The organism is Sphingomonas faeni (assembly GCF_030817315.1).
Classification (GTDB): Bacteria; Pseudomonadota; Alphaproteobacteria; order Sphingomonadales; family Sphingomonadaceae; genus Sphingomonas; species Sphingomonas faeni_C.
This window is the reverse complement of the sequence record NZ_JAUSZF010000001.1, coordinates 775,643-831,985: the sequence shown is the minus strand read 5'-3', so window position 1 is coordinate 831,985 and position 56,343 is coordinate 775,643. Positions and strand designations below refer to the sequence as shown.

Genomic DNA, 56,343 nt, shown 5'->3' with positions numbered 1-56,343 from the left:
CGGTTCGGCACCGGCGGGATCGTGGAGCAACGCCGTGACCTGTTCCATGAAGTCATAACCGCTGGTGCCGTCGACGCCCCAGTCGGTCGCGAGCGGTTCGCCGCCCGCAAGGATCTTCTCGATGACGATATACGCTGGCCCCGCGGGGACATCGGCGGGGCGTTCGATCGCGTCGAACCGTTCGCGGAGTTGCCGGCAATAGCCCGCGGGATCGGTCAGGCCGTCGACGTGATCCACGCGGACGCCGTCGATCAAGCCCTCCGCATAGAGCCGGAAATAGAGTGCGTGCGTGGCCTCGAACACCACCGGGTCTTCGGCGCGCAGGCCGGCGAGGTCGTTGATCGTGAAGAAGCGCCGCCAGTTGAGTTCGTCGTTGGCGACGCGCCATGATGCGAGACGGTAATGCTGGCGGTCGATCAGCGCGGCGATGTCGTCCGTTGCTGCTATGGCCTGATCTTCGTCGCGGATCGGTAGGCGGTGCTCGCCATACGCTTCGAGGACATAGCGGCCGTCGACCTGCTCGACCTTGAGCGCGCCGCTTGCGAGCGTCTCGGCGAGCGGATCGCCGAGAATCGGAAGCACGAGCTTCTCGCGCCAGTCGATGTCGAAGTAACGCGAGAATTTGCTGGTTTCACCGTGCGCTAGGACATCATTCCACCATGCGTTCTCACCGCCCGCGACGCCCATGTGGTTGGGGACGATGTCGATGATGACGCCCATGTCGCGTGCGCGTAGAGCCGCGACGAGGCTGCGGAACCCGGCTTCCCCGCCGAGTTCGGGATTGATCCGGGTGGGATCGACGACGTCGTAGCCGTGGGTGGACCCGCTGCGCGCGGTCGTGATCGGCGAAGCGTATAGGTGGCTGATCCCGAGGTCGTCGAGATACGGCACCAGTGCCTCCGCATCGGCAAAGATGAAGTCCTTGTGGAACTGGAAGCGGTAGGTCGCGCGGGGCGTGGTGGAGAGTGTCATGCAGGTCTCGTGGCGTTGAGCGCGTCGATGCGGGCGGCGACGTCGGGGCGGGCGAGCAGCACTTCGGTCGTGTCGGGCATGCGGCGGCGCCAATTGGGGTGTTCGTCGATCGTGCCCGGCAGATTGGGTTGCTCGATCAATCCGGCGAGATCCTCGATCGGGATGATGGCAAGCGCGCAGGGAGCGCTGGCGACGTGTGCGATTGCCGCATCGACGACCGGGGCGGTGTCTTCGGGATCGGGTTGCTTGGTATCGATGTCGAACGCGGACCACAGCGCGGTACGATCTTCCGCGCGGGCGGCGCAATCGGCGGGTTCGTCGGGCGCGTCCGACTTACGGCCTAAGTCCCAGGTCCAGTCGATGTCGCGGCCGCTCCACCAGCCGGCGATCGTCGCAAGATCGTGCGTGCCGGTCATCGCCACCGCATCGCGCGACCATTTCGAGGGAGGCACGAAGCCCTCCGCGTCGCGCTCGAACCATAGCACGCGCATGCCGAGCATCGCGCGCGCGTCCATCGCCTCGCGGAAGCCGTCGGGTACGGTGCCGAGGTCTTCGCCGATGACGATCGCCTTCGCGCGTTGGGATTCCATGGCGACGATCCGCATCATGTCGTCGAACGGCATGTCGAGATACGCGCCTTCCGCGGCCGACGCGCCCTCGGGCACGACCCAGAGGCGACGGAGGCCGAATGCGTGGTCGATACGGATGCCGCCGGCATGCGCGAGCGCGGCGCGGATCGTCGCGATGAAAGGGGCGAACGCGGTGTCGCGAAGGGCTTGCGGGTCGAAGCCGGTGATGCCCCAGCTCTGCCCGTCCGGGCCCAACGGATCGGGGGGTGCGCCGATCGAAAGGCCGGTGAGCAGGTCGCTGCGTCGGCTCCAGCCATGGCTGCCACCGGGGTCCATGCCGACGGCAAGATCGGCGATAAGACCGATCGCCATGCCCGCATCCTTGGCCGCTTTTTGCGCGGCGTCGAGGTCGCGGCGCGCAAGCCACTGGAGGAAAACGTAGAACGTGACGTCCTCGGCGTGCTCGGCGACGAAACGACGTACGGCCGGGCTGGCGGCATCGTGATACTCAGCCGGCCATTGCTGCCAGCCTCGTGCACCGATGGTGGCGAAGAAGTGCGCGTGCAGAGCGTCGAACTCGGCGTGGGATTCGAGGTCCCGACCGCCTTCATATCTGAATGCTGTTAGGGTTTCTTTAGTCTTCGGAGTAACTTGATCAAATGTCTTGCGAAGTTGCACGAGCTTCGCGGGGATGGCGTCGTGCCAGTCGATCAGGTCGTGGAAACTGTCCGCCTCCGAGGCTAACCCGGATGGGTTGCCGTAAAGACCGTTGAGGAATTGACGGCTAGAGGGTGCGTAAGGGCTGTATCGGGTGGCATCAGCGGGGAACAGCGCGTGAGTCGGGCTGATCGCAAGCGCGTCGGCGCCGCGTCGGCCAAAGGCTTTGGCGGCGTCTGCGAGTGAGGCGAAGTCGCCGAACGGATTTCGCGCGTCCGTGCGGAGGCTTGGGATCTGGACGGCAGGCGCCCAAAGCTTGCGGCCGGGTGGTGCGTCGGCGATCGTATAGCAGCGGCGCGGTGCGACCAGGAGATCGATGACTTCGGCATTGATCTCAAGGCGATGATAGCCACTCTTGCTGATCGGCTGCAAAGCGCCGCGATCAACCTTGACGGACTGAATCGTGCCGTCTTCCAGCGTGAGTTCGGCGTTGCCCGATACAGTCGTGGCGAGTTGGATCGCTTCCCCTGTATCGACGGACAGGAACCGACTGCCCTGCGCCTTGCGAGCAGCGATTGCGGCAAAGCTGTCGGCGATCTGCTTTTCACTCTCGGACGCGTGGCCGAGCCAATCGAGGATCGTCCGTAACGCGTCTTCTGCGACGATCTGGCGGCGGCCCGCTGCGTCCTGCCATTCGGGTTGTAGACCGGCGGCGATGGCGAGTTGTCGAAGGTTGCTCATCGGACCAACCATACTGCCACGCTGGCAGCTTGGCCGGGCTCGCCATCGATGTAGATTGGCGAGGCATCAATGTAAGGAAAATCAACGGCATCGTCGCCAAGGTTCAGCGCGAGTGCTAGGACTGTTCCGTCGCCGAGTTTCCAGCGCGCGACGACTGCCCCCTCCCCGATCGCTTCCGCACCGATCGACTTGGTGCCTCGCAGGCGGGGGACGATCTCGTCGTGACGGATCTTCAGCAGGTCGCGGTACAGGTCCTGCCACTCGGCTGCATCAGGGCCGCCGCGTGCGCGGGATCGCTCGAAGGTTTCGAGTGCGTTGGGATCGGGGATCGCCTTGCGCGCTTCCGGATCGGCAAAGGCGGCGAACTTGGCGAACTCTTTCCGCCGACCTTCACGAACCGCATCGGCAAGTTCGTCGTGGAAGTCGGTGAAGAACAGGAACGGGCTTTCGCTGCCGCGCTCGTCGCCCATGAACAGCAGCGGGATTTGCGGGCTCAGCAGCAGCAATGCGGTCGCCGCGCGGAGCTTTCGACGGTCGGCCAGCAGCGTCAGGCGCTCGCCCATCGCACGATTGCCGATCTGGTCGTGGTTCTGGAGGAAGGCCACGAACGCGGTCGGCGACAGGTGCGCGCTGGGCTTGCCGCGCGGCTTGCTATCGTGGTTGGGTGAGCCCTCCCCCTGGTAGATGAAGCCTTCGCTGAGGCAGCGTGCGAGGCGTTCGACCGGACGGTCTGAAAAATCAGCATAATAGGCGCTGGTCTCGCCAGTGAGCAGAACGTGGAGGACGTTGTGGAAGTCGTCGTTCCACTGCGCGTCGAACGCGGCCGAGTGAAGACGCTCGGCGTCGTTCCCCTCATTCTCCAGGACGAGATGGACGTGCCGGCCCACCGTCTTCTTGCGGAGTTCGGCGGCCATCGCGTCAAGAAAATCGTCGTTCGCGATCGCGTGGACAGCGTCGAAGCGGAGGCCGTCGAATCTGTATTCGTTCAACCACATCAGCGCGTTGTCCACGAAGAACCGGTGGACCGGCGCCTGATCGACCGCGACCGCGCCGCCCCAGGGAGTATCAACGTCGGCGTTGAAGAAGCCCGGCGCATAGGCGCCGAGGTAGTTCCCGTCGGGCCCGAAGTGATTGTAGACGACATCGAGGAACACGGCGAGGCCGAGTTCGTGGGCGCGGTCGACGAGGGCTTTCAGGTCGTCGGGGGTGCCGTAGCTCTCGGCCGGTGCATAGGGCAGCACCCCGTCATAACCCCAGTTTCGAGTCCCGCCGAACGCGTTGACGGGCATGAGTTCGATCGCGGTGATGCCGAGTTCGGCGATCGCCGGGAGGTACTCCGCGACGCCTGCGAAACCGCCAAGCGTCCCGACATGGACCTCCTGAATCACCATCTCTTCCCACGGACGGCCGCGCCAGTCCGGGGTCCGCCACGTATAGGCTTCGGGATCGACAACGACGCTCCAGCCGTGGACACCGCCGGACTGCGTGCGAGAGGCGGGATCGGGGACCGCGAGGTCGTCGGTCAGGCGGAACCGGTATCGCGCCCCTGCCCCCACCGACGCCTTGGCGTTGAACCAGCCGTCCGGTTGGCGCGTCATGGGGACCGGCTGGCCGTCGGCGATTTCCAGCGTCACCGTGTCGCGGTCGGGTGCCCAGAGGCGGAAAATGATCCCATCCTCGGCGATCGTCGGTCCCCAGGTCATGCCGCTGCGATCGTCCAGGAGAGCAACGCCGCGCCCTGCGGAGGAAGCTCGTAGCTGTTCTCGATCGGCGCGGCGGCCTGGTCGGGCTTGCTGCTGTCGATCAGCACGGTGCGCTCGACATCTTCGGGCGGCGGCATGTGGAAGGTCAGCGGCCCCTCCGACGCGTTGAGCAACAGCGAGATGACCTGGATCTCACCCGACTCCATCTCACACGCGCGACGCATTACCAGCGCGCGGCCGTTGGTGTTTTCCCAGTCTTCGGACGTGAGTTGCTGGCCGCGCTCATCCCACCATTCGATGTCCTTCAGACCCTCGGCCGGCGTATCCTCGCCGTACAGGAAGTTGCCGGCGCGCAGCATGCCGTATTCGCGGCGCAGGGCAATCAGCCGCGCGGTGAAGTCGATCAGCGCGTTGCCCTCGGGGGACTTCGCCTTCTCCCAGTCGAGCCAGCTGATCTCGTTGTCCTGGCAATAGGCGTTGTTGTTGCCGTTCTGCGTGCGGCCGAACTCGTCGCCCGCGACCAGCATCGGCGTGCCGAGCGACGCAAACAAGGTGGTCAGCATCGAGCGCATCACACGCTGGCGGGTTTCGAGGATCGCGGGGTCGTCCGTCGGGCCTTCGACACCCCAATTGCGCGAGCAGTTGTTCGAATGACCGTCGTTATTGTCCTCGCCGTTCGCTTCGTTGTGACGTTCCTCATAGGCGACCGTGTCGGCGAGCGTGTAGCCGTCGTGCGCACCCAGCAGGTTGACGCTCGCCCAGGGGCGGCGGGCGCGACGGTCGAACAGGTCGGCCGAGCCGGTCAGGCGCGCGGCGAGATCGGCGCGCTGCGCGTGGTCGCCGCGCCAGAATTTGCGCACCGTGTCGCGGTACTTGTCGTTCCATTCGGCGAACCCGGGGGGGAAGTTGCCGAGCTGGTAGCCGCCGGGGCCGATGTCCCATGGTTCGGTGATGAGCTTCAGCTTGCCAAGCACCGGGTCCTGCCGGAGCACATCGAAAAAGCCGGCACCAGGATCGAAGCCGGTGTCCGTCCGGCCCAGCGTCAGGCCGAGATCGAAGCGGAAGCCGTCTATGCCGAAGCTGGTCGCCCAATAGCGGAGCGAATCCGCAACCATCTGAATGACGCGTGCCTTGGTGAGGTTCAGCGTGTTGCCGGTACCGGTGTCGTTGATCGCATAGCGGGGATCGTCCTTGACGAGCCGGTAGTAGCTGGCGTTGTCCAGCCCACGCCATGACAGCGTCGGCCCCTGTTCCGAGCCTTCGCAGGTGTGGTTGTAGACGACGTCGAGGATGACCTCGATCCCGGCCGCATGAAGCCGGCGGATCGAGCGGCGGAGTTCGTTGTGGCTGTCGGTTGCGAAGAACGAGCGTTCGGGCGTGAAGAAGTTGAGGGTGTTGTAGCCCCAGTAATTGCGCAGGCCCTTTTCCTGCAGGAAGCGATCCTGGATATAGGTGTGGATCGGCAGCAGCTCGAGCGCGGTGACGCCGAGGCGCTTGAGGTGATCGATGACCTTGGGATTGCCAAGCGCCGCGAAGGTGCCGCGTTCGGACGGCTGGACCTCCTCGAACAGCTTGGTGAGGCCCTTGACGTGCGCCTCGTAAATCACCGTCTCGGACCACGGCGTGTTGGGCCGCACGTCGCGCGACCAGTCGAAATGGCTGTCGGTCACGACACCCTTGGGCATCGTCAGCGCACTGTCGCGCTTGTCGAAGCTCAGGTCGGCACGGGGCGACTTCACCTGATAGCCGTACATAGCGTCGGTCCAGCGGAGTTCGCCGATCATCTGCTTGGCGTACGGATCGAGCAGCAGCTTGTTCGGATTGAACCGGTGGCCCTCCTCGGGGGCGTAGCGGCCATGCGCGCGGTAGCCGTAGACGAGGCCCGGCTGCGCATCGGGGAGGTAACCATGCCAGACCTCGTCGGTCCACTCGGGGAGCGCGTACCGCTTCAGTTCGCGACGGCCAGTCTCGTCATAGACACAAAGCTCGATCTTCTCGGCGTTGGCGGAATACACCGCGAAGTTGACGCCGAGGCCGTCGAAGGTCGCGCCGAGGGGATAGGCCGAGCCGGCGTCGAGCGTGTCGGGCAGTAGATGCAATGCGAAGACCCTTTTCGTGTCGTAATCATCTCGCTGCGGACGCGGCTTTATCGCGGTGCAGCATTCCTTGGCGTGAAACCCGTCCGTCGCTTCCTATGTTCCGCACCCAGCAGCGAGTTTCGCCGCACCTTCTCACAGATCAAGGGACATGCGCATGCCTTCCTCCTCCCGATCGATCGCCGCATGAGCGGACCGAAACTGTTCGAGCCGCTCAAGGTCGGCAACCTTACGCTCGCCAACCGGATCGTGATCGCGCCGATGTGCCAGTATTCGGCCGTCGATGGTTGCATGAACGACTGGCACCAGATTCATCTCGGCCAGCTCGCACTGTCCGGCGCGGCGCTGCTGACGATCGAGGCGAGCGCGGTGCTGCCGGAAGGGCGGATCACCTATGGCGACGTCGGGCTGTACGATGATGCGACCGAGGCGGCGATGGCGGGCGTGATCGAGAGCGTGCGGCGCTGGTCCGACATGCCGATCGCGATCCAGTTGTCGCATGCCGGGCGCAAGGCCTCGTGCGAGGTGCCGTGGAAGGGCGGTTTGCAGATTGCGCCGGGCGAACTCAATGGTTGGCAGACCGAGGGGCCGTCGACGGTGCCGTTCCTGCCCGAGGAGAACGCACCGGTCGCGCTAGACCGCGAGGGGCTGGCACGGGTGCGCGATGCGTTCGTGGCGTCGGCGATGCGGGCTGCGCGGTTGGGGATCGATGCGATCCAGTTGCACGCCGCGCATGGCTATCTGCTCCATGAGTTCCTGTCGCCGCTGTCGAACCGGCGTGAGGACGAATATGGCGGCAGCCCTGAAAACCGGATGCGCTTCCCGCTCGAAGTGTTCGACGCGGTTCGGGCTGCGTTCCCGGCCGAGCGCGCGGTGACGATGCGCGTGTCGGGGACGGACTGGGCCGAGGGCGGCTGGGATTCCGAGCAGACCGTGGCGTTCGCGAAGGCTCTGGAGGCGCGTGGGTGCAGCGCGATCCACGTGTCGAGCGGCGGGACGACGCCGGCGCAGCAGATCCCGGTCGGGCCGAGCTACCAGGTGCCGCTCGCGCGGGCGGTGAAGCAGGCGGTGTCGATCCCGGTCGTCGCGGTCGGGCTGATCACCGATTTCGAGCAGGCGGAGGCGATTGTGGGCACGGGCGATGCGGACATGATCGCGCTGGCGCGGACGATCTTGTATGACCCGCGTTGGCCTTGGCATGCGGCGGCGCACCTTGGCGGAAAGGTGAAGGCGCCGAACCAGTATCTTCGGTCGCAGCCTCGTCAGTTCAAGGATTTGTTCGAGGGGTAACGCAGCCCCCACGCCGCCACTTTCCTGTTCCCCCGATTCCGCGGGGGAACACCTGAAGGTCAACCCGCTGTCATCGGCTTCGGGACGAACGCGATTTTGCCTACGATGCCGGGGGTCATGATCGCCACCTCATTGCATCGGCGGTCACGCCCAGGCCTTGGGCCCGCCATCGTCGAGCGCGCGGTCGAGGTAAAACGCCGCGCTGATCAGTGCGAGGTGGCTGAAACCTTGAGGAAAATTGCCGAGGAAGCTGCCGTCCTGCGCGATCTCTTCGGCGAACAGGCCAAGATGGTTACCGTGCGCGAGCAGCTTCTCGAAGTTCCAGCGCGCTTCGTTCAGCCGCCCTGCCCGCGCCAGGCATTCGACATACCAGAACGAGCAGGCGACGAACGTCCCCTCCCGCCCGGGCAAGCCGTCATCGATCTTGTAACGATAGACCTGCCCGTCATCGGACAGGTCTTTACCGATCGCCTCCAAGGTCGCGAGCCATTTGGGATCGGTCGGGCCGATGAAGCGCACCAGCGGCATCATCAATAGCGCGCCGTCGACTGCCTTGTCCTCGGGTGCATCGCCGATGGCGCGAACGAAGTGACCAAGGTCATCGTCCCAGAAATTCGCCCAGATATCCTCGTTGATCGCGGTCCGAACCTCCGACCAGCGCACGAGCGGCGCAGGAAGCGAGCGCTTCTGCGCCAACCGCACCGCACGATCGACCGCGACCCAGCTCATCAGCCGGGAGTGGAGATAATGCTTCTTCGGCCCGCGGACTTCCCAGATCCCGGAGTCCGGCGTCGCCCACGTCTCGCAGACCTGATCGACGATCCGGCAGATCGCCATCCAGGAATCATGCGCGATCGGCTCGCCATATTTGGTGCCGAGATAGGTCGCGTCGAGCAGCGCGCCGTAGATGTCGTGCTGGGTCTGGTCCTTGGCCTCGTTGCCGACGACGACCGGCGACGCCCCTTCGAATCCGGCAAGATCGAGCGCGCGTTCGTCGGCGATCGGGCCGCCGTCGAGCGCGTACATGACGCCGAGATGGCCCTTCGAACACGCCTGCGCGCGGTCCATCGTCCAGTGAAGGAAGTCGACCGCCTCGCTCTGGAAGCCGAGCCGGAGAAGCGCGTAGACGGTGAACGAGGAATCGCGGATCCACGTCGCGCGGTAATCCCAGTTGCGGACGCCGCCGGGCGCTTCGGGTAGGCCGAAGGTGGCCGCCGCCGCGATCGAGCCATGCCGGCGCGACGTCAGCAGTTTCAGCACCATCGCCGAGCGCTCGACGGTCTCGCGCCAGCGACCGCGATAGCGCGACTGGCGGCTCCAGGTTCGCCAATAGGCAATGTCCTTCTCGACGATCGCGTCGAGTGCATCGGTGTCGAGCGAGACGTCGTCGGGGTTGCTGAGGATCAGCGAGACGGTGTCGCCTTCGCGCAACGCGATCTCGGCCGTGAGGTCGCAACCGTCCGCGACCAGCGACGCCGCCCCGTGCAAGGCGAGTGCAAGGCCGCACTCGTGATCGAACCGCCCGCGTGAGACGTCCGCGCCGTTGGTGGTCACCGTCGCGTTGCGCCCTGCCGCGGCGTAATCGAACCGCGGCGCGCACCGCACGCGGATCGTCGCCGCCCCGCGCGTGCAGGTCAGCCGCCGCACCAACCGCGGCGGCGCGTTCTCGACATCGTTGCCGACCGGCATCAGGTCGACGAGATCGATGCTCGCGGAATTCGCCATCCAGCGGGTGAGCAGGATGTTGGTCTCGGGCAGGTACATCTGAACCAGGTTCGCGCCTGGGAGATCGGGCTCGACCGAGAAATGCCCGCCCTTGTCGCTGTCGAGCAGCCGCGCGAACACCGAGGCACTGTCGAGGCACGGCCAGCAGAGATAGTCGATCGTCCCCGCCTTATCGACGAGCGCGATCGTCTCCAGGTTACCGATCGCGCCGTGATCCGCGATCGATATGGCATGCTTGTCCCCGGGTTCACCCATTATCGCGGAAGCCGGGATACAGGCTCATGCCGCCGTCGATGGTGAGCGTCGATCCGACGATATAGTCCGCCGCATCCGACACCAGGAACAACGCGGCGCGGGCGACGTCCTCCGGGTCGCCGATGCGACCGTAGGGGATCAGTTCGAGCAACTTGTCCTGGTCGGCGGTCGCATCCTCATTGATCTCGGTTGCGATCGCGCCGGGGGCGATGCCGTTCACGCGGATGCGGTCGCCGGCGATCTCCTGCGCGAGCGTCCGCATCAACATCCCGCTTCCACCCTTCGACGCGGCATAGTTGGCATGGCCCGCCCAGGGGATGACCTCGTGCACCGAACTCATGAACAGGATTTTCCCGATCGCGCGGCTGAAACCGCGGTCGCCCTGTTTGCGGAAGCGGCGTACGGCCTCGCGCGAGACGAGGAATTGGCCGGTGAGGTTGACGTCGATGACGCGCTTCCAGTCTTCGAGCGTTAGGTCGGCATAGGCCGCATCCTTCTGCATGCCCGCGTTGGCGAAGACGATGTCGACGCCACCGAACCGCTCGACCGTCTCGTCGAACAGATTGAGGACCGCCGCCTCGTCCGACGTGTCGGCTTCGCAGGCGAACGCCTCGCCGCCTGCTTGCTCGATCTCGGCGACCACCTCGTGCGCCTTGTCCGCGCTGCTGTTGTAGTTGATGGCGACCTTCGCACCGGCCTTAGCGAAGGCGATGGCGGAGGCGCGGCCGAGGCCCGAACTCGCGCCGGTGACGATCGCGGCCTGGCCCGTCAGGTCGATGTGCATGGCTGATCCTTCGTTGGGAGTATCGCCCGCTCAACGCGCCCCGGAACAAGTTTCTCCCCACGGCGACCAACCGCATCCCAATCGCGCTGATTTGCATCAAGCCACCGATTTCGTTGCAACTCTTACCCCCCGCCACGCGCTGTGGGTCCTGAGACGCTACGAGGATCGTACATGACGAAGACCATCGCCAAGGATACCGGCACGCCCCCGCAGGGCGCGACGTTCGAGACGCAGGTTGGCCAGGGCGGCGAACTCCATCAGATCGCCAGCGGCAACGGCGACGTGCTCACCACGCAGCAGGGCATCCCGGTTTCCGACGACCAGAACTCGCTGAAAGTCGGTGATCGTGGACCGACGTTGCTTGAGGATTTCCATTTCCGCGAGAAGATCTTCCACTTCGATCACGAGCGTATCCCCGAGCGTGTCGTCCATGCACGCGGCTATGGCGCACACGGCACGTTCACGCTGAACGAGAGCCTCGAAGAATTCACCAGCGCAGGTGTGCTGACCGAAGTTGGCGAGCAGACGCCGATGTTCGTCCGCTTCTCGACGGTAGCGGGCAACAAGGGCTCGGCCGATCTGGCTCGCGACGTGCGAGGCTTCTCAGCCAAGTTCTACACCAAGGAAGGTAACTGGGACATCGTCGGGAACAATATCCCGGTGTTCTTCATCCAGGATGCGATCAAGTTCCCCGACCTGATCCATGCCGCCAAGCAGGAGCCCGATCGCGGCTTCCCGCAGGCACAGACCGCGCATGACAATTTCTGGGACTTCATCAGCCTTACCCCTGAGTCGATGCACATGGTCATGTGGATCATGTCCGACCGCACCATCCCGCGCGGCTTCCGCTTCGTCGAAGGCTTCGGCGTGCACACGTTCCGGCTGATCAACGCCGAGGGCAAGGGCACGTACGTCAAGTTCCACTTCAAGCCGAAGTTGGGCCTCCAGTCGGTCGCCTGGAACGAGGCGGTCAAGATTAACGGTGCCGATCCCGACTTTCATCGTCGCGATCTGTGGGACTCGATCAGCCAGGGCAACTTCCCCGAATGGGATCTGGGCGTGCAGTTGTTCGACGACGAATTCGCCGACAATTTCGAATTCGACGTGCTCGACTCGACCAAGATCATTCCCGAGGAGCAGATCCCGGTCCGCATCATCGGCAGCTTCAAGCTCGATCGCCTCGTCGACAATTTCTTCGCCGAGACCGAGCAGGTCGCGTTCTGCACGCAGAACATCGTCCCGGGGATCGGCTTCACCAACGATCCGCTGCTGCAGGGGCGTAACTTCTCGTACCTCGATACGCAGCTGAAGCGCCTCGGCAGCACCAACTTCACGCATATACCGATCAATGCGCCGAAGATCCCGGTGAACAATTACCAGCAGGATGGCCACATGGCGATGCATGCCCGCAAGGGCCGTGCGAACTATGAGCCGAACAGCTGGGAAGGCACGCCACGCGAGAGCCCGACCAAGGGTTACAAGCACTTCCCGTCGCAGGAGACGGGGCGCAAGGCTCAGGTGCGCTCGGCAACGTTCGCCGATCACTATAGCCAGGCACGCCAGTTTTTCATCAGCCAGACCGAGATCGAGAAGAAGCACATCGGCGATGCGCTAACGTTCGAGCTGTCGAAGGTCGAGCGGGTCGACATCCGCGAACTGATGGTCGGGCATCTGCTCAACATCGACGAGAAGCTGGCAAAGACGGTCGCGACCGGTCTCGGCCTCAAGGCGATGCCGCCCAAGGCGAAGGCTGCGGTCGAACCCCGCACCGATCTGCCTGCTTCGGATGCGCTAAGCATCGTGAAGAACACCACCGGCACCTTCGAGGGGCGCAAGCTCGGTATCCTCGTCACTGACGGGGCACCGGCTGCGATCGTGCAGGCACTGGTCGATGGTATCGTCGCGGCGAAGGCCACGTACGAGATCATAGCTCCGAAGGTTGCCGGTGCGACGCTCGACGACGGAACGCTCGCCGAAGGCAAGCAGAAGATCGATGGTGCGCCGTCGGTGCTCTACGATGCCGTCGCGATCGTCGTGTCGGCGGACGGTGCCAAGAAGCTCGGCAAGGACAAGCCGGCGAAGGACTTCGTCAGCGATGCGTTCGGGCATGCCAAGTTCATCGGCTTCAACGCCGAAGCGAAGCCGTTCCTGGAAAAGGCCGGCATCGAGGACGAGGATATGGACGACGGCGTGATCGCGCTCGGCGGCAAGGGCGATGTCGATGCGTTCCTCAAGACGCTTGGCAAGCTGCGCATCTGGGATCGCGAACTGAACGTCGATCTCGATGCTGCTGCGTTCGAAAACCCCGAGGCGGCTTGATCGCTTCGATACAGCCTAAATCGTCGCCACCGTACGCTCAGCGTGCGGTGGCGGTGGCCATTCCCGTCAAGAACGAAGACCAGTATCTTGGCCAATGTCTGGACGCACTGGATCGTGCGGCGGGGCGCTTTGGTGGCAAGGTCGTCATCGTCGCGATGGCGAACGATTGTACCGATCGGACGATCGAGATTTTGAAGACCTGGCGGCCGAGCCATGCAACGCTTGCATGGTCGGCCGTTTCGCTTTTACCGGGCGCTCGGCACGCCGGTTGGGCGCGACGCCTTGCCCTAGATGCAGGTGCGGACCTGCTGACCCATCATACGGACTTGCTGCTGTCGACCGACGCGGACACGAACGTTGCCACCGACTGGATCGTACGGATTGTCGCGCATATCGATGCTGGCAACGATGCCGTGGCCGGACGCGCGCTGACGCTAAAGGCTGATCGAGCATCGCTGGGTGCCACGGCACGGCGCCGGCTGGACCAGCTAGGACGCTATTACACCGCGCTCGATTATCTTCGCGCTCGCGCTGCGACGGAGGCGCACGATCCATGGCCTCGCCATTTCTACGAAGGCGGCGCGAGCATCGCGGTCACGCACGCGATGTACCGTCAAATCGGCGGAGCGCCTACGCCGTCCGTGGCCGAGGACCGTGCGCTGTTCGACCGCATCCGCGCGCATGGCGGCCAAGTGCGTCACCCGCTGAACGTTCGGGTGTTCACGTCATGCCGTATCGCCGGTCGCGCACCGGGCGGCATGGCGGACGCGGTCGCACGGTGGATCGATCAACCGATCGACGCGCCGTTGCATGAAACCTATGCCGTGGCGGCGGCGCTCGACCCCGTCGTCGCGAGCCCCGAAGACCAGTTGACCTTCGCGACCCTACCCCTCGCAATCCGGGAAGCGCAGTCACTGATCCGCCTAACCCGCACCTTCCAGCCGCCAGAGATCGAGCCGGTACGCCTCGTGCCGATCGCTGCGAACGACCGTGACGCGATCATCGAGCGCAGCGTGCAGTTCGGCAACGGCCTCGTCCCCGCTTTTGGGATAATCGGTCTCGCCGATCCAGTGGACCAGCATCACATACCCGCCTGACGTTACCGCACCGCGCAGATAGCCTGCGAGCCGGATGATGTCGGCGCTATCCCAGTAATAGACGACCTCCGACAGCAGCACGAGATCGAAGCAGCCTTCGGGTGCTTCGTCGGGCAGGCGGCGCTGTTCGATCGTGACGTTCGGCTGGTCCGCACACCGTGCCCGCGCAGAAGCCAGCGCGGTTTCGGATACGTCGACCGCCAGCAGGGTCTCGCAGCGTGGCCCGAGTTGCGCGGTCAGTACGCCGTTCGCGCACCCGACTTCCAGCACGCGATCGAAGCGAGTAGCCGGCATTGCAGCAAGCGTCTCGGCATATTTCTCGGCTTCGTATTCGCTGGTTTCGAAGTCCCAGGGATCACCCTTGTCCTTGTAGAGCGCTTCGAAATACGCAGGCTCGATCGAGTGTTCACGTCGCACGGGGTATCTCCAGCAAAAGGGTAGCCGGTCGATCGAGCAACCGGAGCATAAAGTCGGGAAGACGGAAGTTCTCAGCGGCGCCGACGATGCGACCGCCGCGCTGGCTCCGGTGGCACGCCATTGCGCGGCGTTGCTGCGGTCGCCTCGCGCTGGTGTCGATCGACACAGCGCGACGATTGCGGATACGTCGGGCGACATCCGCGACGGTCCAGCCCCAGACGAGATACTGGTAGAGTCGAACGGTAGTTCGGTCCGCGACGGCGCCCGCCAAGGCAGCGGCGGCTTCATGATCGCAATGCGGTTCGCCGTCCCAGGTGACCGCGATCCGGCGGATATTTCGTGCACGGCACCACGCCGCCAACCGATCCGCCGTCCGTTCGAACATTGGATCGCCCGGTTTGGGGGGCTTCGCATCGGGCCAGTCGAGATGGAGGGGAACTCCACCGCCCAAAATGTGCAACGCTCCCGCGGCTTCGGTCCGACGCAGGGCAGCGATCCGCTTGCGGCTCCAGCCGGCGGCGTCGGGATGCGACCCCGCGCCATCGGTGACGAACGCGGTATAAGCTTTCCCACCCTCTGCCGAAATCGCCGCGATCAGCGCGCCGCAGCCGAGCGTCTCGTCATCGGGATGCGGCGCCAAGATCAACCAGGGGCCCTCCCTCGCCGCGGTCCTTGCCGATATCGGTCGAGCTCGACGGAAGAGAGTGCTCCAGGCGCGATGGCCTGGCGCTACCACCACCGATCGTCGCCCCAGCAGTCATCCTCGAGCCACGCCGCCGCCGCCCGGTCGCGCGCCTGGTCGGGCACCGGCTGACGGAGATACAGGCCGAGATCGCGCGTGATCCGGTCGATCCTGCTGGCGGCAAAGAACGACGCGGTGCCGACCGACCGCGCGGCTGCCTCCATGGTCTTCAACCCCGCCTCCTCGACGATACCGCGGGTCATCAGCACGAACGGGATCGCCTCTGCTGCCTGCGTTTCCGCAAGATGCGCAGCGCGGCGGACCCATAGCCCAGCGCTGCGCGTCTCGGTCAGGCAGGTCGCGAACCGGGCGCGCTGGATGGGATCGTCGCCCTTGCCGGTTGCGACCAGATGATCGCGCAGATGCCGCACCAGCGCCTCTACCGCGCCGAGCTGAACCGCCGTGAACCGCCACGCGCCCGCGCTGAATCGCGGCTCGGTCTCGTACACGTCGGGCGCGCCGATGATCCCCTCGGGACCGATCGGCATGTCGGAGAAGTCGAACAGCCCGCTGCACGTGCCCCGCATGCCCCGGACCTGCCAGCCGCTATTGTCGGCGCGTGCTGTTTCGCCCGCGATCGGGACCAGCACGAGTTGCTTGCCACCGGTCGCATCGCGCGCGGTGACCAGAATCCGATCGAGATGCCCTGCCCCGGTCGCGAAGCTCTTGCGCCCTTCGAGCGTCCACCGATCGGGTCCCTTCTGTCGGATCGACAGGCCCGGCGTAGGCTCCGTGTTCCAGACGCCGAATACGCGACCGGCGTCGAGGTCATCCGCCAACGCCCGCCGCTGCGCGTCGTCACCGTACGCCGAGACAAGCTGTGCTGCGTTCACATGGCCCTCGAACACACGACCGAGACTGAGGTCGGCACCACCGATCGCACGCAACACGTCGACCAGTCCGTCGATGCGCTCAGGTGTCGACACGTCGACAAAGACCGAGAGCGCGCCCGCGGCGTGCAAGGCAGCGACGCGATCGGCAGGAAACGCCTCTTCCCCGTTGCTGCGATCCCAGTCCGCCGCCAGCGCGCGAACGGATTCCAGGGTCGTCCAGCCTTTTGGAGGAACGAGCGATTGTACCGGCGATAGTCTGGTCAGTGGATCAATCCCCGCTCGCGGCGAACCGTGCGCTACGGCCGCTCTGCGACTAGAACGCCGGACCGCCTCGTGCGTTGCGTGTTTTACCGGTGCGAACGGTCAACCGTATCCGAATCCGTCCCGAACCTTTGGTTAACGCTTGGCTGGCATAGTTGCGTGATCGGAAGGGAGGCGGATCGTTGGCGCATAAGCAGGATATCTTCGCACTGATCGGCAAGCGGATGTGCGCCTCGCCGCGGCACGGCAATCTGACGCCAGACTATGACCGACCGCAGATCGCAGACCTGATCCGCCGGATCGACCACGCGCTGCTGGAACGTCGCGCAGCCTAATCGCCCCCCCCTAATCGTCAGCTCGTTCGGCATATCCAATCGCAGCAGCATAGGCTTCGGCGGCGCGGATCTCACGCGAGTCCTTGAACGCCACGTGCGGCGCAGGCGCATGCCCGGTCGCACGAAGAACGGCCCATAACGCGAACCTCCGTCCCGGCTCCCGCTCAGTCCCAAACGCGATCGACACCCGCTCGCGTCCCGCCTCCAGCGCATCAGGATCGAGCGTGTCGATGTCGGTCGTGCCGAAGAAATGCTGCGAGATCGCGTCGAGGTCCATGCCCGCGACCTAGCCGATGGCCGACCATCGGCGCAATCGGTTGCGCCCATGCCGCACGCGTATCGCAACGGTTGCGATCGCGACGCTCTCCGCTTAGAGGCGGCCGTCCGGCGCGAGAGCGCGGCGATGCGGAAGAGTGTCCGAGTGGTTTAAGGAACTGGTCTTGAAAACCAGCGATGGGGTAACTCATCCGTGGGTTCGAATCCCACCTCTTCCGCCAGAACTTATTGAAATATCACAATATTTAGATGATTTTCGAGTTCTGCCCTACTTTCTGCCCTGCCATGCGCAAGTAGCTAGGGCCAGGATACGGCAACAGCGAGACTATAGGTGCTGCATCCGTTTTCTAAGGTGCTTCTAGACATTCTCGCACGACAGCGGACATGCGAATCAGCCGATCGCCTGCTTCACGGCGCCCGAGTTCGCGCGGATGTAGTTCAGCAGGGCCTTGCCGCCCACGCCGGTATCGAGACCCTTCGACACGAAATCGCCTGCGTCAATCGCGTTGACGACCTTCAGGTTTACCGGGACACCGCCGTCGCCCAGCCCACCATTCGCACGGTGACGCGGATCACCGCGGGTCAAGATCTCCTCACCCTTCTGCGCAATGATGGGCACCTCGTCCGGGCGCAGTCCCGCAATGCCGCCGGTGTGGAACCGAGCAGCCGCCGCGAATACGTCCGGGCTCATCAGACGGGTTCCCGAGGTGTTCTGCCCTGCGATGCCACCGGTGTGATTTGCGGGGACAGGCGTAGGAACAGCGACGCCCACCGCACTCAGGATGCCCTTAGCAATATTCAGGGCGATCTGCTGTAGGATCATCTGGTAAATTAAACGGAGGAAGTTCGCCGCGAAGTCCAGGAACGCATCCTTCAGCGCCCCGAATGCATTCTCCCCGTCGACCAGCGCTTGCACGAACCCGTCGATGGAAGATGTGAGGGCGTTCGCAAACGCGTTGGCGATCTGCTCCGCCGATATGTTTAGGACGTTCCCCCATTCCTGAGCAGTCTGTTTCGCCATGTCGAGCTTCAGCACGATCGCATCCAACTGTGCGGCCGTGAGCCCCAGCGGGTTCGCATCCGGCGACAGCGCCTTGTAGAACGCGACCGCCTTATCGACCGCACCCTGCAACTGGCCATTGACCTGCCCCAGCAGCGGCAGCAACTGGTTGGCTTCCGCGTCCAGTCCGTTGTCGCGCAGGAACGTGATCTGGTCACGCATGGCATCACGCTGCGCCGTCAGGTCGGCTACCGGCTTGTCGACGTCATTCCGCTGGGCGTCGAAGCTGTCCTTCGCATGCGCCGCGTCAAAATATGCACCGGTGACACCCTTCAGCGCCTCGATCCGCAGCGCGAGTCCGGCGTCAGCAGGATCTACACCGGCTTGGGTGGCGTCAGTCTTCGCCTTCCGAACGGCGTCCTCAATCGCTGCCTCGCGCTGCGCCGCCAACAGCAGTTGGCCCGACAGGTTCACCTGCTCCCGAAGCTGCTCGGTATCTTCCGTGGTCGCGGCATTCGACTGGTCCAGCTTCGCCAGATACGCGTCGCGCTTGTCGGCCAGTTTCTCCTGCGCGTCGTCGTAGTTACCTATCGCGTCAGCCTGGTCGACCTGGAACCGCGACTTGCCGTCGGCGGGGAACAGCCCCTTGGTCGGATCAACAGGCTTGCCGTTGACCGTCACCGTGTAGTGCAGATGCGCGCCGGTGCTGTTGCCGGTATTGCCCGACTTCGCGATCGCCTGACCGGCCGTGACGACCTGCCCCTTCTCGACCACGCTGTTGTCCGACAGGTGGCCGAACTTCGAAATCGTCCCCTTGCCGTGGTCGATGTAGACGAACTTGCCCAGCTTCGCGTCGGTGCCGGTTTCGATGACAACGCCATTCGCGGGCGCCCGCACTGTGGTGCCGGTGGGCACGGCGTAATCGACGCCCTTGTGAAACGTCGATGCACCTGCTTTGGGCGCTGCACGCGCACCGAAGCCGGACGAAATGCGACCGTCCACCGGCGCCTGGAACACCGTCTGCTTGGCGAGCCGTTCACGCTCACGCTTGGCCTCATCAGCCACGCGTTTCGCCTGGTCGGCCTCCCGCTTCCGTTCGTCGGCAGCCTTCTTCAGCGCAGCCGTTCGCGCCTCTTCCGCCTTCTGGCCGATATACGCCTGTTTCGCGGCCTCGCTGGCGAACTTGAAGTTCTTCTCGACATACTCGGTTGCCGAACGTCGGGCTTCGTTCGTCGCCTCGAGCACGGTCTTCTCGGACTTGGCGGCATCGGTCGCCGTAACGAGGTCGACCGTCTGTTTCTTCTGCAGTTCGCTGCGCACGGCGACCGTGTCGTTGACCTGCTTCTGGGTGCCGTTCAGCTTGTCGAGTTCAGCCTGCCACCCGGCGACCTGCTTCCGGATCTTGACGATATCCGCTTCATACGCAGCCGCCAGGTTCGGCTGGGCCGCCTTCGCGCCTTCCAGGTTGCCGATGACCGTGTTCGCGCGTGCGATCTGCGCGCTGATGTCGCCCGCGGACTTCGCACCGGCGATCGCACGGATGGCCTGCGACGCGATGCGACCGAGACCTTCCAGTTCCTTCGCGATTTCCTTGATCGGCGCGGTGTCCGACAGCACGTTGAGGAAGTCCTGCCACGCGCCGCCCAGCGACCGTGCGGCCTCCGACCAGCTGCCGCGCATCTTGTTGGCAGCGTCTTCTTGCTGCTCGCTGAAGATACGCAGGGCCTCATTCCGCGCGTCGGCAGCCTTGCCCTGGTCGAACAAGGATTTGATGTTGTCACGCTGGGCGGACGTGAGGAAGTTCGTCGCGTCATCCAGCTTCTTGACGCTGTCATACCCGCCGGTGAACGCCTCGCCGACCTGCTGCGAGGCGTCGACCACCTTGATGCCGAGCACGTCGGCGAGATCCTGCGCGGCCTTGCCGAACTCCACGATGCGGGTCGGATCGACGCCGTCCTTCACGAATCCGCGCACCACGGTAACGGCGTCGGCAGCCGACAGGCCGTAGTGGTCGAGTGCTTCGGATGCCTTGCTCAACTGGGCAGCGCCGTACGTGCCGCCGTCAGCCGATGCAGCCAGCAGCCCCATGAATTTCCGCGTGCGCTCGGCTTCGTCGCCGGCGTTCTTCAGGGCGAGAACGACAACGCCCAGTGTCGCCACGAATCCGATCAGCGCCGGATTTGTGAACGCCGCGACGATCGACGACCCGACGCGCGGGAACAACTGCAGGATCTGGCCGCCCTGCTGCGCCAGCGTCTGCGTCAGCGAGGTGCCGGACGCCAGCTGCGTGACGACGTCATTCACCTGGTAGCCGAGGTTCTGTAGTTCGTACGGCTTCAGGCCGAACAGCGACGGCTTGCCACCCGCGCCGATGCCGTTCCGCCCGTTCAGCGCTGCCGCTGCGTTGGCGGCATTGCCCTTCAGCAGCGCGGTTGCGCCGGCGAGCTCCGTCGCGCTGATCTTCCCAGCAGCGTACAGCCGGTTCGCTTCGGCCAGTTCGGTGTTCAGCTTCTCCTGAATCGCGCCCATGGGATTTAGTTCGGCGCGCAACCGGGCGGTCGCTGCCGTCAGTTCCTTCTCCGCGCGTGCGGCTTCCGTCGCGGCGGTTTCCTCGTCGCGCAACTGCTGGGCGAACGCGGTGTCGGCAGCCTTCGGCGCGCTGCCACCATTGCCTTCAATCCGGCCACGGGCACGCAGGGCATTGTTCGTCAGTTCGGCCGCCTGCGCGCGGTCGCGTTCTGCGTTCGCCGCTGCTTCGGTTGCCGCTGCCTGCTTCTCCAGCGCGGCGAACGTGGCACCGTTGTCGGTTGCCGGGCCGCGGTCGGTGCCGGTGACACGGCTGATCGACTTCAGGACGCTGGCATTACGCAGCGCGGCTGCAGTCTGGTTGTCGAGCGACCGCGCGTAATCGTTGGCCTCGCCGCTTGCGAACGTGCTGACAGCACCGGCCAGGCGGGTCTGCCGTTCCAGTTCGGCCATGCCAGACGCAGCGCGGGTGTAGCCGACTTCCTGCTGCGCGATGGTCCGCTGCAGCTTACCGGCTTCCGACTCCAGCCGCTTCATTTCGCCGGTGACTTCGGCGATCTGCACGCGGAGGACGTCGGCGTTACCGTTCGTCAGCAGCGCATCGACCAGTGCCACACGCAACTGGTCGGCCGCACGCGCGGCGCCGCGCTGCTGGGCTTCCAGTGATGCGTACTGCTGCTTGCTGGCAGCGATGGCACGGTTCTGCCGTTCGAGGGCTTCCGCACCCGCGTCGCCTGCCTGCGCGGTCTTCGAATAGGCCTTGTCCAGCGACGCCAGCACGCCGAGGATCTGCTGCATCCCGGTCGCGGCGGTCTCGCTGCCGGATGCGACACGCTTCTGGGTGCCGATCAACTGCTCGAGCGCGCTGCCGATCGCGGTGACAGCCTTCGTCGCTTCGTCGCGAGCTCGGATTACGAGGACCGTGTCGACTTTGGGGCGGGCGCTCACTGGATGCTGCCCACTTCGTTACCGAAGCCTGGGGCGACCGCGGCGATTAAGACACCCGCGATACTCTGTGGGCCATGCGCTTCGATGGCCCGCGCAGCGATTATCGCGGCCTGCACAGACGTCAACCAACCACCCTGAACACCGGCTATTGGGCGGCCGCTACTGGTTGCAACGAGGTCGCGCGCGACAGCCATATCGATTGCCATCAGCGAGATCGCATACGCCACATCGTCGATCGTAATGCGCGGCATGTTCGCCACAACTGCTAGTGCTGTTGGATTGCGATTGATGACTTCGGAAAGCTGTTTGAGAGATAAGGCGGTATCCATGTTGCTGGTTCACTCCGAAAGGAGTCTACAAATTAACATGATTCTGCCGAGTTGAAGAATTTCGGAGGGCCGTTGCACTTTCAACTTACAGTTGAGTTTCAACTTTACTGGTTGTAAGTGTGCCAGTAATGAAGATTTAACTTTACGTACACTAATGAAGCCGAGTAATTGTTTGCGGTCGGCTCGAAAACGGAGTCGATACGGACGGTAATCCGTAGCTGCAGACACCGCCTTTCCAGTATCCGCTTTGAGCGGTGCACTACGGTCGGGCGACGATGGGGAGTCTCTGACTCGTCGTGTCTGCTGCACGATATTGCCGCCCGTCGTTGTCCGGCCACCAATCGGCAGTTTGGCCCGGGCGAACCTCAGCAGGAGCCAAGTCCATGACCAACGAAGTCGCCAGCAATGCTATTTTTCGCGACGAAATCGTCGGCTACGCACAGATGCCCGTAACTGGCGACTATGCTGCCGACTGCGCGACGGGCCGTCTAATGGCTGACGCACTCATCCGAAGAATGTCAGATACGGAAGACGGTACTCCGGTACTCGGCGCAGTCGTCCGGGAGATGATCAAAGGCGGCAGGTGGGAAGGCGTCCACGCCGGTTTTTTTCAGCGCTTGGCCGAGCGGTCAGTTCAAGTGGTAGCATGATAGTCGAAGCGGGAACCGTCGCGCACACCGAGTTCTGGCCGTTAACACGGGTCCAGGAAGTTACGGGTCTGTCCAAGACGACTCTGTATGAGTTGATGAAAACCGGCAAGTTCCCGCGGTCGTACAGCTACCAGTTTACCGATAAAAGGCGGTTTTGGTTGTCGAACGACGTCAAGCGTTGGCAGCAAGATCAAGTGCCTGATCGACGTGCTGAACTCAAAGTTGAAATTGACAATGACTTTGACGCACTTCTAAAATGAGAAGTTGGGTCTAGCTCACGGAAATTTCAGCATCTAGCGATCCTAAGGTATTACGAGTCGTCCCGCGAACGTGTGGATCGGTGCCTCCACACTGGTCCGCACATTCGCGGGATGCGGTACAAACCTTGGAGATACATATCATGGCCAACGCCAAATCACGCCCCACCGGAAATGACACCCTCGACGTCGATCGCAAGCGGCTTCCCGATGGCAAGCCCAACCTGTCGCCCAGCGGCGCGCTGCCGGACCCCGTGATTCAGGAAGCCGGCATCGTTCCGCTGAAGGCGATAAATTCGATCACATTCGGCGCCCAGAAGACCGCAGTGCCTGGATCGATGTTCGTCCCGCCGAACGCGGCGGCACGCCTGGAGCTTCTGCAGGGTCAGTATCCACCTGCCGAAGAGCCTTCGACGGCTGAACTCTCGCTGTTCCGTGAACAGCAGACCGAGTTCGCCTGAACCAGTTGGTCGTCTGTGGCGTCACTCCACCGCAGGCGGCCTTCGACGTTACGGATGTGTCGGAGATAGCCTAGATGTCCGAGTATCAGCAGTTCTTTCGCCAAGGTCCCGCATTCACCGCAGCGGCGCGGACGCAGGAAGCAGGCCTCAAGCCGCTAAAGGCAACCGGGCAGATCTTGTACAATGCTAAAGAAGCCGTTCGCGGCAGCGTTCTGAAGAACGATGTCCGCTCGGTCGAACCGAAATCCCTGTTCATGCCGGTAAACGCTGCAGAACGGCGTGAAATGCTCTTGGGTGAATACCCCATTGCAGTAGAGCCCACGGCCGCTGAAATCTCTGCATTTGGCTAACATACGAAAAGGGCGCCCGAGTTTCCTCAGGCGCCCTTCCAGTTCGAGCTGTGCTTGGGAGCGGCTCGTTCTGTCTCGTGAAATCAAATACCGTTCGACAGGTTAGTGTCGGGATCGTTCGTCCGCATATCTTCGGCCTGGTTCTGACCGGTCGCACGGACGGCATCCGCCTTGTTTTCAAGGCTCGCCTCGGATGCGTCGTTGCTCACGTTGTCCGCAGCGTCTTCCAGGTTATCTGCGACTGCCTCGGTATTGGACTCGATGTTATCGGCCGTCTGCTCGCGTGGGCTAGAGTTGCACGCCGACAGCGAGGCAAGCCCAGCTGCCATTGCGATAACGAATGCCTTCTTCATATTCGATTCCCTGTCGTTCGTTCTGGCAGACTAAAGTTCTGCGCAGGTTGATTGGTTCCGTCACATTTAGCGGTGCAAGAACGCGATCGTCGGGACAGTCACGCCTGGCTTCATCGAAGCGGTGATGGCGGCGCACCGTCGATGAGCAAGGCGATCCGTTCGGCGGTGATCACGCCGCCCATCAAATGTAGTCAGTTGAGTAGGTCGCGTACGGTGATAGGCCGCGGCGTGCGAACTCTGCCTCGATCGGCGCCAACAGAGATTGCGGACCATCCTCAATCGCTTGGAAATAGATGGTCTGCATCTCGCATGGGCGGATGTCAGGCAGGATTTCAGCAATCAGATGATGTGTCTGGCTGAAGGGCTGTGCGCCGCTGCGCATCGACTCGGGTGCGTGTTCCATCCGCTGAGCATAGCGGAACAGATAGGGAACGCAATCAGGCTTGCAGGCGTTCGTCCGCGTCAGACTTCGTGTTGTCTGGTCCCTAAGAATTCACGTGTCGACCTGAACGTATTTGATCGACGTCCAAGGGACGAAGGTTACGGCGTTGTTGAAGGTCGTCAGAACACCGAGTTCGTCTGCCGTGTGCAGCGTCATTTTCACTCCACCGCCGATGTTGAGCGAGAGCGTCACCGGCAAATTACCCGCTGCGGCCATCGCTGCCTGTTGAAGTCGCTCGAGCATTACTTCCCCCTGGTTGATCTTCTTGGTTGAGATCTAGACATCGTCTGGTGCCAGAGGACGTCGGTGTATGCGCAGAATTTATACAGGGCGGCCCGGCGGGCCGGTGCCGGCGTAATCATACGAGAGGAGCAGGTCTGCACCCTTCAGTAGCTGCGCTGCCGTGTCGTCAGCAGGCAGCGCCGCTACTGAACCTCGCTTACGCGGCCAAAGTCGTCTGCCGTCGCTGGTGCCTTTCGATCGCCACCAACAGGAAGAAGAACATTAGGGTGAGAAACCCACCTACGAGCAGGACCGACTGCGAAAGCCCGTGCCAACCAGCTACCTGGCCTTCGACAATCGCTTCCCGCTTCGACGAGGCTTCACTTTCGTTACGCGTACGTCGCTCGCTCAGCAGTTGGAAGTAGCGATCCTGGTAGCCCTTCATCACCTCACCCGGCGACGAGATGCCATCCGGGTACCGCATCACAGTAACGGTTTCATTGTAGGGCACATCGACGCTCCGTGTGACGGCGCAACCGATCGGCGATTCATACCAGTCTTCGCAACTCTGGCTCATCGTGTCCCAACCGCGGCGCGTTTCGCTTCGGGTGCGCTGCACTTGAGTAGTCACCGCACGCTTTGTAGCTGTTCGATATCGACCGAGTTGATCGGTACTCTGCTTCGAGGAAGACGCTTCGGTTATCACCGGCAGGAACGCGTCGAGATCGCGCTTATCTTGCGTATAATTAAGGCTGCCATCGCGTATCGCGTTCAGCCGGCCTGCCGAGTTGATCGTCAAATCGTCAAACTCGCCTATCGTTAAGCGCTTGTCGTCGGCGCGCAGGCTCGGCTGGTACTTCGTCCGGAACAGCGCGTAATATCGTTTCACAAAGCCGTCATAGTACGCACGCTCAGCGCGCAGCTCGTTCTGCCCTGCGACGCCAGCGCCCGTCTCTGACTTCGACGGAGAGCCTTGCTCAACTAATTCCGACGGCGAAACTACGCTCGGTTGCTCCACCACCGAAGCAGGCGACCTCACAACGCGGCTTAGGCTGTAAGCAGCCCAGGCCAGTGCACAAACGAGTAGCACCGTGGCCACGATGAGCAGTGCGGCCCGAAGAACCTTCAGGTATAGATTTTCAATACGATCCAGCGCTGAACTCGAACGAACAGCCAGTCCGGATCGCTCGGTAAGAACGTCCATCATTATCCCCCCTATTTGCGCCTTGCCCCAAGCGCGTACTCGTCTTGCCGGGCCACCCCCTGATAAGCAACCGGCGTACTCGGTAGCGTAATTCGCCATGACAGAGCCGGACAGCACCGAAAGCGAGATGTTTACAATTTGTTTACCACGAACGGACATTCTGACTGTGATGTCTGTTTAAGCTCGTGGTCAGAGCCGACTCCATGACATGCGTACGTCCAGCGTTGTCAGAAATGACTGCCTTGCGCATTACTGCGTGAACCGCATTGGCTCTGTTCCGCATCATTAACGTGCGGAAAGGCAGTAACGGGCCGGGGAGGTTTTCGGGCCTCCCCAATACCCCACGGGCTGCCGTGTGAGGCGTATTAATTGGAATAAATCGACGCAAAGAACGCGGCATCGCCCTGCTGCTGGCCGGTCACCCGTTCATTTGAACCGCGGCCCTTGCCGTGCGCTGCTGCCTGCGGGAGACTGGTGAACCTTGACTTGTCTTGGGTGGCTGACAAGGGGGCGCAAACACGGAAGAGGCGGCGGCTTGATGGTTAGCGAAGACGGCGTTTTTGAGCTGAATATTGAGCATGCCGGCGTGCCAGGAGTGGTGGAACCTTCAGCGTCAATCGTTCGAGGAACGCTCTCGCCAGGGGCGTTAAATCGATTCCGCTGGATCGAAGCAAATAGAACGCCGGCTTCCGCGACGTCGGCCCTCAGAGCGGCAGTAGAGCGACGCATGGGGAAGCGAAACCGCACCCCCGGAGTATTCCAAGTGTCGCTCACTGATTTCAGTAAATAGCCACGAGATTGCACCGCGACGTGTACGCAATGGGCGTCCGTTTCTAATTTAACGATCAATAGCATGGCGTCGGTGCTCGCTGCCGTCATGCTATTTCGCGGCGAAGTGCAGCGCCTCCGATATGACGTAGCGCGCTCCATCATCAAACTGCCGTGCATGTCGCGACCGGCTCCCACCCATGCGATACTTTAGACGGTATCGATCCCACCAGACGGTCGGTTGCCTCACATCGCAACGTCTGGCGCAGCACAAGCCGCTCAACGATCTTCTGGCTCTGCTCCGCAGCGGCATCATCGCAGTGATACCGGGAAGCGCTTATTGATCTATCTGCCCGTGAAGGGGCAGTCGAAACCGTCCAGTTCACCTCTGTGCGTCACATCATCAACGGGTTCGGTCGCGCGGAGAAGGTCGCCGGGTACGCTATGTCGTTCTACGCTGCGCTGGTCGCTGGAGGGTGGAATTAATTCCCCTGCGCAACGGGCTGGCGGACATAATCCAATTGATTTGTCTTATTAATCGGGTCAATAAGAACTCGCCGTTAGGCATCTCCTATTCAACTTCGGCCGGGTAACCCCGGCCATTTTTTTACCTGCCGCTCGGGCAGCATCATGCGAACAGGTGTGACGCCACCCGCCTGCATTAACCAGATATATCAGTAAACTCAGAGGCTTGCATCCGCCCGCCCTCCCCGCACGTAGCTGCGTTCGACCTATGCCAAAGACAAGGTTAATGGGCAGGAGAAGGACCGTTCTGATTGTTCTCGCGGGATGGTTCGGACTGTCCGTCGTCTTATGTTTGACGCTCGCAACGACAGCGCGACGGTTAAAACGCCTGCACAAGGCGGAAGACGATCGCCTGCTACAGAAGCGGCGTGTGGCAGCCGCGCAGATGGCTGCGTCGGAGCAGTCCGAAGACGCGACCCCGGCGAATGACGAAACTGTCGGAAGCTAGCCCACATCAACCTTCCCTGCACGCACTCGCGCGATCGCCGCGCTGAGATCTATGTCCTGCGTCACCCCGAGGTCTTGGCATATTCGAGCGAACTGAGTGCCCGCCCAAGTCACCCGGAAGTCGGGTGGTTGGCGATCGCGTCCGACAAGGGTTAGCCACAGCATATCGAACGGTTCGCGGTTCTTCGACAGGCAGGCCGAGTATAGATATGCCAGCGCCAGGCGGACGCCGTGCTCGGGCGGTTTCAGCGGTCCACCGGACTGCAGCTTCCTGATCGCATCATCAAGGACGACTAAGGCGATGAACGTCGTTCGGTTACGCTTGGACACGGTATCAGAACTCCGACTCGTCAACCGTGTCGGTTTAGAATGTTCCCGCTACGTTCTCAATGTAAGGTCGTGTCCGGATCACCAGTGATCGCGTCCACGGCAGCGGCGTCCCGGCGCCAATCTTGAATGCCAGCGTCGTCATCAAGAAGGTAACCCAAGTGCGCGATGGTGTATTCGACCGTCGGATCTCCGTGCTCAGCAAGGATCTCGCCGGCCTTCAACCATGCCTCACGCTCGGTCATTATATCTTGAGGTTACGCCGCTCAATCTCGGCAAGCACCGCTTCAGCATCCAGGCTGCCGGGTTCCTCATCGGTTTCGTGGTAAGCCTTGATGAGGTCCTGATCCGTCGCCTTGGCGACCAGCGCGCCAATTTGATTCTGCATTTCGACGATTGCGGAAGCAGACATTGGGTCCACACCCATAGATCCAACCGACATGTCCAGCATCGGGGTCGGCATGAGCGCTATCGAGTCCTGCGCACTGAAGAGGCGCCGCAACTCGGCCAAGAGGGGTGAAGCGCTGAGGGGCTCGGACATATTGGGAGCCTATGCGCGGTCGACCGATTCGGGCAAACTATCTGCTACCCCCGATCGCCATCTGCTCAACCCGTCGCACCATACAGCGCCAACAGGTCTCGCATGGCGCGCGCGGCTTGACAGTCGCCGTGCCGAATGTTCGGAATATGTTCCCCGCTACGTTGAAGGGTCGGGGTGCTTGCTCCGAACCTTTGTTATTCGGTACATCATGTTTGGTAACGGCTTTCGGCCGAAAGTGCCGACGGCTTTATCAGTTTACGCCACGCGGTTTCCGCGATGGTAATCGGTGCAGGGTTCTCCAGCGCCGTGGACGACCGGAAGGGCACAGGCCCTAGGAAGCATAACCCTTCCGGTCGCTCTCCCCCGGCGAAGGGCGGAGGCCGAAACAGCCGCTCGCTACACCAGAGAAAGGCATATTCAACATGCCCGAATCAACCGATACACCGAACGACATCTTCCTGAAACCCGAAGATATGGCCGACCTCGACAAGCAGATGCTCGTCAAGGCGCACCTTGAACCTGATGGGCGGCAGCCCACCATGTCGAGCCGCGAGATTGCCGAGCTTTGCGACAAGCGGCACGACCACGTTATGCGGGACATTCGCACAATGCTGCTTGAGCTTCACGGCGAGCCGAACCTCCCCAAATTTGGCGGCATCTATCAAGCCGCCAATGGCGGAAGCCGGCCATGCTTCACGCTGCCAAAGCGTGAAAGTCTGATCCTCGTTAGCGATTACAACCTGGCGATGCGCGCGGCGATCATCGATCGGTGGCAGGAGCTTGAAGCCCAGCAACAGGCTTCCGCTCCGATTCTTGCCCTGAACGACCCCAGCACGTTGCGAGCGCTGCTGCTGGATAACGTCGAGGAGCGCATGAAGCTAGCGCAGGAGTTGGCCGCTGCGGCGCCGAAGCTCGAGGCGTTCGACCGGATCGCTAGTGCCGAGGGCAGTCTCTGCATCACGGATGCCGCGAAGAGCTTACAGGTCCGGCCGAAGTCCCTGTTCGATTTCCTTCGTGCGCATGGCTGGATCTATCAGCCGCACGGCGGACGCGGCGACATTGCATATGCGCCGAAGCTTCAGCAGGGGTTGATGGAGCACAAGACGACCACAGTGCATCGCTCCGACGGCTCAGAGAAGATCATCACCCAGGCACGCATAACGCCGAAAGGGCTAACGCGGCTGGCTCAAGAGTTCACGCCACCCGTCAAACTCGCAGCCTAACACGTCAGGGCGGTCCCTAACCGGGCCGCCCTTTCGCTATCTGACGCCTTCGAAACGGTTTCGTCATCGTTTCTCGCTCCTGAGGTTGGGATTGAGGGTACCGATGATAATACGGACGCCGAAGGATTCGCGGCATCATCTCAGACCGCCCCACGTGGCTAGGCGCGGCGGCGCGACGCCTCCCGTTCCTTCACGATTTCGTAAATAGTCGCTCGTAATCGAGCCATGACGAATTGCATCGCAACCATCGGAGACGAAAATGTTCAACAAAACTCTCGCAGTGTCCTCGGCTGTCCTTGCCCTGATCGCCGCACCTGTCGCCGCCAACGCTGCGCCGGTCGCCCCTGCAACCACTCTGTCGGTTTCGAAGGCCGCCCGTGCCAGCACACCGACCGCAAAGAAGAGCGAGCTCGCGGGCGGCGGCCTTATCGTTATCGCCCTTGCGGCCGTAGCGGTCGGCGGCGGTTTGTACCTTGCTATCGACGACGATGACAATTCGGATAGCAACTAAGCTTCTATGCGGGCGCTGTCACACCGGCCCTCGGCCAAATTCGCAGCGCGGAGCCGGTTGCAATAATAGGACAGCTAACGTAACCTAGTTCTTGCATGTCGTTAGCCCCCTTTCGGCAGCAAACCCTCGGGCGGCTTCGGTCGCCCTTTTTTGTGAGTTGGCCTGTCGCGGCCTGACTCACGCGTTCCACCCTGACAAAGAACGGCCTGAGTGGGACTTATAAATTCATTTTCCTGGCGCGAACGCCTTCGCCTCAGCAGGTGTGGCTAGACGAGGCCTGCTCTCCAACTCTGGCAAATTCAGGACTGAGGTGCGCTTTGGTGTTTGCCGCGTGTTTTTTCTGGCTTGCGGCTCAGCCCCCGTGGATGTGGAAAGGCTAGGCTTCTCTTTGGGCAGCAGCATGTCGGAGGCCAGCGCTGCGCCGTTTGCCTTGACCTCAAGCGCGGTAACCCGACTGGTTAGAAGATCGAGGTCTAGCTTTTCGGGGGTAGACTCCAGCTCGCCAACTTTGTGTTCGAGATCGTCGATGCGTTTGTTTGCGGCCGCGATACGAACGCCAGCCTCCAAGCGGTCCAAATCCTGCACGATTGGGTCTTGTTCAGCCGCCTTCGTCGCAGTCGGGGTCGTCGGAATGCGGTCGCATGCCTGAACGATGATGGAGCAGACGACAAGTAGAGCGGCTATTCGCAGGTGGGGCATGCTCAACGTCTACGGCGACCCGTTCGCCCTGTCAGGTCATATTCGCGAACCCTCACTTGTACGATCTCACGTGCCTTATCCAGACGAAGAAGGGCTGGAATTCGGCGCCTAATTACTGCGCTTGCTTGGGCCGTTAACGTCAGTATCGTTGACCAACGCAATATGAGGATTCGCATTATGAAGGTTTTGATTGCGGCAACATTGATCATGGCATCGAGCGCGGGCGCTACGCAAACTGCCGCACCACCCGTGCCAGCAGATGCAACCGCGCCGGCAGCTAAATCCAAGCCGCCCAAGCCGGTCTGCCGGAGCGAAGACAAGACGGGTTCCATGTTCCCCACTCGGACCTGTCACTCGAAGGAGGAGTGGACTGCGATCGACGCCGCCAACGCGAGCAACGTCGAACGTATGTCAAACGCGCGAAAGAGCGCGGGGCGAAACTAAATTGTTGACGCAGGCGCTAGCCCCTACCTTCTGGTCGAGGTCGGGTCAGCGCATTAGGCTGACCCGAGTTGACGGCCGCGAATTAGGCCGAGAGAAATTCGTCGACAGTCATCCGTTTGCGAACGAGCTTTGCAGGTATTTCGGGTAAAGGCGGCAGCGGATGCAATGGCGGACCCACTGGCAGGGAGCTTCCATGCTTCGCGTGCACATGCCGCGATAAAGCACCCGCGTAGTACTGTAGCCGCATGATATGTCTGAGCGGGTAGGCCAGCTGCTCTCTAGTCACAACTTCGTTCGTGATGGTGTATTTACCATGCGAGGTTTCTGAACCGACGATCGTGACGTAGGCGTCGTCATTCTCCCCATCATGGGTAGCATGAACCCCATGAATATAATGATTTCGATAAGATCGGAGCCGGTCCATACATTCCGAGAACCGGTCGATTTCCGTCTCGAAGCTGCTGACCAACTTGCTAGTGGCTCGAAGCGCGTTGATCAGGGGAATGTTGCCGAGCATCGCAGCGCAGGCCATTAGGCCAATTCCATCGCCGCCCAGAGCTAATAGCATGCTGCGAGCGTCAGTCTCGATGTTATTCCATCCTATCGCGATCATGCCTAGATCTTGGGCCAACTGGTGCCAGGCTTGCGGTTTGGTTGCGTCGATCATTGCCTAATGATGAGCCAATAAGGCGCTCTGGCAACCGCTTTCGCGTACATATTCATCATGGAATGAGGGTGTCGATGATCATGCGGTGAGCTACCCTCCTGCTCGATTGCGGCGTGGGCGTTGATCGGCCTCACCGCGCCGGATGAACGGTTGCGGGCGGCCGCCCAGTTGGAAGTCGCGCAGCGCGTGTACGGTGGTCTTTTTCAGCCGGTAAACGCTGACGGTGCGCAGATCCCGTTGCCGTGGTGATGTCTCGATGATGATCGCCTTCGTACCTGCGCCGACGTTCTCATGCACGGTGACCCGCGTACACGACGGCGACGGACCGCTATGGTGCTCGAGCGGCGTCAAGGTTCGGATTGCCGGCGTCCAGGCGCCGGACTTCGAAAGCGCGTCGCCTTGTCGCGCGGCAGACCCGCGGCGGGTAAACTATCGCTGTGACAACGCGGCTGCCAAACGCAGCCGGCAGATCGTCGAACGTCTGGTGCTGCGGAAGACGTTGCGATGTGAGGCGACTGGTAAGAGCTACAGCCGCGTTGTTGCCCGATGCGCGTTGCCGGACGGTCGGTCTCTGTCGTGTGCGGCGATTGCTTCTGGTGCTGCTGTGCGGTGGGATCGGTACTGGCGTAAATACCACATGGGAGAATGTCGCTGACGCAGGCGGAGGCGTGGAGAGAATTTGGTCGTCATACTTCGACCATGCAATACCGTCTCTTATCGCAATCGATGTGGTTGGTTCATGATATCAACGCGATACCGCTGTCATCTACATTCTACTTGGGTGGTTTGCGACACCATCGCAATACGGAGCCGTTTTGGGGAGGCACGTGTTCGACATCGTCCGAAGACAGGGGCATATGCCCCTTTTACTCGCGCTAGGTATCTGAGTCATATGGACGACTTATCGAAAAGTTTGAGTGCTGCCTTTGCGGCAATCAGCGCCTCGCCGTGGATCTTCTTTGCCGCTCTCGCTTTTGTGACCTTTGCTATCTGGAAAGCGTTTGAATGGGCATACTCAACCCGCTTGGCGAACTCGAAGAGTATAATCGAGGCTCAAGAAAAGCTTCTAGGTCAGAGAAATGCGGACGCGGTGATTGCAATGGAGGCAAGTACAAGGTCCCACGCCCAACGACGAGAGGATGACGCCCAGAGCGCGTTCAAACCCGATGCAATACCCGAGTCCGGAGATAGTGCAATATCCTTACCGAGTGGCGATACAGTACCTGAGCCAGATCTATATGTTTCCGAGCAGTTTACGCCCGATGTTGCGATGGCAGCAATCTCAGGAAAGACTATTCTACAAGCCAACGCTGCACTCAGTCCATATCTGGGTCGAAGAATGATCGTTGAGGGAGAAATTGTTCAGGTTAGTGAGCTCCCTTCGGAGCTAGCAATCTTTTTAAGGCTCGGAATAATTAAATCGATATACTGTTACTTCAAGGATTACGGAGAGGAACTGCGGCAGCTCTCGATAGATGACCGGATTCGGATTGACGGCCGTATAGTAAAGGTTGACAGTTTGGGGGTCGAGTTGAACGACTGTAGGCGACTGCCGTTGTTAAACTTTGATTAAGTTATCTAAGAATTTGGCGGCGGAGGCTAAAATAACTCGCAAAGCTTACTTACGACTGGTTTGGCTTGGCGGGATTGACCGACCACCGATGATATCCCAGCCACGGTCTTGCGGGAGGATCTTGACCATCGTGTCACCATCGAGTGTCACGAGGTATAAAAAGTTCCCAGATCTGTAGATTGCCTTATCGTTTCCAATGATGATCGGCCTTGCTGAATAGCGATGGCCGCCGATTGTCACGAGCGTGCTGCCCCGTGGGCCATCGAACTCAGTCTGAAAGCTGTTGTCCCCGAGCGCAAATGGCAAAATCAACGCCGTCATAAACGAAAGGAACATGTATGCACGGCGTGGGATATTAAACAGTTGAGCAGACCACCATGTTGTGCCGGTGAGCATCAAGAAGAATGCAAACAACGTGGTTGGTCGAGCTCCTATCTCACTTAGCCTCAATGCTGTAAAATATAAAAACCACAAAAAGATTAGAAGTCCTGGGAATTGCCATAGGAAGCCGATCGCTCGCTCTTTCCAAGTAGCGGGCGTGCTAGGAACCTCAACTTGTAAATTATGTAGAAATGCCGGTGACGCGAACATGTATGGGGCAGATGCGACCAAAACTATAAGCGCCAAGACTCCGACTGTCGTTAGCGCGTACGAAGCCGCGTGCATTACGTGGTCGGTTACGCTGAAGGAGGCAAAGTACGGCGAACCGACAGTCCAAAAAAAGCCTACTTCGATTGCAAACGTAATGACGTAGTAGGTGACAGTGATCGCAGCCAAAAATACTGGCAATCGGTCGAGGAAGTCACGCTTTGGTATCTCTCCACTCATCGTATCATCCCGCCACGATCCAGCGATTCGCTTAGCGCGACTGAAGCGCAAACTGAAACCGTGATCCAGATCATTAGAGCCGCTCACCCGAGCGGCGCAGCTAGCACACGATCCCGTTGACTGCAGCGGTGACGCTCTGACTGCGTCCGAGTTCGTTATCCTGCTGGGCGCCTTCCCAAAGCATGACGACAGGTCAGCGCTCTAGGCAGTGGGCCCACTGGCATCACAACGCCAAGCGAACTGGAACCGTATCGACGCGCCCTTGACCTCTGTCACGCTTGGAACGCCCACGGACGTGCACGGACACATGCAATCCGCTCAAGGTACTATCCAGCGTCCGTGGCCGTTCGCGCGGGACGCGGAGTCCCTGTTTCCAACCGATTCCAAACCAGCTTCTGGACAATATGCGGAAATTCGCAGGCTAGACCCGTATGCTGTTACAGGGTCGAGGCCTGTAACATGACCTGTAACGCGAAAACTCGCAGAAAACCGCCATTGTTACAGCGTTACAGGTGTTACAGGAGTCTAATAGGCAGTGGTGGTTGATGGGGTGAGATACGACCGCGACTAAGACCGTCGGTGGCATTCCGTGGGAGCCGTGACGCGACAGACTATGGCCGGCGACCTGTAACATGTAACACCTGTAACATTGGCGGATTTCTGCGGTTTTTGCCGTTACAGGTTGGTAGGATTTTGCGGAAAACAGGCCGTAATCCCGTGTGGGAGTGAGAAAGCCATGCCTTTTCACTATTTATCTGTGGTTTAGAAAGCAGAGCATTTGGTGGTGTCCGAACGCCTTATTTGGTGATCACGTCCCGACAATTATTGATGCTCAAGGGAGAACACTAACGCCCTGCCGCCAATGGAACCATATCCGATGTTTTCGGAATGGCGGCGTGGATCGTGACCGGATAGTCAGGTTAAAAGGGGTAGGACTTGAAACCGCAGGTTATTCGATTCATCGACGACTATTTCCGTGACATTGAGACCGGCGACGCCGGGATTTTTGCCGGAGCCGGTCTATCAGTGCCAGCCGGCTTCGTGGATTGGCGCGAGCTGCTACGGCCTCTCGCGAACGAAATCGACCTCGACATCATGCGCGAGTCAGATATGGTCGCGGTCGCCCAGTTCCACGTAAACGCCAACGGTATGAACCGCGCGCGCCTCCATCGGGCAGTTGTTGAGGCCTTCTCTAGCGACGCGGCGCCGACGCCGAACCATCGGCTACTTGCGCAACTGCCCATCACAACTTGGTGGACTACCAATTATGACAAGCTCATCGAGACGGCGCTCCGCGAGGCTGGCAAGATCGTTGACGTCAAATACACGGTGCCCCAGCTGGCGGTGACGGCGCCGCGGCGAGATGCCATCGTTTACAAGATGCACGGGGACGTCGAGCATCCCAATCAAGCGGTGGCAACGCGTGACGACTATGAGTCCTACACCGCGACGCGTGGGCCGTTTATCAACGCCCTTGCTGGCGACCTTGTATCCAAGACCTTTCTATTCCTCGGATTCAGTTTTACAGATCCCAACCTTGAGCAGGTCCTGTCCCGGATCCGGCTAACCTTTAAGCAAGACCAGCGGCGTCACTACGCTATCTTTCGCAATCGCAAACGGTCGACCGAGGACGACGACGCCACCTACGAGCACGCACGCGTTCGCCAACAGCTCGTGTTGACGGACCTCGAGCGCTACAACGTCAAAGCAGTACTGGTCGATGAGTACGACGAGGTGACCGAGATCCTAGAGGAACTCGTGAGGAGATATCGGCGTCGCACCGTGTTCGTTTCCGCTAGCGCGGCGGACTTTGCTCCCTGGGGAGAGGAACACGTGACACAATTCATGCGATCGCTTGGCTCGGCATTGGCCAGATCGGGCATGCGTATCGCGACCGGACTTGGACTTGGCGTAGGAAACGCACTCTTCACTGGAGCTGTAGAGGAGGTAATCCGGCGACGATTGGGACACATTGAGGACCTTATCGTCGCACGTCCGTTTCCGCAGGCGATCCCGGAAGCAGATCGAAAGGCAATGTGGGAGGCTTATCGACGCAGCATCATCGGCCAAGCAGGGGTCTCACTCTTTCTGTTCGGGAATAAGGAGGTCGGCGGGTCGGTCGTGACGGCAGATGGAGTCCGCAGTGAGTTTCTGATTGCTCGGGAGCTTGGTTCGGTGACAATCCCCATCGGCGCAACAGGCTCTATGGCAGCAACGTTGGCCGCGGAAGCCCTGGCGTCGCCCGCAGACATGTTGCCGTTGCTCGATGACAACGGCATCGCCGCTCTCACGAAGCTCTCTGCGCCAACCAACGATTTGCAGTCTCTGGTCCAGCCGATTGTGGAACTCGTCTCGACGCTGAAGGCCGGCCAGCGATGACGTTGCGGCAGAGCGATCTCAGGTCGGCGGCCACGCGGCAGACAACTCAAATTGCGCGGTCTGCGAGCGAAGCGACGCGCACTGGGCAGCAAACAGCTTTCCTGTGCCATAGCCATGCTGACCGAGAACTGGTCATCGGCACCGTTGAAACGCTCCGGTCCAGCGGTTGGAACGTGTACGTAGACTGGGCGGACGCGAGTATGCCTGCGATACCGGACGCCACAACGGCGTCGCGCATCAAGGAGCGGATCGTCGCGACCAACTGGTTCCTATTCCTTGCAACCACCAACTCCATGAGCTCGCGCTGGTGTCCTTGGGAGATCGGCTATGCCGACGGCAGGAAGCCAATCGACCGCATCCTCGTAATCCCGACAACGGACGGTCAATTCACCTACGGCAGCGAGTACCTCGGCCTTTACCGCAGAATCGATCGCTCCACTGACGGACTGCTCGCTGCGTACAGCCCCTCCAATGCCGGCGTGTACCTCCGTAACCTTTGACATCAAGGAACCGACGATATGGCCAAAAAATGCTTTCTCAGCTTCCACTACAAGGCCGACAACTGGCGGGTGTCGCAGGTGCGTAACATGGGCGTGATCGAAGAGCAGCCATTGTTGGCCGCAAACGATTGGGAGTCGATCAAGAAAAAGGGTGACAAAGCAATCGAGGAGTGGATCGACAAACACATGGCGGGCAAAAAGTGCTTGGTTGTACTTGTCGGCGAAAAGACAGCCGGGCGCCCGTGGGTAAAGTACGAGATCAAGAAGGCATGGAAGGACGGAATGGGCGTTGTGGGCGTGCGTATCCACGGCCTAAAGGACGCCGACGAAAAGCAGAGCAAAATCGGTGGCGATCCTTTTGCGGGCCTTACTGTCGACGGGAAGGCAGTGGCTGGCGTCGTCCACGACACGCCGTACTCGACCAGCACTAACGTTTACGACTACATCAAAAAGAACCTTGATGACTGGGTCGACGCCGCGATTAAGGCGCGCAAGTGATCATCGGCAAGCGGCAAGACCGACGGCTGAGTAAACGTTGATGGCGCGCCGAACGTTTTTCTCGTTCCACTACGAACCCGACTGTCGGCGAGCTTGGAATGTGCGCAACAGCTGGGTTGTAAGGCCCGCGGAAGAGAGAAGCCGCGGCTTCTTCGATGGCAGCGCTTTCGAGGAGTCCAAGCTCAACGGAGTTCAGGCACTCAAGGGCTTTTTAACGAAAGAACTTGCGAACACGTCCGTGACTTGCGTGCTCGCCGGCACCAATACGTGGGAGCGCCGCTGGGTCCGCTACGAGATCGCGCAAAGCGTGCTGAAAGGGAATGGCCTGCTGACGGTGAACATCCACGGGGTACGGGACATGGACAAGGGGACCAGCGTCAAGGGTTCCAACCCGCTCGACGCCATGGGCCTCTACCGGACAGATCAGGGCATCCACTTCGCCGAGTGGAAAGATGGGAAGTGGGTTCGCTATCTGGATCACACGGACTCGGTGGCCCAGGGCGGTCTCTGGTTCGCCGCCCCGCCCGACAATAAGGTAGTCGCGCTCTCGACGCATTGCTCCGTGCACGACTTCGCTGACGATAACGGACGGACGCTGATCGGATCGTGGATTGAGGCAGCCGCGATACTAGCAGGGAGGTGAAAGGCCGGTATTCGCTGCTGTAGCGCGGACTGTTGCGCGTACCTTGCCGCTCTTTTCACCTCATTAGATCTTCAGCGCGGCTGTGCGGAAATATGCGGGGATTTGTCCGGCGAATTACCCGGACGTCTCCACGTCGCGGACAATCACACGCTGCAGCCCGTATTCTCGATTATACCGCCGAGCCTTCGGCTCAACCTTCCACCCTGGCACCAGCCGCATAGCGCGGCCGAGCATCTGCGCGGCCTGCTGATTGTAGAGCCCGCGGTCCTTCTTCAGGCAGACGACCCAGATCTCAAGCAAACATGTCTCGTTCCGAACGATAGCTTTGCCGTCAGCGTCTCGGTCGTCGTCAACACTGCCACTGGTAATGGGCGTATCCAGCCATGCACCAATCTGACCTGCCTGCCCTTCATCCGCGCTCTCAACCTGAGCTGACTCTTGATGCTGAACCGCGATCGCCTGTGCAGCCGCGCCAGTTAGATAGAGTGGCAAGTCGCCTAATGGCTGCGCGGCACGCATGCCGCGGTAGAGTACGACGGCTTCGGCCCAAAGCTGGTCGACTTCAGCTCGCAGCCGATCAATATCGATCGTCTCGACGTGGCAGCCGATGGGCCAGAAACGACGGTTGCCGGTATCGTCTTTCAGAAATTTGAAGTCGTTGGTTGAGCCGCAAAATATCGATTGGCGCTGATATTCCTGCGCCCTTTTAGCATACGCAAGGCGGACTTTGTCCGTCTGCCGGCTGACGAACCCCTTGATGTGTCGGACGTCGGCGCGGGTAAAACCGGCCAGTTCCGGGATTTCAAGTATCCACGCCTTCTGCATCGCCTCGACCATGGCGCGGGTGTCTGTCATGTCTCCCTCGAGCTCAGCGGCCCAGTTCTTTGCCAGTGTGCTGATGAAGGTGGATTTGCGCCTCCCCTGCAGGCCCTGCAGGATCACGACATAGTCCCACTTGCAACCGGGCTCGAATATTCGAGCAACGCCCGCGGTCATCATTAGCCGGGCGGTGTCACGGCCATAGGCATCGTCGGGTGCGCCCAGGTAGTCGATGAACAGTCGCTCGACCCGCGGCGTGCCGTCCTCCAAGCTTGCGCGGATAGGTACTCCCGCACGGGGTGGAAGCAGTTCTTCTGGGCGACGACATTGATTGCCGAGCGCAAATCCCGGTCGGAAACTCTGATGCCGTACCCACCCTGGGTTTTGGGCGCCTCGATCAATCTGCGTAAGGAATCATCTTTGGCTTCGCTCCAAAAGTCACCGTTCGCGCGATCGCGCAATGTCCAAATCGAGCCGCCAAGTTGGACGAACGGTTTTGCCTGATTCTTTCGGTTCGGCGAACGGATGCCTGGCACGCCGCGCTGCACATTCTCCTGACTGAACTCGTTGAAAGCTATAACGCCTGCGGTTCGCTTATCGTTATCGAGAATGAGGTGGAGGTTGTGCAGGTTAGACTCGATGCTGCCCTTCTCGCTGACCGCCAGAAGAGATTTCCAATCCAGCGCCGGATCGGTCAGTCCGATGTCGAACACGGCGTCGTCCGACGCGCCCGTAATGGCGACGGGCTCGGCTGTAAGCAGCTCATCAAACTCGCCGCCCTCCGTGTTTGAAGTGGGCGTCGCTTCAACGGGCATGCTGACGTCGTCGAGATCATCAAGTTCAGCTATCGCAAGCGCCAGGTTGGCCGCATCCCGCTCCTCCAAATACCATCTGCGGATCGTTGCCATCGTGACGGGCTGCCGACGATTGCGGCCAAACCCCCGATACCGGCTCAGTTCGGCACGCAGACTGCTATCTTTCAGATGGCTTTCGGACTTGGCTGAGTAGCGCATCCACAGGTCGAAGCCTTCCTGCGCCCCGCCGAACTGATGATGCAGTGCTTGGCCGATCATCACCCATTTGGCGCGATCGTCCAGGATAGCTAGCGAAAGGGCGTCGAGCTCGTTTTCCATCTGCCCAGGCTTGAATGTCTTGGGAGGACACGCCTCGAAATCGAACGCCCCGGTCGATGCGACGCCCAATTCTTCGATCGCCTCAGCGTCGATGACAGGACCGCCACCGAACTCCAATCCATCCAGATCGTATTCGTGCTCCCAGCGGTAGGCGATTCCAGTGTTCGGATGGATCGACGGTGGTAAGGCTACCTGGCGCCCAGTTCCGAAGAGATCGATTTCCCAGTCGTACGTCCATCCACCGTTGGCCGTGCGGTGCTTAGTTTCGGACACGGCCAACTTGCGCCCGTAGAACGGCTTGTCGGTAAGGAAATGGAGGTGACGCGACGCACCGCCTGACCCGGACACGACGCACGGTAGTGTGTCACGAATGCCCGGAAACATTCGGTCGAACTCTTCCCACGCTTCGTCAGCAAGATCGGGGAACCGAATGTCGACGTCGAAGACATGGGCGTACATGCCGGCAACATGTGACGGTTCACCAGTCCGCAGGCCGACGTTCAGTCCGTCTCGGTACGTAGATTTCAACTGGTCGACAGTGGCAACAGGTAGCTCTGGCCAACCCCTACCTGCTGCGGGTTCTTTCGTTTTTTCCTTTAACCAGTGGACGGCAAACCCAGCGTCTCGGAGGGCAGTAGCCTGTGATAGAAATGAAGGGTGACGAACAACAGTAAAATGCTTGGGCGAGGTAGCCATAATTCAACTAAGCCTTGTGTCAGGCCCAGAATCTGCTATGTATCTCCGTGTGGACGGGTTCGCAGAATCCAGGGAAGCCGGAGCGGATTGATCCTCGCTCCGGCTTTCTGTTTTTAAGGGTCGACGAAGCCTTACGGCGTGATAATCGGCGACAAGTTCGGCAAGGCAAAGAGGCGCTTTCGCTGCGCAGCAGTTAGCCCCGCGAGGCCACCGATGATCACGAACTTGACCGTCTCGCCGGTGACCACGCAGTCCAACTCGGCCGCCCGAGCCCTTCGCCAGCCGATACAGCGGCTAATGCGCTGCCGATTGACCGTTTCGGCCTTGCCGATGCACTGGGCGACTTCCGGCGGCATGCCTTCTGCTTGCAGTTCGGCAATCCGACGCTGCTGCCACAGTGGCCATGGGATCATGCGGCGCGGCCTCACAGGGCACCTGCGTCGTCGGAAACGCACTGCAGGCGCGCAGACTTCGCGAGCGCCATGACGGTCGAGGCGTCGGCGTGGTCGCTATTCGCCGCAGCCGTAGGTTTCGGGGTCGCCGTTGGTTGCGTATCTGGTTCACTTGCCGCCTTCGCGGGCGTGCCTTCGAAGCCCTGCAGGCCCATCTGGCTGCCCAGCGCTAGCAGCGTAGCCGCGTCGCTCTTGACTGGTTGAGTCATGCTTCGATCTCCTGAATCTCTTCTTCGATCCGGGCGGTAGTTTCTGAGTAGCCTGCCCAATCCCAAGCGCCTCGTCCGGGGCCGGTGTCACAGAAGATATTCTGCCCCGCGGTTTTACTCATGGCGGCGCAAAGCATGGACGCGTTGCCTTCTACGTATGCCGTGGCCTGGCGGCTGTGTAAGCGAAGTGCATAGTCTTCAGCAGCGGCGAGACTCGCGAGTGCCCGACCAAACAGCGCGCCGGCTTCCTGGGCCGTAGCGAGCAACGGCGGCACTACCTCCGACCGGACGTGTTGGCCTTGCGCCCGCCGCCGTTCGGCTTGGGCATGCTCTACATCCTGCAGGGCGCCCGGTAGCTGCTTGTCCACGAACTCCATGATCCGGACGCAGGCTGCCTGCGCTTCGATCAACTCGGCACGTTTCGCGTCTGGCATTTGTTCGTGGAGGCGCGGTAGGCCCAGCACGTCGGCTTCCACGTTGACCATCCGCGCTGCGTCATCTGCCGCGCGGGCTAAGGCGTGGGCGTCGTTCTGGGTCTTAGCCGTGGCTTTCTTGGCCTGCAGGTTCTGCAGCCGCTCCTGCGGGGTCATGCTGCAGCTCTCATGCGTGCCGACAATACGGCTTCCAACCACGGCTGCGGAATGACGGTGGCTTTACCCTGAGGATGCACGCGAACAGGAGCCGGGAAGGTCCCTGCCCTTACCATTTCATATAGGGTGGGCTTCGAAATGCCACAGAACGCGGCGGCTTGAGCGGGTCGCAAGTACGGACCTCGCGGTTCAATATCTTTCCATGGTTGAACAGTAGTGGTCATGACAACTCTCCGACTCGGGTTTCCGATTCGGAGACATACACCACCGGCCTTGTTCAACCTAATATCCGTGGGCAAGGCTTCGCAGGGGTGGGGCAAGTTGATTGTGCATTCGCCAGCCCCGTCTTCTATTTCAACTTTGGGTTGAATTGCAGAATGTAGTCAGACCATTCATTCATCAACTTGCGACGTCGATCGAGAGCCTCACCACGGCGGTATGCACGTCTAACAGCAGACCCAATCACGTGTGCCAGTGATTCCTCCGATAGCTCGTCAGGGTAGCTAGTTTCGTCGGACGCCCAGTCTTTGAATGTCGATCTAAAACCGTGGACGGTGACGTTCACTTTCATTCGTCGCAACAACATGGCCATGGACATGTTCGACATTGGACGGTCCGGCTCCCCACCATGAAAAATAAAGTCGGTGGGTCCCCCACGCTCCATTCCGGAGATCAGTTGCTGAGCTGCGATTGAGAGCGGCACCGTATGCGGCCGGCCACCTTTCATGCGGTCAGCCGGTACGGTCCATAAGCTACCCTCAATCTCTTCCCAGCGAGCTCCGAGGACTTCGCCCGAACGGGACGCGCAATGAATCAAAAACGTCAGTGCCTTGGCTGCCATCGCAGGACGGCCGTCAAGCATCTGCATGAATGACGGCATCTCCGAGTAGGGGAGCGCGCGATGATGTCCGCGTTTCAGTTTGGACCTGAGGGGCAGCAGGATATCCAAATGACCGCGCCATTGCGCAGGGTTTGCGGCGTCACGGCTTCGTAGCCCACGGGCCTTCGCCGCGTTCAAAATCTTTTCGATCCGGCCACGAACGCGACCAGCGGTTTCTGGCTTGTCGGACCAGATCGGACGAAGCACGTCTAAAACGTGATCTGTCGTGATCGCATTGAGATCTAAGTCTGACAGACTGGCGGCATGGGTTTTTAGGCTGCTCCGCCATTGCTGCCGGTGTTTCTCATTCCGCCACCCATGCTCAACGGACGCGATGTAATCCTCCGCATAGCTGGCGAACGTTACTGATTTCGGAATGGTTGGCGATGTGCGCGCAGCTTCGCGGCCTGCAACGGGATCGATTCCGGCAGCGAGATGGTCGCGAGCGGCGCTAGCTAGGGTCCGCGCGTCCGCTAGCTTTACCGTAGCGGCAGACCCCAACCCCATCTCTCTCCGCTTGCCGTCCCATCGATAGATGAACGTCCAGCGCTTTCCGCCGTTAGTCGTCGACAGATACAGGCCACCCCCATCGGCGATCCGGCTGTTATTCTTCGCGTTCCGCACGGCTAACGCTGTGAGTGCGTTCGTTTTAGCCACCTGTGCCCCGATTCTCTGCCCTGATTCGAGAGCCTCTTTAGCACACCGTGGCCGATCTATATAATACGAAGCGCTCGGGAAGATCCTGCACAATCAAGGCAGTAGCTGGGTGCAATTCGCCGTAGATATACGGTGTCATACGATCAGTTCGACGGACACCTCTTCCGCCAAAAGCGCGGTGCCTAGTTGGCTTTCCCCGGCGGAACGACCGGTAGGAGAAGCGGCGCGACGGGGACGCCGTCTTCGACCAACGCCCTGGCTTCGGCGAGACTGGCTTGTCCGTGGATCGTCGCCTGTTTCTCATCACCGAGGTGCATCGCGCGGGCGCGGTCGGCAAACGTCGTGCCGACCCATTCCGACGTTTCCAGTGCCTTGGCCTGCTGGGTGGCAAGCATCTTCATCGCGGCCTTCACTGCCTCCGGAGTCGGTGGCGGCGGCCTGCTGTTGCTCTTGGCCGAGATTGCCGGTGCCATCACCGCCTTGGTAACGGCACCGTCGTCGCAGATCGGACAGCGGACGTGTCCGGCCGATCGCTGGCTTTCATAGGCGTCACTGGAGCCGAACCAGGCTTCGAACACATGCCCACCGCCGCAGCGGAGATCGAAGACGATCACGCGACGGTCGATACGGGCGGGATCGTCCGACGGTGCGCTATTACCGGAATACGCGAGCGAACCTGGTCGACGCGGGCTAGATCGATCTTCGCGAACGCCAGTCCCGCGGCCTCGCCCATGTCGAGCAGGACGTCTCCCCAGGGATCGACGACCAGCGAATGGCCATAGGTCTCGCGTCCGTCCGCATGAACACCGGTCTGCGCCGCTGCCACGACGAACGCCCCGGCCTCGATCGCCCGTGCGCGCAATAGGACATGCCAGTGCGCGGCGCCGGTCGGCTGGGTAAATGCTGCCGGCACCGACAGGATCGTCGCGCCGGCGTCGCTCAGCGCACGGTAGAGGTCAGTGAACCGAAGGTCGTAGCAGATCGACGTGCCTAGCTTTCCCGCCGGCGTGTCGATCACGACGGCCGTGTCGCCACCGACATAGGCCGAAGATTCGCGCCAGCTTTCGCCGCTAGGAAGGTCGACATCGAACAGGTGAAGTTTGTCGTAGCGCGCGCGAACGGCGCCCATCGGGTCGATCACGAACCCACGATTGGCGAACTTGCCGTCCGGGCGCCGGACCGCGAGCGAGCCGAGATGCACCCATAGGCCGCCTTCTGCCGCCGCGCCGCGAACAGCGGCCAATACCGGGTCATCCGCTTCGGCAACGATCGAGGCCGCCGCGCGCGAGCGGTCGCGGTCGATCAGCCCCGACATTTCGGGCGTGAACAGCATCGACACGCCTGCTCCGGCGGCCTCGGCTATCGCGCTTACCAGCGTCGCCGCGTTGACGGCGGGATCGATCCCGCTCGTCATCTGGAGGACGCCGATCTTCGCCATCAGGCGAGCAGCGGGTCGAGACCACCCTTGGCGTCGAGTGCGGCGAGATCGTCCGATCCGCCGATATGCTTACCGTCGATGAAGACCTGCGGCATCGTCATGCGGCCGCCCGACCGCTCGACCATCTCGGCCTTTTTCGGACCACCCATCGTGACGTCGAACTGCTCGGGCTCGACCCCCTTCGATGCGAGGAGCTTCAGCGCGCGCGTGCAATACGGACAGAACGCCTTGGTGTAGATTTCGACTTTAGCCATAGCCCGGGAAATGTGGTCTCGGTCCGAACTTGTCAATCGTCGGCAGCCGACGAAAGGACACGCGCCCAGCACAGGATCGTGACCGACCGCGCACCTGCCTTCAACAGCACCCGGGTACACGCGTCGGCGGTGGCACCGCTCGTGTAGATGTCGTCGACCAGCGCGATCGCCCGCCCGCGTACCCGGTCGGCAGCCGATACCGCGAAGGCGCCCGAGACGGCCTTGGCACGCTGGCGACCCCCGAGTCCGCGCAATACGATGGTCCGCCGCGGACGGACGAGAACGTCGCGATCGTGCGCCACGCCTGACGACTTGGCGATCGCGTCGGCGATCAGTGCGGCCTGATTGAAACCGCGCGTCCATATCCGCCAGCGGTGCAACGGAACCGGCACCAGCAGATCGACATCGGCGGGCAATAGCCGCCTCATCTGGCGCGCCATCGTGTCCGCGAACGCGATCCGCCCGCCGTATTTCAGTCTTAGCGCAAGATCTCGCGCAACCGGTCCATAGGCGACTGCGGCGCGAACGCCGGCGTGGCGCGGCGGTTCGGCGAGGCACGCCGCACACAGAACGCCTTCCCCGCGGTCGAACGCGAAGGGAAGATTGCACCCGGCGCACCACGGCGGTCCGAGAAATCGCATGCTGGTCCAACACACACCACAGAACCGATGATCTTCGGCAACCGGTACGCCGCACCCGGCACAGCGCGGTGGCAACGCGAGCCCCGCCACATAGCGAAACGGGGCGAACATGCTCATCCAGCCCCCTCGTGCCGCAGCCCTGCCCCTTGTCGGGGGCACGCGACCGCGGCACAAGCGAAGACGTGTCCGATATCGTTTCAGAAAATTCCGCCCCCGAGATCTTCGACCGCTCCGCGCGCCGCGCCCGCCGGGACCGTGCCGCGCCGCGCTATGCCGAGCATGATTTCGTGCGGGCGACGATGCTCGACGGGATTGCCGAACGGCTCGATGCGGTGACGCGGGACTTTACCGATATCCTCGATCTTGGCTGTTTCGACGGTGCGCTCGTCGCGCCACCAGGTGCGCGGGTGGCACGCTGCGATGCCGGCTTCACCTTCGCCGCCACGTCGAACGGCGTGCAGGCCGACGAGGACCGCCTTCCCTTCGCCGACGCGTCGTTCGACCTGGTGGTGAGCGCAGGCGTACTCGATCAGGTGAACGACCTGCCCGGTGCACTGTCCCTCATCCGCCGCGTGTTACGCCCCGATGGCCTGTTCCTCGGCGCGTTCGTCGGCGCGGGAAGCCTGCCCGCCCTGCGTGGTGCATTGCGGACGGCGGAGAGCGAGCGCCCCGCCGCGCGGCTTCACCCGCAGATCGACGTGCGATCCGCGGGCGACCTCCTCATGCGCGCGGGGTTCGCCTTGCCCGTCGCGGACGTCGAAACGCTGGACGTAGGGTACCGCGATCTAGGCCGACTGTTCGGCGACCTGCGCGGGATGGCGGCCAGCAACATACTCGCGCAGCGCCAGCCGCTGGCGTCGGGCACGGTCGGTCGGACGATCGCTGCGTTCGCGGATTCGGCGGACGATCGCGGCCGCACCCACGAGACGTTCCAGATCGTGTTCCTGACAGGCTGGTCGCCCGACCCCTCGCAGCCGAAACCGGCAAGGCGCGGTAGTGCGACCGCATCGCTGGGCGCCGCGCTCGGACGCGGCGATCACGGCAAGGTCTAGGCGATCAGCCCTTCGCCCTGGGCACCGCGGGCCAGGATCATGCCCATCGCGTCGAACAGTGAATCCATCGCGACCGGCTTGAAGATGACCTCGTCGGCGCCGGCACCGAGGCAGCGTTCGCGCAGGTCCGGCGCGATATCGGCGGTGACGACGATGATCGGGGTCCTCGCCTTTGCATCGCCACGCGCGCGGATGTGTTCGATCGCAGTGATGCCGTCCATGCCCGGCATCCGCAGGTCGACGAGTATGATCGCGAAATCCTGCTCGTCGATGATTTCGAGGCCGCGTTCCGCGCTTTCCGCCTCGACCATCGCGACGCCTGCGACATCGAGCATATCTCTGACGACGCGGCGGTTCATCCGGTCGTCTTCGATGAACAAAACGTTCACCGACGCCTCCGCGGAATGTCGATCGGCGGAAGATACATTGCAGTCATGACGCGGCCTCTACGCCTCATGCCGCATGCGATACAAGGTCCACTTTTGCGTTGTTTTCCGAAACCGATCCGCCGAACATGGCTGCAACCAGCGTGCTGCCGGTGACCGGTTTCGCGATCACGCGCGTGATCCCCGTCTGCAGCAGTTCGGTAAGCTCGGCTTCGGCCGAGACCGGCCATAACAGTGTCGTCTCGGCACCCGAGACACGGGCCGCGTCTGCGATCCTCGACAAGCCGGCTAGCGCTTTGCCGTCGCCACGAATTGTCGCGTCGTCGATCAGGATTCGATCGACATTGCCGTTGCCTAGGTGATCGACGGCGTCGTCGACCGTTGCCGCGAAAACGACGGGTCCGCCGTGTGGCGCCATCAACGTCCTGAACATGCTGCGCGTGATCGGGTTGCGATCGACGACCAGCGTGATCGGTCGCGTATCCGTTTCGACGGCATCGACCACGGCCGTGTCGGCCCGGACCACCGGCAGAACCAGCGTAAAGGTCGCGCCCTGCCCCACGACGCTGCTGACGGACACGTCGCCACCCATCGCGCGCGCGAGATTGCGACAGATCGACAACCCGAGCCCGGTCCCGCCAAACTGGCGCGTCGTTCCGGGATCCGCCTGTTTGAACGATTCGAAGATATCCTCGATCTTGTCCGCCGGAATGCCGATCCCTGAATCGCTGACGGCAACGCGCAATCGATCGTCGTCGCCGACCTCGATGTTCAGCGCGACGTGCCCGGCCTTGGTGAACTTTAAAGCGTTGGACAGCAGGTTGAACACGATCTGGCGTACCCGTGCGGCGTCGCCCATGATCATCGAGGGGCAGCCATTGAGCGTGACCGTAAACGACAAGCCCTTCGCGCGCGCCTGTTCCTCCCACATCCGCGCGGCGTCGGTCACGGTGGCGCAGACGTCGAACGGAGCGGTCTCGATCGTGAGGTTGCCCGTCTCCATCTTGGCGACGTCGAGGATGTCGTTGACCAGCGCGCGCATCGTTATTCCCGCACCGTGCACGACACCCAGCCGATCGCGTATGTCCGCCGACAGGTTCGGATCCGCCAACATCACCTGTGTCATGCCGAGGATACCGTTCAACGGGGTTCGGATCTCATGGCTGGTCGTCGCGAGAAACTCGGTCTTGGCAGAGAGCGCCTTGCCCAGCGCGCTGTTGGTGATGGCGAGATCGTCGTTCGCGGCGCGGACCTGGTCCCGACTGCGACGGATAGTGACCAACCCGATCGCCAGCAACGCGATCACGACCGCGACCGCCCCACCCGCTCCGAAGAATATGTGACGCTGCGTTCGCGCCTGTGCGCGCTCGAACGCGATGCCGCGCTGCAGTTCGCTCGCCTTCAATTGGCTGATCTTCAGTTCCTGGTTCGCGAAATCGAACCGTGCCGCCATCAACGCGGTCTTCGTATCGGTGGCGAGCTTCGTCCCGGCGTCGTCCAGTCGCTTCAGCGCCTGGAGGTGGACCAGTGCCGACCCGGCATCGCCCGTTGCCTCGAAGATGTCGTACGCGGTCTGGTGGAAGTCGCGGTACGGCATTCCCGTCGTCTTCGGATCGATCCCGACGAGTGCGCTTTCGATCAACCGATTTGCCCGCGGCAGGTCGCCACGTTGCAACGCCAATTGCGCAGCGATCGCCGTCAGACGTCCGGCAAGACTGGGATCGGAAGGGTCGGCCATCGCCCGCCCGTTCGCGATCGCCCGGTCCGCCAGCGTCAGATTGCCGAGCTCCAACTGCACCCGCGCGATGTTCATGTAGATCAGTTCGAGCAGGTTTCGGCTGTTGAGCTGTTTGGCGAGGTCGAGAGCCAGTTTGAACTGTTCCGCTGCCTTCTTGTACTGATGATCCTCTGCAAGGACCAAGGCGCGGTTGTTATAGACCGACACCGCGATATTGACGTCGCCCTGATAGATATCGAGCGCCTGCTGATAATAGCGATCGGCGGTCTGGGGTTCCTTGGCCTGCGTATAGAGCATGGCGATGAAGACCAGCGCGCGCGACTGCCCCCTGGGATCGCCGAGTTTCCGATAGATGGTAAACGCCAATTGGTAATCGATCAGCGCGCTGCCGACATGACCCTGATAGCTGTCCAACCACCCCATCGAGATGAGCAGGTCGGCGTGAAGCTTCGACCTCGGCTGATAGCGCTTCACCGACGCGAGCGCGCCCCGGATCAGCGGATCCGCCTTGTCCGGGTCGTTGATGCGGAGAAGGGCCTCGCCTTGCAACCACTGCGCGGTGGCGATCGCAACGCCGCGCGCGTGCTCGCTGGCGATCTGCGCGCCGTAGCGTTCGGCGACGACCGCCTTCGGCAACGCCTTTGCCGGGTCGACCAGCATCGTCGCATTGGCGTCGGCAACGGTCGCCTCGTACCGGCCGACCGCGACGTCGGGCACCGGAACGTCGGCCGGCTGCGCGGACACCAACGAGAAGGCCACCGCAAGCGACAAGGCCGCGGCAGCCAGCGCTACGATCCACCGATACATCATCGCGATCAGCCTCGCTGCCAGACGGTCGCCAGTCGATTGAACGGCGCGCGTATATCCGCTGCCATCTCCCGGTATTTGCCGTCATCGAGGAAATGGATCAGCGCATCGAGATTGATCGGCCGGCTGATGAGAAACCCCTGAATCATGTCGCAGCCCATTACCGACAGCAAGGCCATCGCGGCCTGGCTCTCGACGCCTTCCGCAACGACCTCCATCTCCAGCGCGTGCGCCAGATCGATCGTCGAGCGGACGATCAGCGGGTCGCGATTCGAGCTGGTGAGCTGCGTGACGAACAGCTTGTCGATCTTCAACTCGCGCGCCGGCAATTGCTTGAGATAGGCCAGCGACGAAAGCCCGGCCCCGTAGTCGTCGATCGCGATGACGATCCCGATATCGGCAAAGACCTGGAGGTTGGCGATCGCACTGTCAGGATCGCGGATGACGGACGTCTCGGTGATCTCGAACCCGAGTTGGGCGCCGCTAGACTCGACCAGCACACACGCACGTCGGACGAAGCGCGCGTCCGCCAGAAGTGCGCCCGCGATATTGATGAAGATCCGCAGGTCGTGGCCTTGCTCTGCGAGAACCTTCTGATCGGCGATCGAACGACGGATCGTCCACAGCGTCAGCGCGACGATATCCTCGGATTCTTCGGCCAACGGGATGAAATCATTGGGCAGCACGAGTCCGCGCGTCGGATGGTTCCAGCGGACCAGCGCCTCGACGCTCGTCACCTGCTGGCGACGGAGGTGGACCTTCGGCTGGTATTGGAGGAACAATTCCTCCCGCTCGATCGCGCGCGTAAGATCGAGCGACAACTCGGCACGATCCATTGCAGCCGGACTGCCGGTTACGTCCCGTGCGATCGCGACTCGTTCGGCGCGGGCTTCGCCCAAGGCATGCTCGGCCTCTTCGATCAGGAGAACCTCGTCGCGGTGTGCCGCCGCCGCCGCGGCGCCGAGCCGGATATGCACGACATAGGGTTCGCCATCGATATCGAACGGCTGTTCGAATGCCGCTTCCACGGCTGCGATGGCGAGGTCGAGCACCAGACGCGCCTCGCTTTCGAAGGCGATTTCCACAGTCTCGCGGCCAGCGACCATGATTCTCGCGCCGGGCAGCGCTTGGGCGATTCGCGCGGTCACGTCGACGATCAGCGTGTCCGCCCTCGGCTTGCCGAGATGGCGTCGCAGCACGGGAAAATTGGCGATCTCCGCAAGCATGAGGAACCGCCACGACGCGTGAGCCGCGTGGTAAACGGCGTCGCGCGTGCGCTCGACCGAAGGTCCGAAATCGTTCCGTCGCGTGTCCGCCCCCGCTGGGCTCACCTTGATATTCGCGTCCGGAATGTCCCTCATTCCACCGGGATAGGCTGGACGCCTAAATATACCCTTAACCCTCTATCCCGCTCGCCAGCCAAGAAATGGTTAACAACTTACAAATCTAATTGTTTAACGACCCGTTAAGATATATGCGGAAACGGCACCCATTGGGTGTCAATAAGGGAGTAAAACATGCTGAATTTCATTATCGCGCTCGTCTATGGCGAACACATTCGCCCCTGGTGAATGACTAAGTCGGTCCGGACGCCTGTGGCACGTCGAATAAGGGCGGGTTTCGGTGTTCGGGCCGACACTCAAGCTTGGCTTTAGTAAGATATGTTACACCTACGTGACGCTATGGGTGCGGACCCTCGCGCGTAGTTGCGACTTCGATCTGCGCGCGCCTTGAGGATTTGAGACTACAAATATCGTAACGAATCAGACCTGCGAATAGACCGCTGGGTACTGATGAACGGCATGGCGCCTGCTGACAGAGACAGGACGATCGCATTTACCGTGGCAACGGACGCAGCGCTTTACGGCGTCGCGCTTAGGCAGCCGATAAAGCATCCGGCCGCGCCTGAGCCGATGCGGGGTTTGAGAACCGCATCGCATCGTCGACCGACCCGAACTTCAGCGCCATGACATCCAGGGCGTAGTTTTGATTGAGCTTCCACGGCTTGCGCTCGCCCTGGATGGGAAGCGACGCGGCGGCGCGCTGGACATAGCCCGACGTGAAATCCAGGAACGCTTCGCTATTCATCGTCGGATCGTCGTTATGCGGGGTCGCCTGGCGCAAACCTCGCTTGGTCATCGTATTGAGCAAGCGGCACATGTAGATCGCCGTCAGGTCCGCCTTCAGCGTCCACGACGCATTGGTATAGCCGAAGGTCGAGCACAGGTTCGGCACGCCGTCGAACATCATGCCCTTGTACTGGAGCCGCCCGGCGAGCTCGATCGGCTGGCCGTCGAGGCTGAACGCGACGCCGCTCATAAGTTGCAGTTCCAGCCCGGTCGCGGTGACGATCACGTCGGCGGGCAGGTCCTTGCCCGAATCGAGCCGGATGCCCTCGGACGTGATCCGCGCGATCGTGTCAGTGACGATCGAGGCACTGCCTGCGTTGATCGCCGCGAACAGGTCGCCGTCGGGGACGAGGCAGACGCGCTGGTCCCACGGATTGTAGCGCGGCGTGAAATGGGTCGCGACGTCGTAGTCGGGGCCGAGATGATCGCGGACCATCCCGATCATCCGCTCCTTCATCTTCGCGGGCTTCTTGCGCGCGAGCCGGTAGAAAAACATGCCCATCAGAACGTTCTTCCACCGCGTGATGCCATACGCGGCCTTCGACGGCAGCTTCCCACGCAACCAGTTCGCGACGCGGTCCTCGCCGGGTCGTGCGACGATGTACGTCGGCGAGCGCTGGAGCATCGTCACGTGCGCGGCGGTCTGCGCCATCGTCGGCACCAAGGTGACCGCGGTCGCGCCGCTACCGATCACGACGACGTTCTTGCCGGCATAGTCGAGGTCTTCGGGCCAGAACTGCGGATGCACGATCCGCCCGGCGAAGCTGTCGGCGCCCTCGAACTTGGGCGAATACGCCTTGGCGTAGTTGTAATAACCCGCGCACATCGACAGGAAATTGCAGGTCAGCGTCACCAGTGCACCGTCAGGTCCGGTCGCCTCGACCGTCCAGCGGGCGTCCTCGGTCGACCACGCCGCCGACTTGACGTGATGACCGTAGCGGATCTTCCGGTCGATGCCATATTCCCGCGCCGTATCCTCGACATAGGCACGGATCGAGGGACCGTCAGCGATCGACTTGGCAGCGGTCCAGGGATGAAAGGCGAACCCCAGCGTGTGCATGTCCGAATCGGAGCGGATGCCGGGATAGCGGAACAGGTCCCACGTCCCGCCCATCGACTGACGGCCTTCGAGGATGACGTAGCTACGATCCGGGCAACGGGTCTGGAGATGGTAGCCGGTGCCGATCCCGGAGATGCCGGCACCCACCACGATCACGTCGACATGCTCGGCCATGCTGCATCCCCTCGCCCCGGCGTTACGCCGTAGGTTTCATAACCGAACCTATCTGACTCCGTTCCGAACTCAATAGTCCTTCGAATATTTGAGGCTGGCGCTCTGGCCGCCGCTCGATCCCGCCGCCGACAACAGGCTCAGGGCCCTAGTCAGCGCGATCTCGAGCTGCGTCGAGGTGAAGCCCTTCGCGTCGGTGACGATCTCCACATAGATGTTGTCGGTCAGGTACTTACCTGCCGCCAGGCTGGTGCCGCGCCCACTCGCTTCGTCCGCGCCGAGCACGCGCAACCGGTCGAACCCGGTCGCCGAGCGCAGCTTGCCTAGCGGGTTGAGGCCGCCACCGCCCGACCCGCGCAGCGAGTTGAGTGCGGATGCCAGCTGGATGGCCTCAGTTGCCGACAGGTTCGCCGGGCTCGCCCCGAACAGCAGGCGGCTGAGTACCTCGTCCTGCGGCAGCGTCGGCGTCGAGGTGAAGGCGATCTGCGGCCGCTGACCCGTCCCCGTCACGTTGATCACGACGGTGATGCCGTTGGTCGTGGTAGTCGCCTGGATGTTGATGTCCGGATCGGTCAGCGCACCGCCACGGAAACGGATCTGGCCGCGATTGACCTCGAACCGCTTGCCCGAGAACGAGTAGGTGCCACGAACGATGTCGAGTCCGCCGGTGACGATCGGTGCGGCGGAGGTACCGCCGATCCGCATGTCCATCTCCCATTCGGATTCGAGGCCCATGCCCGACACGAACAACTGGTTCGGCGCACGCACGCGGAGGTCGAGCTTGAACAGGCCGACCGCTGGCGCTGCCGGACGATCGGTCGGTCGCGCGACGACGACGTCGCTCTTGCGCCGCACGCCGGTCAGCTCGGCCACTTCGGCCTGCCCTTGGCGAATGATCTGATACCGCGCTTCGGGGATCTGGAGATCGCCCTGGATCAGACCGCCGTCGCGACCATTGGTGAGATGGATCGTGCCGCTCGTGGTGGCGCTGATCGCATCGCTCTTGGCGAGCTGCGCATTGTTCAGCGTCGCGCGCAGATCGATCGGGAAGCCGCTATCGGCTGCAAAACCGATCGAGCCCTGCGCTTGCACGGTACCGTCTCCGGCCTTCGCACTGAGTTGCGTCAGTTGCAGGTCGGTGTTCGAGAACCGCCCGGCGATCCGCATCTGCGACAGTCGCGTCCCATAGGTCTCGTTGTCGTACGTCAGATTGTCGGCACGGACGACGCCGTTGAGTTGCGGTGCCTGCAGACGCCCCGAGAAATCGGCGGCGACCGCGATCGGGCCCGACAGCTGCTGGTTGGGGATTGCCGCAAAGCTGAACAGCACCGCGGACGGACCGTTATAGCGGATGCCGCCCGACAGCGGCGCGGCCATCAGGCGCGTACTCCACGAACCCCTGCCCGCTGGCAGCGGCCGCAGGTTCGCGACCATCCGGCCGATGACGGACGTCCCGCGACGGACCAGTGCACGACCCGTGCCGCCTTCGCCGCCAAGCGTCCCGGCAAACACGATGTCGACGGGGTCGGAGACGGCGGCGAGGCCGGACCGCGTGAAATTGGTGACGGTCATGCGTGCGTCGGCGGTCGGCAACGCGGCCGAATTCGCCTGCGAGAAGTCGAGGCTGCCGGTTGCCTTGCCACCGATCCCGAGGTTCGGGACCAGCGCGGACAGCGTCGACAGGTCGAGGCGATCGAGCCGGACCTGCGCGTTCGTGCCACGACCATAGCTGCCAGCCAGGCGCGCCGAACCGCCACCCGCTCCACCGAAGTCGATCCGGGTCGGCGACAGGCGGTATACGCCTCCCGCGGCCTGGATGCGCGCCGGATTGACGGTGCGGAAATCGATTCCGTTCGCCTGGCCCTGTGCGGCGACGAGGTAGTTGTTGGGGCTCAGCTTCGCGTTGACGGCGAGACGGAACGGAACGCCGTTCGACCCCGTCAGCAGCGCCTGCGCGGTGCCGTTGCCGCCGACGTAATTGACCTTCGCACGCGCCGCCGAAAGGACGATCGCACCGTAACGCATGTCCGCAATCTGCGCGTCCGCCACGATCTGCGGCGTCGGCGTCAGTACAGCACTGGCCGAGACGATCGCGCGGCCGATGGTGAAGTCGACCATGCCGGGAATCCGGGCACCGTTGGCACGCGCCGCGACGTCAGCCCGCTGATAGCCACCCTGGTTGGCAAGCCGGACATTACCCGACAGACCCTGCCCCGCGAACCGGAGTGCACCCGCGAACGGACCGGCCGCAGTCTGGACGACGCGGCCACTGCCAACGATCCCGGCGAATACCACGCGGCGCACATCTACCGCGAGCTGCGTACCCGGCGTCACCAGCACATCGGCGGTGAACGGCCCGTAATTGGTGCCGCCGCTCGCCGTGACGGCGTAGGCGCCACCGCGGCCGACGATCCGGGCGTTCAGGTTCACGAGTCCGACGCCAACGCCCGGACGCGGTGCGCGCAGGACGACGGCGGGTGCGGTCGCGCTACCCGTTACGCGTGCGGACAGCGGGCCGTAGACGGTGGAATACGCGTCTGCATTGACCAGTACCGCGCCCGTGGCAGGATCGAACCGGCCCTCACCGCGCGTCACACGGAACTTTGGCGCGTTCATGCGGAGATTGTGGAACGTGACGATGCCCTCGGGACTGTAGCCGATGTCCGAACGAACGATCGCGTTGCCGCCCAGGAAGCTGCGCGCGCCTTCGTTGAAGATCTGCGAGGTCTGCGCGACGATCCGGCCGGTGATCCCGAAGCCGCCGTTCGGCCCCGGTACCAGCTTCGCGTCGGTCGTGAGATTGACGATGCCGATGCCGTCGACGCGGTAATTGTTGACCCGCCC

At 62.0% G+C, this 56,343-nt stretch carries 54 protein-coding genes, 1 tRNA gene and 1 pseudogene (2 of these 56 only partly in view); 19 read left to right on the top strand and 37 right to left on the bottom strand.

Annotated elements, in window-relative coordinates; genetic code table 11:
• The 4 genes in view from treY to glgX are tightly spaced (each overlapping or abutting the next) and all read right to left on the bottom strand, a layout consistent with a single transcriptional unit that may run on beyond the window.
• A protein-coding gene (treY, locus tag QFZ54_RS03960; RefSeq protein ID WP_307084630.1) for a malto-oligosyltrehalose synthase crosses the window boundary here: on the bottom strand, positions 1-972 show its 5' portion. The gene continues 1,470 nt to the left of window position 1, outside the view; 972 of the gene's 2,442 nt are visible here — the first part of the coding sequence; it begins with the start codon at positions 970-972; its stop codon lies beyond the left edge, outside the window.
• Positions 969-2,939 carry a 4-alpha-glucanotransferase gene (gene malQ / locus QFZ54_RS03955; RefSeq protein WP_307084628.1) on the bottom strand — a complete coding sequence of 657 codons (1,971 nt, stop codon included), beginning with the start codon at positions 2,937-2,939 and terminating at the stop codon, positions 969-971. The genes treY and malQ overlap by 4 nt, the downstream gene beginning before the upstream one ends.
• Positions 2,936-4,642 carry a malto-oligosyltrehalose trehalohydrolase gene (gene treZ / locus QFZ54_RS03950; protein ID WP_307084626.1) on the bottom strand — a complete coding sequence of 569 codons (1,707 nt, stop codon included), beginning with the start codon at positions 4,640-4,642 and terminating at the stop codon, positions 2,936-2,938. Before treZ ends, malQ begins: the two co-directional genes overlap by 4 nt.
• A complete protein-coding gene (glgX, locus tag QFZ54_RS03945; protein WP_307084624.1) occupies positions 4,639-6,741 on the bottom strand; it encodes a glycogen debranching protein GlgX in 2,103 nt (700 codons plus the stop codon). Before glgX ends, treZ begins: the two co-directional genes overlap by 4 nt.
• A 183-nt stretch (positions 6,742-6,924) precedes the next feature.
• On the opposite strand from glgX, the gene QFZ54_RS03940 reads away from it, so the two are divergent.
• Complete coding sequence (locus tag QFZ54_RS03940) at positions 6,925-8,028, top strand: NADH:flavin oxidoreductase/NADH oxidase (protein ID WP_307084622.1); 1,104 nt, start codon at positions 6,925-6,927, stop codon at positions 8,026-8,028.
• A 144-nt stretch (positions 8,029-8,172) separates the two neighbouring features.
• Here the strand turns inward: QFZ54_RS03940 and QFZ54_RS03935 are convergent, their stop codons facing one another.
• Positions 8,173-10,008: a glycoside hydrolase family 15 protein gene (locus tag QFZ54_RS03935; RefSeq protein ID WP_307084620.1), complete on the bottom strand. Its 1,836-nt coding sequence runs from the start codon at positions 10,006-10,008 to the stop codon at positions 8,173-8,175.
• Entirely contained in the window at positions 10,001-10,792 is a 792-nt protein-coding gene (locus tag QFZ54_RS03930) for a glucose 1-dehydrogenase (RefSeq protein WP_307084618.1), read from the bottom strand. The genes QFZ54_RS03935 and QFZ54_RS03930 overlap by 8 nt, the downstream gene beginning before the upstream one ends.
• A gap of 171 nt (positions 10,793-10,963) precedes the next feature.
• On the opposite strand from QFZ54_RS03930, the gene QFZ54_RS03925 reads away from it, so the two are divergent.
• A complete protein-coding gene (locus QFZ54_RS03925) occupies positions 10,964-13,111 on the top strand; it encodes a catalase (RefSeq protein ID WP_307084616.1) in 2,148 nt (715 codons plus the stop codon).
• Positions 13,112-13,158: 47 nt separating this feature from the next.
• Positions 13,159-13,524: pseudogene (locus tag QFZ54_RS20340) on the top strand (glycosyltransferase); the annotation flags it as partial.
• A 510-nt stretch (positions 13,525-14,034) separates the two neighbouring features.
• Here QFZ54_RS20340 and QFZ54_RS03915 read toward each other — a convergent pair.
• From QFZ54_RS03915 to QFZ54_RS03905, 3 genes are all read right to left on the bottom strand, one after another.
• Positions 14,035-14,625, bottom strand: a complete 591-nt coding sequence (locus QFZ54_RS03915; protein WP_307084614.1) for a class I SAM-dependent DNA methyltransferase — start codon at positions 14,623-14,625, stop codon at positions 14,035-14,037.
• Positions 14,615-15,271: a PIG-L deacetylase family protein gene (locus QFZ54_RS03910; protein WP_307084612.1), complete on the bottom strand. Its 657-nt coding sequence runs from the start codon at positions 15,269-15,271 to the stop codon at positions 14,615-14,617. The genes QFZ54_RS03915 and QFZ54_RS03910 overlap by 11 nt, the downstream gene beginning before the upstream one ends.
• A gap of 83 nt (positions 15,272-15,354) precedes the next feature.
• Positions 15,355-16,329, bottom strand: coding sequence for an acyl-CoA dehydrogenase family protein (locus QFZ54_RS03905; RefSeq protein WP_307084611.1), 975 nt, complete (start codon positions 16,327-16,329; stop codon positions 15,355-15,357).
• A gap of 314 nt (positions 16,330-16,643) precedes the next feature.
• Here QFZ54_RS03905 and QFZ54_RS03900 point away from each other — a divergent pair, with 314 nt between their 5' ends.
• Entirely contained in the window at positions 16,644-16,796 is a 153-nt protein-coding gene (locus QFZ54_RS03900; protein WP_307084609.1) for a hypothetical protein, read from the top strand.
• A 10-nt stretch (positions 16,797-16,806) separates the two neighbouring features.
• Here the strand turns inward: QFZ54_RS03900 and QFZ54_RS03895 are convergent, their stop codons facing one another.
• Positions 16,807-17,073 (bottom strand): hypothetical protein, encoded by a 267-nt coding sequence (locus tag QFZ54_RS03895; RefSeq protein WP_307084608.1) that lies wholly within the window; start codon positions 17,071-17,073, stop codon positions 16,807-16,809.
• Between the two features lie 130 nt (positions 17,074-17,203).
• Here QFZ54_RS03895 and QFZ54_RS03890 point away from each other — a divergent pair.
• Positions 17,204-17,293 (top strand) — tRNA-Ser (locus QFZ54_RS03890).
• Between the two features lie 170 nt (positions 17,294-17,463).
• On the opposite strand, the gene QFZ54_RS03885 is transcribed toward QFZ54_RS03890, so the two are convergent.
• Both QFZ54_RS03885 and QFZ54_RS03880 read right to left on the bottom strand, forming a co-directional pair.
• Positions 17,464-21,546, bottom strand: a complete 4,083-nt coding sequence (locus QFZ54_RS03885; protein ID WP_307084606.1) for a peptidoglycan DD-metalloendopeptidase family protein — start codon at positions 21,544-21,546, stop codon at positions 17,464-17,466.
• Positions 21,543-21,875 carry a hypothetical protein gene (locus tag QFZ54_RS03880; protein WP_307084604.1) on the bottom strand — a complete coding sequence of 111 codons (333 nt, stop codon included), beginning with the start codon at positions 21,873-21,875 and terminating at the stop codon, positions 21,543-21,545. Before QFZ54_RS03880 ends, QFZ54_RS03885 begins: the two co-directional genes overlap by 4 nt.
• Before the next feature lie 383 nt (positions 21,876-22,258).
• Here QFZ54_RS03880 and QFZ54_RS03875 point away from each other — a divergent pair, with 383 nt between their 5' ends.
• The 4 genes from QFZ54_RS03875 (at position 22,259) to QFZ54_RS03860 (ending at position 23,593) form a co-directional block, all read left to right on the top strand.
• Complete coding sequence (locus tag QFZ54_RS03875) at positions 22,259-22,525, top strand: hypothetical protein (protein ID WP_307084602.1); 267 nt, start codon at positions 22,259-22,261, stop codon at positions 22,523-22,525.
• On the top strand, positions 22,522-22,785 hold the full coding sequence (locus tag QFZ54_RS03870) for a helix-turn-helix transcriptional regulator (protein ID WP_307084600.1): 264 nt from the start codon (positions 22,522-22,524) through the stop codon (positions 22,783-22,785). Before QFZ54_RS03875 ends, QFZ54_RS03870 begins: the two co-directional genes overlap by 4 nt.
• A 140-nt stretch (positions 22,786-22,925) precedes the next feature.
• On the top strand, positions 22,926-23,243 hold the full coding sequence (locus QFZ54_RS03865; RefSeq protein ID WP_307084598.1) for a hypothetical protein: 318 nt from the start codon (positions 22,926-22,928) through the stop codon (positions 23,241-23,243).
• 74 nt (positions 23,244-23,317) lie between these two features.
• Positions 23,318-23,593 (top strand): hypothetical protein, encoded by a 276-nt coding sequence (locus QFZ54_RS03860; protein ID WP_307084596.1) that lies wholly within the window; start codon positions 23,318-23,320, stop codon positions 23,591-23,593.
• Between the two features lie 83 nt (positions 23,594-23,676).
• On the opposite strand, the gene QFZ54_RS03855 is transcribed toward QFZ54_RS03860, so the two are convergent.
• From QFZ54_RS03855 to QFZ54_RS03830, 6 genes are all read right to left on the bottom strand, one after another.
• Positions 23,677-23,946, bottom strand: a complete 270-nt coding sequence (locus QFZ54_RS03855) for a hypothetical protein (RefSeq protein WP_307084594.1) — start codon at positions 23,944-23,946, stop codon at positions 23,677-23,679.
• Positions 23,947-24,127: 181 nt separating this feature from the next.
• The gene (locus QFZ54_RS03850) at positions 24,128-24,349 is read right to left on the bottom strand and encodes a hypothetical protein (RefSeq protein ID WP_307084592.1); all 222 of its coding nucleotides are present in this window, start codon (positions 24,347-24,349) and stop codon (positions 24,128-24,130) included.
• Positions 24,350-24,439: 90 nt separating this feature from the next.
• Entirely contained in the window at positions 24,440-24,631 is a 192-nt protein-coding gene (locus QFZ54_RS03845) for a hypothetical protein (protein ID WP_307084590.1), read from the bottom strand.
• A 196-nt stretch (positions 24,632-24,827) separates the two neighbouring features.
• The gene (locus QFZ54_RS03840) at positions 24,828-25,817 is read right to left on the bottom strand and encodes a hypothetical protein (protein ID WP_307084588.1); all 990 of its coding nucleotides are present in this window, start codon (positions 25,815-25,817) and stop codon (positions 24,828-24,830) included.
• A gap of 2,123 nt (positions 25,818-27,940) precedes the next feature.
• A complete protein-coding gene (locus QFZ54_RS03835) occupies positions 27,941-28,126 on the bottom strand; it encodes a hypothetical protein (RefSeq protein WP_307084586.1) in 186 nt (61 codons plus the stop codon).
• Positions 28,126-28,422, bottom strand: coding sequence for a hypothetical protein (locus tag QFZ54_RS03830; RefSeq protein ID WP_307084585.1), 297 nt, complete (start codon positions 28,420-28,422; stop codon positions 28,126-28,128). The genes QFZ54_RS03835 and QFZ54_RS03830 overlap by 1 nt, the downstream gene beginning before the upstream one ends.
• A gap of 422 nt (positions 28,423-28,844) precedes the next feature.
• On the opposite strand from QFZ54_RS03830, the gene QFZ54_RS03825 reads away from it, so the two are divergent.
• Both QFZ54_RS03825 and QFZ54_RS03820 read left to right on the top strand, forming a co-directional pair.
• On the top strand, positions 28,845-29,645 hold the full coding sequence (locus QFZ54_RS03825; RefSeq protein WP_307084583.1) for a phage regulatory protein/antirepressor Ant: 801 nt from the start codon (positions 28,845-28,847) through the stop codon (positions 29,643-29,645).
• Positions 29,646-29,904: 259 nt separating this feature from the next.
• On the top strand, positions 29,905-30,156 hold the full coding sequence (locus QFZ54_RS03820) for a hypothetical protein (RefSeq protein ID WP_307084581.1): 252 nt from the start codon (positions 29,905-29,907) through the stop codon (positions 30,154-30,156).
• Positions 30,157-30,381: 225 nt separating this feature from the next.
• On the opposite strand, the gene QFZ54_RS03815 is transcribed toward QFZ54_RS03820, so the two are convergent.
• A complete protein-coding gene (locus tag QFZ54_RS03815; RefSeq protein ID WP_307084579.1) occupies positions 30,382-30,855 on the bottom strand; it encodes a hypothetical protein in 474 nt (157 codons plus the stop codon).
• A 177-nt stretch (positions 30,856-31,032) separates the two neighbouring features.
• Between QFZ54_RS03815 and QFZ54_RS03810 the strand changes: the two genes are divergently transcribed.
• Positions 31,033-31,299 carry a hypothetical protein gene (locus QFZ54_RS03810; protein ID WP_307084578.1) on the top strand — a complete coding sequence of 89 codons (267 nt, stop codon included), beginning with the start codon at positions 31,033-31,035 and terminating at the stop codon, positions 31,297-31,299.
• 82 nt (positions 31,300-31,381) lie between these two features.
• Here the strand turns inward: QFZ54_RS03810 and QFZ54_RS03805 are convergent, their stop codons facing one another.
• A complete protein-coding gene (locus tag QFZ54_RS03805) occupies positions 31,382-31,966 on the bottom strand; it encodes a hypothetical protein (RefSeq protein WP_307084576.1) in 585 nt (194 codons plus the stop codon).
• A gap of 120 nt (positions 31,967-32,086) precedes the next feature.
• On the opposite strand from QFZ54_RS03805, the gene QFZ54_RS03800 reads away from it, so the two are divergent.
• Positions 32,087-32,215 (top strand): DUF6771 family protein, encoded by a 129-nt coding sequence (locus tag QFZ54_RS03800; RefSeq protein ID WP_307084574.1) that lies wholly within the window; start codon positions 32,087-32,089, stop codon positions 32,213-32,215.
• Positions 32,216-32,858: 643 nt separating this feature from the next.
• A complete protein-coding gene (locus tag QFZ54_RS03795) occupies positions 32,859-33,539 on the top strand; it encodes a hypothetical protein (protein ID WP_307084572.1) in 681 nt (226 codons plus the stop codon).
• A gap of 45 nt (positions 33,540-33,584) precedes the next feature.
• Here the strand turns inward: QFZ54_RS03795 and QFZ54_RS03790 are convergent, their stop codons facing one another.
• Positions 33,585-34,367, bottom strand: coding sequence for a hypothetical protein (locus tag QFZ54_RS03790; RefSeq protein WP_307084571.1), 783 nt, complete (start codon positions 34,365-34,367; stop codon positions 33,585-33,587).
• 936 nt (positions 34,368-35,303) lie between these two features.
• On the opposite strand from QFZ54_RS03790, the gene QFZ54_RS03785 reads away from it, so the two are divergent.
• The 4 genes from QFZ54_RS03785 to QFZ54_RS03770 are packed head-to-tail and all read left to right on the top strand — an operon-like array spanning position 35,304 to position 38,387.
• Entirely contained in the window at positions 35,304-36,746 is a 1,443-nt protein-coding gene (locus QFZ54_RS03785; RefSeq protein WP_307084569.1) for an SIR2 family protein, read from the top strand.
• The gene (locus tag QFZ54_RS03780) at positions 36,743-37,246 is read left to right on the top strand and encodes a toll/interleukin-1 receptor domain-containing protein (protein WP_307084567.1); all 504 of its coding nucleotides are present in this window, start codon (positions 36,743-36,745) and stop codon (positions 37,244-37,246) included. The genes QFZ54_RS03785 and QFZ54_RS03780 overlap by 4 nt, the downstream gene beginning before the upstream one ends.
• Positions 37,247-37,264: 18 nt before the next feature.
• Positions 37,265-37,744 carry a TIR domain-containing protein gene (locus tag QFZ54_RS03775; protein ID WP_307084565.1) on the top strand — a complete coding sequence of 160 codons (480 nt, stop codon included), beginning with the start codon at positions 37,265-37,267 and terminating at the stop codon, positions 37,742-37,744.
• A 40-nt stretch (positions 37,745-37,784) separates the two neighbouring features.
• Positions 37,785-38,387, top strand: a complete 603-nt coding sequence (locus QFZ54_RS03770; protein WP_307084562.1) for a TIR domain-containing protein — start codon at positions 37,785-37,787, stop codon at positions 38,385-38,387.
• A gap of 114 nt (positions 38,388-38,501) precedes the next feature.
• Here QFZ54_RS03770 and QFZ54_RS03765 read toward each other — a convergent pair whose 3' ends face one another.
• From QFZ54_RS03765 to QFZ54_RS03720, 11 genes are all read right to left on the bottom strand, one after another.
• On the bottom strand, positions 38,502-39,476 hold the full coding sequence (locus QFZ54_RS03765) for a virulence-associated E family protein (protein WP_307084561.1): 975 nt from the start codon (positions 39,474-39,476) through the stop codon (positions 38,502-38,504).
• Positions 39,386-41,035 (bottom strand): bifunctional DNA primase/polymerase, encoded by a 1,650-nt coding sequence (locus tag QFZ54_RS03760; RefSeq protein ID WP_307084559.1) that lies wholly within the window; start codon positions 41,033-41,035, stop codon positions 39,386-39,388. Before QFZ54_RS03760 ends, QFZ54_RS03765 begins: the two co-directional genes overlap by 91 nt.
• Positions 41,036-41,166: 131 nt before the next feature.
• A complete protein-coding gene (locus QFZ54_RS03755) occupies positions 41,167-41,448 on the bottom strand; it encodes a hypothetical protein (protein ID WP_307084557.1) in 282 nt (93 codons plus the stop codon).
• A gap of 11 nt (positions 41,449-41,459) precedes the next feature.
• Entirely contained in the window at positions 41,460-41,696 is a 237-nt protein-coding gene (locus QFZ54_RS03750; protein ID WP_307084555.1) for a hypothetical protein, read from the bottom strand.
• Entirely contained in the window at positions 41,693-42,286 is a 594-nt protein-coding gene (locus QFZ54_RS03745) for a hypothetical protein (RefSeq protein ID WP_307084553.1), read from the bottom strand. The genes QFZ54_RS03750 and QFZ54_RS03745 overlap by 4 nt, the downstream gene beginning before the upstream one ends.
• Entirely contained in the window at positions 42,283-42,510 is a 228-nt protein-coding gene (locus QFZ54_RS20335; RefSeq protein ID WP_162236740.1) for a helix-turn-helix transcriptional regulator, read from the bottom strand. The genes QFZ54_RS03745 and QFZ54_RS20335 overlap by 4 nt, the downstream gene beginning before the upstream one ends.
• A gap of 125 nt (positions 42,511-42,635) precedes the next feature.
• Positions 42,636-43,823, bottom strand: coding sequence for a tyrosine-type recombinase/integrase (locus QFZ54_RS03740; protein ID WP_307084551.1), 1,188 nt, complete (start codon positions 43,821-43,823; stop codon positions 42,636-42,638).
• Positions 43,824-44,005: 182 nt separating this feature from the next.
• On the bottom strand, positions 44,006-44,437 hold the full coding sequence (locus QFZ54_RS03735; RefSeq protein WP_307084549.1) for a DUF1178 family protein: 432 nt from the start codon (positions 44,435-44,437) through the stop codon (positions 44,006-44,008).
• Positions 44,434-45,261, bottom strand: coding sequence for a carbon-nitrogen hydrolase family protein (locus QFZ54_RS03730; protein ID WP_307084547.1), 828 nt, complete (start codon positions 45,259-45,261; stop codon positions 44,434-44,436). The genes QFZ54_RS03735 and QFZ54_RS03730 overlap by 4 nt, the downstream gene beginning before the upstream one ends.
• The gene (gene grxC / locus QFZ54_RS03725) at positions 45,261-45,515 is read right to left on the bottom strand and encodes a glutaredoxin 3 (protein ID WP_128454613.1); all 255 of its coding nucleotides are present in this window, start codon (positions 45,513-45,515) and stop codon (positions 45,261-45,263) included. The genes QFZ54_RS03730 and grxC overlap by 1 nt, the downstream gene beginning before the upstream one ends.
• 32 nt (positions 45,516-45,547) lie before the next feature.
• The gene (locus QFZ54_RS03720) at positions 45,548-46,273 is read right to left on the bottom strand and encodes a ComF family protein (protein ID WP_307084544.1); all 726 of its coding nucleotides are present in this window, start codon (positions 46,271-46,273) and stop codon (positions 45,548-45,550) included.
• A gap of 65 nt (positions 46,274-46,338) precedes the next feature.
• On the opposite strand from QFZ54_RS03720, the gene QFZ54_RS03715 reads away from it, so the two are divergent.
• On the top strand, positions 46,339-47,208 hold the full coding sequence (locus QFZ54_RS03715; RefSeq protein WP_307084543.1) for a class I SAM-dependent methyltransferase: 870 nt from the start codon (positions 46,339-46,341) through the stop codon (positions 47,206-47,208).
• Here QFZ54_RS03715 and QFZ54_RS03710 read toward each other — a convergent pair.
• From QFZ54_RS03710 to QFZ54_RS03690, 5 genes are all read right to left on the bottom strand, one after another.
• Positions 47,205-47,597 (bottom strand): response regulator, encoded by a 393-nt coding sequence (locus QFZ54_RS03710; protein WP_307084542.1) that lies wholly within the window; start codon positions 47,595-47,597, stop codon positions 47,205-47,207. The genes QFZ54_RS03715 and QFZ54_RS03710 overlap by 4 nt on opposite strands.
• Positions 47,598-47,661: 64 nt before the next feature.
• A complete protein-coding gene (locus tag QFZ54_RS03705; protein ID WP_307084540.1) occupies positions 47,662-50,142 on the bottom strand; it encodes an ATP-binding response regulator in 2,481 nt (826 codons plus the stop codon).
• 5 nt (positions 50,143-50,147) lie between these two features.
• Positions 50,148-51,500, bottom strand: a complete 1,353-nt coding sequence (locus tag QFZ54_RS03700) for an EAL domain-containing protein (RefSeq protein ID WP_307084539.1) — start codon at positions 51,498-51,500, stop codon at positions 50,148-50,150.
• A 514-nt stretch (positions 51,501-52,014) separates the two neighbouring features.
• Positions 52,015-53,502 (bottom strand): flavin-containing monooxygenase, encoded by a 1,488-nt coding sequence (locus QFZ54_RS03695; RefSeq protein WP_307084537.1) that lies wholly within the window; start codon positions 53,500-53,502, stop codon positions 52,015-52,017.
• A 69-nt stretch (positions 53,503-53,571) separates the two neighbouring features.
• Positions 53,572-56,343 carry the 3' portion of a translocation/assembly module TamB domain-containing protein gene (locus QFZ54_RS03690; protein ID WP_307089249.1) on the bottom strand. It continues 1,476 nt past the right edge of the window, so only the last 2,772 of its 4,248 coding nucleotides appear in the window; its start codon lies beyond the right edge, outside the window; the stop codon is at positions 53,572-53,574.

What these genes read in the sequence shown, in the direction of transcription:
- malQ (WP_307084628.1), bottom strand. Translation starts at nt 2,939, where the DNA reads ATGAGCAACCTTCGACAACTCGCCATCGCCGCCGGTCTACAACCCGAA.
- treZ (WP_307084626.1), bottom strand. Translation starts at nt 4,642, where the DNA reads ATGACCTGGGGACCGACGATCGCCGAGGATGGGATCATTTTCCGCCTC.
- QFZ54_RS03940 (WP_307084622.1), top strand. Translation starts at nt 6,925, where the DNA reads ATGAGCGGACCGAAACTGTTCGAGCCGCTCAAGGTCGGCAACCTTACG.
- QFZ54_RS03935 (WP_307084620.1), bottom strand. Translation starts at nt 10,008, where the DNA reads ATGGGTGAACCCGGGGACAAGCATGCCATATCGATCGCGGATCACGGC.
- QFZ54_RS03930 (WP_307084618.1), bottom strand. Translation starts at nt 10,792, where the DNA reads ATGCACATCGACCTGACGGGCCAGGCCGCGATCGTCACCGGCGCGAGT.
- QFZ54_RS03925 (WP_307084616.1), top strand. Translation starts at nt 10,964, where the DNA reads ATGACGAAGACCATCGCCAAGGATACCGGCACGCCCCCGCAGGGCGCG.
- QFZ54_RS03895 (WP_307084608.1), bottom strand. Translation starts at nt 17,073, where the DNA reads ATGGACCTCGACGCGATCTCGCAGCATTTCTTCGGCACGACCGACATC.
- QFZ54_RS03880 (WP_307084604.1), bottom strand. Translation starts at nt 21,875, where the DNA reads ATGGATACCGCCTTATCTCTCAAACAGCTTTCCGAAGTCATCAATCGC.
- QFZ54_RS03875 (WP_307084602.1), top strand. Translation starts at nt 22,259, where the DNA reads ATGACCAACGAAGTCGCCAGCAATGCTATTTTTCGCGACGAAATCGTC.
- QFZ54_RS03870 (WP_307084600.1), top strand. Translation starts at nt 22,522, where the DNA reads ATGATAGTCGAAGCGGGAACCGTCGCGCACACCGAGTTCTGGCCGTTA.
- QFZ54_RS03865 (WP_307084598.1), top strand. Translation starts at nt 22,926, where the DNA reads ATGGCCAACGCCAAATCACGCCCCACCGGAAATGACACCCTCGACGTC.
- QFZ54_RS03860 (WP_307084596.1), top strand. Translation starts at nt 23,318, where the DNA reads ATGTCCGAGTATCAGCAGTTCTTTCGCCAAGGTCCCGCATTCACCGCA.
- QFZ54_RS03855 (WP_307084594.1), bottom strand. Translation starts at nt 23,946, where the DNA reads ATGAAGAAGGCATTCGTTATCGCAATGGCAGCTGGGCTTGCCTCGCTG.
- QFZ54_RS03850 (WP_307084592.1), bottom strand. Translation starts at nt 24,349, where the DNA reads ATGGAACACGCACCCGAGTCGATGCGCAGCGGCGCACAGCCCTTCAGC.
- QFZ54_RS03845 (WP_307084590.1), bottom strand. Translation starts at nt 24,631, where the DNA reads ATGCTCGAGCGACTTCAACAGGCAGCGATGGCCGCAGCGGGTAATTTG.
- QFZ54_RS03840 (WP_307084588.1), bottom strand. Translation starts at nt 25,817, where the DNA reads ATGATGGACGTTCTTACCGAGCGATCCGGACTGGCTGTTCGTTCGAGT.
- QFZ54_RS03835 (WP_307084586.1), bottom strand. Translation starts at nt 28,126, where the DNA reads ATGACCGAGCGTGAGGCATGGTTGAAGGCCGGCGAGATCCTTGCTGAG.
- QFZ54_RS03830 (WP_307084585.1), bottom strand. Translation starts at nt 28,422, where the DNA reads ATGTCCGAGCCCCTCAGCGCTTCACCCCTCTTGGCCGAGTTGCGGCGC.
- QFZ54_RS03825 (WP_307084583.1), top strand. Translation starts at nt 28,845, where the DNA reads ATGCCCGAATCAACCGATACACCGAACGACATCTTCCTGAAACCCGAA.
- QFZ54_RS03820 (WP_307084581.1), top strand. Translation starts at nt 29,905, where the DNA reads ATGTTCAACAAAACTCTCGCAGTGTCCTCGGCTGTCCTTGCCCTGATC.
- QFZ54_RS03815 (WP_307084579.1), bottom strand. Translation starts at nt 30,855, where the DNA reads ATGCCCCACCTGCGAATAGCCGCTCTACTTGTCGTCTGCTCCATCATC.
- QFZ54_RS03810 (WP_307084578.1), top strand. Translation starts at nt 31,033, where the DNA reads ATGAAGGTTTTGATTGCGGCAACATTGATCATGGCATCGAGCGCGGGC.
- QFZ54_RS03805 (WP_307084576.1), bottom strand. Translation starts at nt 31,966, where the DNA reads ATGATCGACGCAACCAAACCGCAAGCCTGGCACCAGTTGGCCCAAGAT.
- QFZ54_RS03795 (WP_307084572.1), top strand. Translation starts at nt 32,859, where the DNA reads ATGGACGACTTATCGAAAAGTTTGAGTGCTGCCTTTGCGGCAATCAGC.
- QFZ54_RS03790 (WP_307084571.1), bottom strand. Translation starts at nt 34,367, where the DNA reads ATGAGTGGAGAGATACCAAAGCGTGACTTCCTCGACCGATTGCCAGTA.
- QFZ54_RS03780 (WP_307084567.1), top strand. Translation starts at nt 36,743, where the DNA reads ATGACGTTGCGGCAGAGCGATCTCAGGTCGGCGGCCACGCGGCAGACA.
- QFZ54_RS03775 (WP_307084565.1), top strand. Translation starts at nt 37,265, where the DNA reads ATGGCCAAAAAATGCTTTCTCAGCTTCCACTACAAGGCCGACAACTGG.
- QFZ54_RS03770 (WP_307084562.1), top strand. Translation starts at nt 37,785, where the DNA reads ATGGCGCGCCGAACGTTTTTCTCGTTCCACTACGAACCCGACTGTCGG.
- QFZ54_RS03760 (WP_307084559.1), bottom strand. Translation starts at nt 41,035, where the DNA reads ATGGCTACCTCGCCCAAGCATTTTACTGTTGTTCGTCACCCTTCATTT.
- QFZ54_RS03755 (WP_307084557.1), bottom strand. Translation starts at nt 41,448, where the DNA reads ATGATCCCATGGCCACTGTGGCAGCAGCGTCGGATTGCCGAACTGCAA.
- QFZ54_RS03750 (WP_307084555.1), bottom strand. Translation starts at nt 41,696, where the DNA reads ATGACTCAACCAGTCAAGAGCGACGCGGCTACGCTGCTAGCGCTGGGC.
- QFZ54_RS03745 (WP_307084553.1), bottom strand. Translation starts at nt 42,286, where the DNA reads ATGACCCCGCAGGAGCGGCTGCAGAACCTGCAGGCCAAGAAAGCCACG.
- QFZ54_RS20335 (WP_162236740.1), bottom strand. Translation starts at nt 42,510, where the DNA reads ATGACCACTACTGTTCAACCATGGAAAGATATTGAACCGCGAGGTCCG.
- QFZ54_RS03730 (WP_307084547.1), bottom strand. Translation starts at nt 45,261, where the DNA reads ATGGCGAAGATCGGCGTCCTCCAGATGACGAGCGGGATCGATCCCGCC.
- grxC (WP_128454613.1), bottom strand. Translation starts at nt 45,515, where the DNA reads ATGGCTAAAGTCGAAATCTACACCAAGGCGTTCTGTCCGTATTGCACG.
- QFZ54_RS03720 (WP_307084544.1), bottom strand. Translation starts at nt 46,273, where the DNA reads ATGAGCATGTTCGCCCCGTTTCGCTATGTGGCGGGGCTCGCGTTGCCA.
- QFZ54_RS03705 (WP_307084540.1), bottom strand. Translation starts at nt 50,142, where the DNA reads ATGATGTATCGGTGGATCGTAGCGCTGGCTGCCGCGGCCTTGTCGCTT.
- QFZ54_RS03700 (WP_307084539.1), bottom strand. Translation starts at nt 51,500, where the DNA reads ATGAGGGACATTCCGGACGCGAATATCAAGGTGAGCCCAGCGGGGGCG.
- QFZ54_RS03695 (WP_307084537.1), bottom strand. Translation starts at nt 53,502, where the DNA reads ATGGCCGAGCATGTCGACGTGATCGTGGTGGGTGCCGGCATCTCCGGG.